This is a genomic window from Rheinheimera soli (assembly GCF_031457405.1).
Taxonomy (GTDB): domain Bacteria; phylum Pseudomonadota; class Gammaproteobacteria; order Enterobacterales; family Alteromonadaceae; genus Pararheinheimera; species Pararheinheimera soli_A.
In genome coordinates, this window is record NZ_JAVDWR010000005.1 from 1 (window position 1) to 57,671 (window position 57,671).

Consider the following 57,671-nt stretch of genomic DNA (forward strand, 5'->3'; position numbering starts at 1 on the left):
AACAGCTGATCCAGTAATTGGTCTGTAATTGGCATTCTTTATCCCTTCCAAGGAGTTAGGTAGAATGCCACTTACACAGATTTTTTTACACTCTCACGGGGCCCGCACTATGCGAACGCTTGAGGAACCAACTTGCTGGAGATTACTTAAGAGATGCTCCTGATGGGGGCGGCATTTTTCTTTTGGTTTGGCAGGGAAATAAATCGAACAGGCGCTGGAAGATAGGAAATCGTCTTGCTGATCTTGAGCATTTAAGTGAGGCGCTCAGAAGTTACTGGCAAGGTATTTCGGCACAGTTCCCAAAGGTTTCTGATATCGAAATCGTTGTAATTGATCTGAGTAAAAGAGCTTATTTTTCAGCGATCTAAGTCGAAGCCATAGGCATAACCCCCACTTATCTGCAGAATTTGAAATGTGTATGTGGGGCTAAGGGACTACAGGCAAAAAAAACAAAGTGAAGCCCGTACGCTAAAATAGAAACTACACCTTGATAACCATCTGAATTCACACAGCGATGGAATTACTTTAACTTCCCTTTTTGGTAACTTTGTGTATAATTCCCTTCGAGGGAACTTTGGGGGCGTATGAGAGTCTTAGGACGAGACAAACTGGTCGGGTTTTACACCAAGCATGCCAATGCCAAATCTGCTTTAGATGCATGGATTTCTGAAGCTGAATGTGCAGCCTGGCAAACACCACAAGATATAAAAAACCGTTATAAAAGCGCTGATTTTCTGGCTGATAACAGGGTAATTTTTAATATCAAGGGTAACCATTTTCGGCTGGTTGTGAAGGTTAGATATCAAAACGGCGTTGTTGTTGTTGAATGGGTTGGAACTCATGCTGAGTATGACAAGCAGCGCTTTTAGGGAGGCAACATGAACCATATTAAGCTTATTAAAACACAGCAAGATCACGAGCAAGCTTTAGCACGTCTGATGGCGTTAATGGACATGGACCCGACACCAGGCTCATCTGAAAATGATGAGATTGATGTTTTAGCCGTTCTGATAGAAAAGTATGAAAAGGAAACTTTTCCGCTGGATAAGCCAGATCCAATAGAAGCCATAAAATTCCGCATGGACCAGCAAGGCCTGACCAATAAAGATTTGATCCCCTATTTTGGCTCTGCGCCCAAGGTTTCTGAGGTACTTAGTGGCAAGCGTACTTTGAGCTTAAATATGATCCGTAAACTCAGTGAAGGGCTGGGCATTTCGGCTGAAATATTAATTCAGGCACCCGAACAAACCAGCGCTTGTGGTAAAGACATAGATTGGCAAGCTTTTCCTCTGGCTGAAATGCGTAAGCGTGGATATTTTGACGGATTTTCAGGCACTTTACAGGAACTGAAAGAGTATGCAGCCGAACAGCTCTCTGCTTTTCTGAACTCTGTGTCTTCAGGTTTTAGTCTCAAACCGGCACTTTTAAGAACTTCAGCTCATCTGCGCTCAAACGATAAAGAAACAGATGCTTACGCGCTATGGGCCTGGCAGGTTCGGGTTTTGCAAAAGGTGGCTAAAGAAAAGCTGAATACAGACTACAAGAAGGGCACTGTAACTCTGGAATGGATGCAGAAAGTAGCCAAGCTATCATGGTCATCACAAGGCCCCTCCTTAGCAAAAGAATACTTAAATAGGCATGGCATTCACTTCATTGTTGAGCCCCACTTACCAAAAACTTATCTGGATGGTGCGGTTTGCTTTAGTGCTGACGGAAACCCTGTTGTTGCATTAACCTTGCGGCATGATCGTTTAGATAATTTCTGGTTTTCTTTAATGCATGAGCTATCCCACATTGCGTTACATCTTGATGGCAACGAGTCTTGGTATTTAGACGATTTGGATGCTTTAGGTGGCGATCAAGTAGAACAAGAGGCAGATGCGTTAGCCAAAGAAGCGCTGATCCCAGAAGTCACATGGCAAAGCAGCATTTTTGCAGATGCAGCCGATGTAAGGCTGTTATCAGAAAAGTTAGAAATATCACCTTGCATTATTGCTGGCCGATTACGGCATGAATCTTCCGATCACAAACTATTCGGCTCACTGTTCAGAGACGGCATCAAAAGCCACTTTTAATCAATTTCAAAGCGCTTTACAACAAGACGCAAATCGATAATTTTCATCTGTTTTTTAGTGTTCACTAATATATCTAAATGGTATATGCTTATATCAATAAATTTAATTGTTGGTTGCAAAACCAGCAGTTCTTCAACTTCAGCACTATTAAGCAAGAGGGTACTTATGGTTGACTGGACTCATTTTACGCCGGAGTCGGCTTTAACGGGCGGGCTGATGATTGGGCTTGCCTGTGCCTTGTTGTGGTTATTAAATGGTCGTATTGCTGGTATCAGTGGTATTACGGCTGGAACTTTTACCAACTCTGGACCTGAACGGCAGTGGCGGCTGGCTTTTGTTTTGGGTCTGGTGTTGTCGTCCTGGTTATGGCTGATGCTGGCGCCTTTGCCTGTGACTGAAGTCACGGGCAACTATGGCTTATTGGCCGCTGCCGGTTTATTGGTCGGTATAGGTGCACGTTTAGGTTCGGGTTGCACCAGTGGTCATGGTGTTTGTGGTTTAGCCCGTTTATCTGTGCGTTCGCTGGTGGCCACCCTGACGTTTATGGGCGTTGCTGTAGTCACTGTTTTTATCGTCCGCCATTTGCTGTAAGGACTTCATCATGCTACAACACCGGTTTTTATCCATCAGCGCTTTTATCTGCGGCTTGCTGTTTGGTTTGGGTTTATTGATGGCTGGTATGGCAAATCCGGCTAAAGTGCTTGGGTTTTTAGATATAGCAGGCCTTTGGGATCCGTCTTTAGCTCTGGTGATGCTAGGCGCCATAGCTGTTACTTTTGTCGCCTTTTGGTTTAGCAAAAAAATGCCACAGAGCCTGTTAAAAACTAAATTCCACTGGCCTGATGCAACAGCTATTACCCGCCCTTTATTGGCTGGCAGCGCTTTGTTTGGCTTAGGCTGGGGTTTGGTCGGCTTATGCCCTGGCCCTGCTTTGGTGCTGGCTGGCACAGGCTCTGTTGAAGGTCTGATTTTTATAGTCTTTATGCTGATTGGTATTCGATTGGTGGATTACTTTCAGGCCAGGTTGAGCACTTAGTTTTTGCCTGTTATTACTCTATTTGCAACGCAAATCCGCAGATTAGCGTTGCAAATAGGCCTGGAAATCTTCCGCTGACAAAGGCTTACTGAATAGATAGCCCTGACCCATCTGGCAGCCCAGCTCCAGCAGTTTGTCTTTTTGTGCTTCTATTTCAATACCTTCGGCTATCAGCTGTAAATTCATCGATTGTGCCAGTGAGATCACAGCTTTAACTATTTCCATATCGCCCTTGTCGGTCAACATTTCATGCACAAAAGATTTGTCGATTTTCAGTACATCCACCTGAAATTTTTTCAGATAAGACAAGCTGGAATAGCCGGTGCCAAAGTCGTCTATTGAAATACAAATACCGGCCGCTTTCAGCTGGCCTAACATGCTTTTGGTTTTGTTGACATCCAGCATTAAGGCGCTTTCTGTTACTTCCAGTTCTAATAAGTAGGCTGGCATTTTCAGTTCTGTCATCAGGCTGCTGATTTGTTTTACCAGATGGGGGTTGGCAAACTGAGCTGCGGCAATATTCACCGATACTGGAACCTGATACCCCAATTGTTGCCAACTCAAACACTCCAGGCAGGCCTGACGCAGTACTTGTTGCCCCAGCTCACCAATTAAACCTGTTTCTTCTGCCAGCGGAATAAATTCAACAGGAGATACCCACTGTCCCTGATGGTTTCGCATACGAGCTAAAGCTTCGGCCCCTAATAATCTGCCTGTCTGTAGACAAAGTTTTGGCTGGTAATACACCTGCAGTTGGTGATTGGCTAAGGTTTCGCGCAACAGTAATTCCAGTTGGTGGCGATGAATAATTTGCTGTTCCAGTTCGTCAGAGAAAAAGCTGGTTCTGTTGCGGCCTTCCGATTTGGCTTTAAACATGGCGACATCGGCATGGCGCATAAACATTTCTATGGTTTGGGCATCGTCCGGATAAATACTGATCCCTATACTCACGGCCATCTGGTATTTTTTGTGTTCAAGCACAAAAGGCTGCTGAAACTGGCTATGCACCTGACTGCTGAACAAAGCCACTTCATCAATAGACCACAGCTCGGGTAACACCAGCACAAATTCATCCCCACCTAAACGCGCCAGTGTAGTGTCGGCACCACAAATTGACAGTAAGCGCTCTGAAGCCTGTTTGATCAGCAAATCCCCAAGGTTATGCCCTATGGAATCATTGACGTATTTAAAGTGGTCCAGATCAATCAGCAGCAAAGCCGATTTATGATGCAGCTGCTCTGCTCTTTTAATGGCTTGTTCTATACGGTCGTACAACAGCACACGATTGGGTAAGTTGGTTAAAGGGTCATGATTGGCCAGATGACTCATTTTCAGCGCCAGCGCCGTACTTTCACTGACGTCGTGAAACACCACTATGCTGCCAAGGCACTTGCCGCTGTTGTCAATAATAGGGGCGGCTGAATCTTCCACCTGATACAACTGGCCTGTGCGTGACACCAACTGACAATTCAGCGCCATAGCCACAACACGTTGTTCTTTTAACGCAAAATAAATCGGGTTCCAATGTGGCTCTAAACTATGGGCATCGCGTAACTGCATCACTTCTTCGATGGGGCGATGCAGGGCCTCTTTGGCGAACCAGCCTGTCATACGTTCGGCTATAGGGTTCATAAAACTGATTTTTCCATCCAGATCTGTGGCAATGACGGCGTCACCTATAGAGCAGAGAGTTACCCGTAGCCATTCTTTTTCCGCTTCCACCTGACGGCTATAACGGCTTAAATCCAGCAGGTTTTTAATACGGATACGGCTGGTGGCTGCATGCAAAGGTTTACGTAAAAAATCGATGCCGCCCTCAGATAAAGAGGATAACTCGTGTTCTGTATCTATATGAGAAGTAATAAATACAATGGCGATATCTCGGGTTACAGGGTCTGCTTTTAAGGCTCTGCATACCGCAATGCCATCCATGCCTGGCATTTCGATATCCAGTATGATCAGTTCAGGATGCTGTTGACGCGCCAGCTCCAGCGCTGTAACTCCATCGGTAGCAAAATATAAAGTCGCCATGCCTTGTAACAGCTCACGCAGTAACATCAGGGAGGAGGCCTGATCATCCACTAATAAAATTTTTGCTGCTGGTAGCTCGGATTGAATGATCTGCATCTGACACTTCCCTGTTTTCTGACCACTTTTTTAGTGTAGACGGAAAAATTAACCAGACAAAATTAACTGGACAAAGCGCGGGATTTTTCAGCCAAAGCCCATTATGCTGTGAGAAAGCGTCTGAGTAGTTCAAGATATGTTGTTTAATTTTAGTGTGCTGGAACAGTTAATCGGCTTTTCCCATGATGCCTTTTTGCATCTGTCGCCTGCTGTGGCTCAATTAATTGCGTCAACTCCTGCGGAAATACAGCAGCTTACTCTGGCATATCAGCAAAAAAATAAGAAAGCTGTTGAGCATGCTTTGCATAAGCTGCGAGGCAGTTATGCAACTTTAGGTGCCATAGATTTAGCAGAATTATCGCGGCCGCTGGAACTGGCATTGCATCAACATAACCAGTTGCCATCAGTGACAGACTTTGCAGTGTATCTGGATTGTCTGGAGCAAACCTCTGTTGCGTTAAAGTTATGGCTGGGCCAGTTTGAACAAAACTCAGATAGTAGTTTGCCTGATATTCAACTGTATATTCAGTACCTTGAACATAATGATATGCAGGCTTACAGCTTATTTCAGCAACAAAGAGCAGGCTGGATCAATTATCTGGGTGCTGATGAGTTTGTATTGATGGAGCAAGACATTATGGCACTGGATTTTGTCGCTGCAGCACAGCGTTTAAAACACAAAATAAACCACAAGGAACCCGGATAATGGCATGGCTGAAACGCAACCTGAAACAGCTTATTGCAACTTTATTGCCGATGCTGGTGTTTGCCGGAACAGGGTTCTGGGTAGCTGATTATTTGCAGCAGCGTCAGCAGCAGCAAAATCAGTTGCGTGTTCAGCAGAGTTTAGAGACCAAAGCCAGCCAGCTGGCTGATGCGATAGCCGAAAAAATGACCATTTACCAATATGGTTTGCGTGGTGTCCGTGGTGCTGTGCTGAGTGCTGGTGCTGAACATTTTAGCTATGCCAATATATTGTCTTACAGCCAGAGCCGCGATTTGACCACGGAATTTCCCGGAGCCCGTGGTTTTGGCATTATCCGCAAAGTGACACCAGCTGATTTACCGCAATTTTTGCTAAAAGCTGAAGCTGAAGCTGAGAATGGAGATGCTTTTTCCTTTCGCCAGCATAGTACTCATTCGCATGATGTGTTTGTTATCCAGTACATAGAACCCATGGCTGACAACGAAGAGGCCATTGGTTTTGACATAGCTTCAGAGCAACAGAGATACCGGACTGTATTAAAAGCCATAGCTGAAAATAGAGCTGTATTGACTGAACCTTTAACTTTAGTGCAAGCGCAAAACAAAAAATCTCAGGGTTTTTTGTTGTTAATGCCGATTTATTTGCAGGGAAAAGCTCCGGAAAGTGCCGAAGACCGCTATCAGCAGTTGTATGGTCTGGCCTATGCACCTTTAACCATAGATGAAATTTTATCCAGTATAAAAATGGCAGGCTCAGAGCAAGTGCAACTGGAGGTGATGGATCTTGATTTTGATCCACAACAAGCCTTTTATACAAAAACTGTGACTGCAGCCGTTTTACCTGATTACCGGGCTGAACATAAATTGTCTGTTTTTGGTCGCAACTGGCAAGTGCGGTTGCAGGCAACACCACATTTTGTAACCAGCCTGAAGCTACCTCAATCTCAGAATCTGTATTACACAGGCCTTGGCATCACAGCATTGCTGATCGTCATTTTTGCTTTTGTGCAGCTCACCCTATCGAGGCGTTTACAACTGACCAGGCACAGAGCTGTGCTGGCGGCCATAGTAGAAAATGCTAATGAGGCGGTGATAGGAACGGATCAGCATGGCTTGATCAGCAGTTGGAACCCTGCGGCAGAACAAATGTTTGGTTACACTGAATCTCAGGCTATGGGGCGTACTATCAGCGAACTTATAGTGCCAGCAACCCATCTGGACGAACAGCGGCATCTGGAACAAGAGGTTCGTAAAGGCCAGAAGATCCGTTATATCCAAAGCGTGCGCCAGCATCAATCCGGACTGCTTTACCCGGTGTCGCTTAATCTTTCGCCCATTCTGGATGAGACAGGCCAATTTATAGGCTGTGCTTTGACGGTCAACGATATTAGTCATATCAAACAAGCTGAACAAAAGCTGCAACAAGCCAACGAAGAGCTGGAGCATCAGGTTGAATTACGCACCGCTGAAATTGAGCGGGTATCTGCTTTGCAGCACAGCATTTTGCGTAATGCCAACTATGCCATTATCACCACTGATTTAAATGGCTTGATTACGTCTTTTAACCCCGCAGCTGAAACTTTGTTGCAGTATAAAGAAGCCGAAATTATAGGTCTTTATGGCCCTGACATTATTCATGATCCGGTTGAAATGGCGGAGTACTCCCGGCAACTGGAAACAGAGCTGGGCCATCAGGTAGAAGCTGATTTAACTGTGTTGGTTGAAAAAACCAAACAAGGCCAAACGGATGACAGAGAGTGGACTTACATCCGCAAAGATGGCAGCCGTTGCCCTGTGCAGGTTGCTGTTACTGCTTTGGTAGATCAACAAAAACAGGTGGTGGGTTATTTAGGCATAGCCAGAGATTTAACGCTGCAAAAAGAGCTGGAATTTGAGTTGGCTTTGGCGAAAGTGTCGACAGAACAAAGCCCGGATTTAGTCTTCTGGTTAAATGACAGGGCCGAAGTAATTAAAGCTAATCCGGCCGCTTTGGCTTGCTGTAGCGACCAATTCAGTCTGGCTGATCTGGCGCTGCAGCTTGCGGGGGATGGGCTGCAGCAGTTAACCCAAAGTACAGACAGAATACGCAGCATACAGTTTGAAACTCAATTTGAAGACGCCGGGGGTGTGGCTATCCCTATGTCAGCGAGTCTGTCCTGGATCCGTTTTGAACAGCAGGATTATTTTTATCTGGTGGCGCGTGATCGCTCAGAACAGCATAAAAGAGAGCTGGAGCTGGCTCAGGCACGACAACAAGCTGACTCGGCCAATAATGCGAAGTCTGCTTTTCTGGCCACCATGAGCCATGAAATCCGTACACCGATGAACGCTATTTTGGGCATGTTACAACTGGTGCAGCAAACCAGCTTAACTCGTCGTCAGGAAGACTATATTCGTCAGACCGAAATTGCGGCAAAGTCCTTACTGGCCATTCTGAACGATATTCTGGATTTCTCCAAAGTAGAGGCGGGTAAGCTGGAAATGGACAGCCATAGTTTTGAATTGGCTACTTTGATGGAAGACCTTGGCACTATTTTGTCGGCCAATCTGGGCAGTAAAGATTTGGAGGTGCTGTATCAGTTTGCAGAAGATTTACCACAACTGGTGGTGGGTGACAGCCTGCGACTGAAACAAGTGCTGCTGAATCTGACAGGGAATGCCATTAAGTTTACCGACAATGGTGAAGTGGTGGTCAGCCTGGAAGTGACAGAGCGTACTGCAGAAGCGGCCAAAATTAAGTTTAAAGTCCAAGATACCGGCATTGGCATGACAGAACAGCAGCTGGCGTTAATTTTCCAGAGTTTCAGCCAGGCAGAATCTTCGATTAGCCGTCGTTATGGCGGTACAGGCTTAGGTCTGGCGATCAGCAAAGGCCTGGTGGAGTTAATGGGTGGCCAACTTTCTGTGCAAAGCACGCTGGGCTCTGGCAGTAGTTTTGAATTTGAACTCTGGTTTAACTGCCTCAGCCTGAATGCGGCTCAGGCCGATCTTTCTTTACTGCAGGATCTGAAAGTGCTGGTGGTGGATGATAACCAGCAATCACGACAGATTTTATCTGAAGTGATGCGCCATTATGGGTGTGAAGTTGATTTAGCCCACAGCGGTGAACAGGCGCTGGAGCTGTTGCAACACAACAACAGTTATAAACTGGTGTTACTGGACTGGTTGATGCCTGGGCTGGATGGCTGGCAAACGGCGGAAAAAATCCGGCAAATAGTACAGGGCCCTGATATGCCTGTGGTGATTATGGTGACTGCTCATGGCCGTGAATGTCTGGCGCAAAAACAGCAGGATGAACAAAGCCAAAATCTGCTGAATGGTTTTATTGTCAAACCTGTGACTCCAAGCCGTTTATTGGATGCTGTGCTGGATGCACTGGCAGGCAAGCAAATGTTTTCCAATGCACTGCAGGACGCCGCGCCACGACAAAGCCGTTTAAACGGTTTGCAACTGCTGCTGGTGGAAGACAATCCTACCAATCAGATTGTAGCCTCTGAGTTATTGGGCCATGAGGGAGCTTTAGTGGATATAGCACCGGGAGGCACTTTTGCTCTGGCGATGCTGGAACAACAGCCGGATAAATATGATTTGGTGTTGATGGATATTCAGATGCCGGATATGGATGGTTATGAAACCACCAGACGTATTCGCAGCAAAGCCACTATGCTGACTTTGCCTATAGTGGCGATGACAGCTAATGCGATGCAATCGGATAAGCAGGCTTGTCTGGATGCGGGGATGAACGATCATGTGGCTAAACCTTTTGCCATAGATACCCTGGTGAATACTATCTTAAAATGGTCAAGAACTCCGGTTGACCCCAATGTACCTATTGAGGAAAAACAACTGCAGTTGCTCAGTCCGGCCTTGGTTGACGCAGCGTTACAGCAAGGTGTGCAACTGAAATCTGCATTAAACCGCTTAGGGAATTCGGTGGCTGTGTATCATAAAACACTGAAATCTTTTGTGATGGAGCTGGATACTGCGCTGCTGAAATTAAGAGATGAAACAACCCGGTTGACGGAAAAAGAGCTGTATTTGCTGGCGCATTCACTGAAAGGCTCAGCCAGCTCTTTGGGTATTGTTTGTTTATCTGAACCTGCAGCTGCCATTGAACAATCCATTAAACAAAAAACAGCGCTGGATTTACCCAGAGCACTGTCAAAGTTTGTGGCGGATGCCGAAGCCTTTACTGCTTTTGCCCCCATGTTATTGGCAGAAACAGCACCTGTAGCAGAAACACCTGCAATGGCTGTGACGCTGACAAATACAGAACTGACTACACAATTGGAACAGCTGCAGCTGGCGCTGCAAAGCTTTAATATGAGTGCTTTGGATCAGTTTGCTGTGCTGAAAGATGTGCTGCACAACATAGACCCAATCCTTTCAACCCAACTGGAAAACGCTTTAGAGCAATTAAACTTTGCTCAGGCGCTGCTGTACACTGAACAGTATTCCGCTCAACTAAAAGGTGTATCTGATGAGTACTGAGCCGTTACAACCCAAAGCAAAAGTACTGGTGGTGGATGACCAGCCAGTGAATATTCAAATCATTCATCAGATGCTGAATACCGACTACCAGATTTTTATGGCCACCTCCGGTGCTCAGGCGATCAGCCTTTGTCAAAGCAATCCACCTGATTTAATTCTGCTGGACGTGGTGATGCCGGAACTGGATGGGTTAGCCACTTGCCGCCTGCTGAAGCAGCAGCCACAACTGGCACAAATTCCGGTGATTTTTGTCACTGGTTTACATAGTCAGGAAGAAGAAAATCAATGCTGGCAAGCTGGTGCTGCTGATTTTGTGATCAAACCCGTGAATGCCATGACTTTAAAACACCGGATAAAAAACCAGCTGCAACTGCATCAGTTATTGAAGCAGCAGCCCTGATATCGGCAAAAGCTCTACACTTTAAACTGGCTGACCAGAAGCCGTAAATGTTCGGCTCTGGCTTGCAAGGATTGTATGGCTTTGAGTTGTTGTTCAGCATTCTGATAAATCTCATTGGCGCTGTCTGAAATCAAATGGGCGGACAAATTAATATGTTCAACCACAGTGCCTTGTTCTTCAGTGGCTGAAGCCACCTGATGATTGCCTCCGCTGATATCTTCAAATTTACGCTGAATGGCCAATAAAGAGCGCACTGACTCTTCAGTGCTTTCTGTGACTTTACGACTACTGGCTGTGCCTTGTTGAATAGCTAACAGCGACTGGCTGGAGGTATGTTGTAACTGATTGATTTGGTCACGGATCTCTAAAGTGGAGTCCTGAGTACGTTTTGCCAGATTACGAACTTCATCGGCCACTACAGCAAAACCACGGCCTTGTTCACCAGCCCGGGCTGCTTCAATAGCGGCATTGAGTGCCAATAAATTGGTTTGTTCTGAAATAGCATTGATCACTTCAACCACAGAGTTAATAGCTGAAGCCTGGCTGGCAAATTCGGTAATGGTTTGGTCGACCATCACCATCACCTGATTTAATTCATGCATAGTGGCGGAAGTAAGCGCCATGTTTTTATTGGTCGCCATTGTCTCTTGCACTGCACTTTCGGTATCTGCTGCGGTTTGGTGCGCTATGCCTGAAACTTCAGTAATGGTCTGGCCCATCTCTGTAATAGCTGTTGCCACCTGATCCGTTTGAGCCCGTTGAGTCTGAGTCGCCTTAAAGGTGTTTTCTGCCAGGCTGGCCAGCTCTTCAATACCGGTTTTAATGGCTTTTTCTGTGGACTGAATTTCTGCCACCAGCTCACGTACTTTACCAATAATGGCATTAAAGCCTTTGGCCAGGTGGCCCAGCTCGTTATTCACTGAGTCGTCCAGTCTTTTCGTTAAATCGCCGCCGTTACCGGCCATTGTCAGCAAATCGTCACCCACTTTGCGAATTTGCACGCTCAACCAGTTACCAAAGTAGACAGTGGCTATCACAAAAGCTATCGCCAGCAGCACACTGGCTGCGACTGAAATTAAAATCACCTGATTGATAGCGCCTGATACTTCAGTGGTAGGCAATAAAGCTACTACTTTTAAACCCGCGTCCCGTACTGTTTGCACCGCTATATACACTTCCTGATCGTCAAACACTGCTTTGGTAAAAGAAAACCCTTGCTGATGTTGTTGGGTCAGAGTGGAGATAACTTTATAGGAGGGCATCTCGTTGATATTTTTTTCGCTGAGGCTGGTATTGGCATGGGCTATGATCATGCCTTTATCGTCAATCAGAAACAGATAACCGGCTTGCCCCAGTTTGCGATCAGTCACCATTTTGCTGATGGCTGAGACGTCATAACCTAAACCTGCCACTCCTGATCTTTTGCCGTCTATCTCTATAGAAACATTCACAAATAAGGTTAAAGCGCCTGTTCGTTCATCGGCGTCTATGGCCAGCTCACGCTGAAGTGAACTGTTTAAAAAAGAGAAAAACCACTTGTCGCGTTCTTCCTGGGCTGAGATGGTTTTGAACAGGCCTTCGTGGGTGTAATAATTTTTGCTGGCACCTGAGACCCAAAATACCGCGGCTGCACCGGATTGCTGTTTTAGCTGATTAAAATAAGCCAGAGCGCTGGCATGGCTGGTCGCTCCGCTTTCGCCGTCCCGCATCCATTGATGCAATAAGCCATTCTGCGCCAGACTTTCTGACAAAATGATCGGATACATAATTTCAGAGCGGATTTCTTCGCTGATCCGGCCCACACTGTTGGGTAAGTATTCAGCCTCAGTCTGGCTGTAATACAGCTCAGAAAACTGACTGGTATTGATAAAAGCGGACACTGCCGTAATTACACACAAAGCAAATAACACAAAGCCGATAAAGATGGTTTTTAATGTGAGTTTTTGCATAAACAATACCCTCCCGTAGCTCTGATGATGATGTGAACACCCTGGTCCTTAGAGTATTGTTGGATCTGGCTTTTGATAAAACACGGCGTTTTACCTGAAAAATCATAGGTTCTATACTGGAAAGGCGACTAAAACTAATAGCTTGCTGAGATTTGATTCAGTGTAGGCATTGTTTGGATGGTCGGTGAGCTTTCACGCAGAATAAATTGGCTTTGCTTCTGCTCAGGAGGAATACAAAGCCAAAATAGTCTGGCTTTGTTGTCGCAGCTCCTGTTTTAGTTCTTCAGGAGCCAGCACTTTAGCCGCTGTGCCAAGGGACAATAACCAGCAGGCCAATACAGACCAGTTGCTGCAGTTGATGGTCATCAGTATACCTTCAGGCTGTTGCTGTTCTGAGGTGATGCCTTGCCACCATTCCCGTCTGGCTCTGTCTGCTGCTGCATGGGCAAATACCACCTGAGCCTTCAGTTGAGCTGGTGCTGTGCCATGCTGCAAAAAGTCTTTGGCGTCAAAGTTGGTTCTGGCTTTAAATAATTCGCTGTGTAATTGCAGGTTCTGTATGCGGTCGGTACGAAAATCACGAAAGTCCTGCCGTAGTCTGCACCAGGCAATCAGATGCCAACGGCCAAGGTAAAACACTAAACCTGCAGCTTCCACTAGTCGGCTGCTTTGGGTTTGGCTGACGTTCTGGTAGTCAAAGCTCAACAGTTGTTGTCGTGCTATGGCTTGCTGCAGCACCGATAAATCTGCCTGTTGTGGGTGTTCAGTGGCAGGCGTTGCCATACCTTTGGCGAGAACTTCCAGCCTGTGTTTGGCCGCATTGGGCAATACAGCTTTGATTTTGTCCAAAGCCGACTGCATTTTTTCGTTGTAGCTATGAGTGGTCATACGCTGTGCCAGCATCACGCCGGTTGAAAGCGCATAAGCTTCCTGTTCAGAAAAATTCACGGGCGGCAGCAGATAACCTTTCATCAGACTATAACCCACGCCAGCTTCTGCCAGAATAGGCACTCCAGCCTCGCCCAAAGCAGCAATGTCACGGTAAATAGTGCGAACACTTAATCCAAAATGTTCTGCCATGGCTTCGGCTGTGCAAGTGCGACGGCTTTGTAAATACAAAATCAGCGCCAGCAGGCGATCAATACGGTTCATCGGACTCTCATGCTATAGATAAACGACTGGCAACATTAACGGATCATCAGACGGCTGATTTTGCCATCCTGCAAAGCAAATACATAGTCTAGCTCTATAGGGCTGCCCTGAAAGGAGCCTGATACCCGTGTTTTCACCCAGACCTCTCCATAACTGCGTTGTGTGGTCAGCACCTGAACTTCGGGTTGGTATTTTTGTTGGGTATGCTGCAACCAGTGCCTGATGGATTCCAGCCCTGTCAATTGTCGGCCTTCGTCAAACACACAAGCGTCCGGGTCAAAACACTCTGCTGCCAGTTGATTATTCCTGGCATTAGTAGCTGAAAAATAACAATCAATTGCGGTATCTAACACAGTCATGATGCGCTCCTTTTACTTGACCGGTTCAGGTTAGCAACTCAGACTGACAACCGTATGTCAGTAGCCAGCGTGGTGCTGCCAGAAAAAATTCGTTAGCAGATGCACTATTAGCCATCTTTGACCAAAAGTTGGATGTCAGTAGCAAGACAGCCGCTGTTCAATTGATCCTTTTGTCTTTTATCGCTGTAAACAGACGTCTGAGCGAATGTCAGGCCATCTTTACTCAATCTTGACATTCGCTTCATTGCAGCGCTTTACAGGCTGAATTAGAGTAGGCCCGTTTTACTAAACCTAAATTTTGTTACAGGGATTGATTATGTCTTTGCTGAAAAAGCCTTTTGTTTTAGCTGCTGGCCTGGCTGTTGCCGTTGCTGCTGTGTATTGGTTCTGGCCTGGGGCTGAATCTGCTGCAGTGGGTAAACCGGCTGCAGGGCAAAGACAGGGTGGCCCGCGTTCAGCAGGTGCTGCGACTAATCCCTGGGCTATGCCTGTGCCTGTCAGGGTGATTGAGGCTGGGTCGACAGATTTAAAAGTGCAGATTAAAGCTATTGGCACAGTCACTCCACTGAATAGCGTATTGGTGCAAAGCCGGGTGTCTGGCCCGCTGCAGCAGCTGTATTTTAAAGAGGGTGAAAAAGTAGAGGCTGGCCAGTTGCTGGCGCAGATCGATCCGGCCGATTACAAAACAGCACTGGCGCAGGTGCAGGGCCAAAAAGAGCAAAATGTCGCTCTGTTGAAAAGTGCCGAACAGGATTTAGCACGTTTTGCCAAACTAAAAGAGCAAAACACCATAGCGGCGCAACAAATGAATGCGCAGCAAGCCTTAGTGAATCAGCTGAAGGGCGCTATTAAGTCGAATCAGGCCGCTATTGATGCAGCGGCTTTGCAACTGTCTTATACCCGGATTAAAGCACCTATCAGTGGTCGTTTAGGTTTGCGGGCAGTGGACCCTGGCAATTTGATCCAGGCCAACAGTGCTGAAGGGTTAGTCACTATTACCCAAAGCTCACCTATAGCAGTGGTGTTTACTATTCCTGAAACTCAGTTACAGCAAGTGCGTAGTGCATTCCGTGGTGGTGCTGCTTTGTCGGTGGAAGCCTGGGACAGGGCTGAACAAATGCCATTAGCCAACGGTACTTTAACCACTCTGGATAACCAGATTGATATAGCCACTGGTACTTTGAAGTTAAAGGCAGAATTTGCCAATCAGAATGAAGAGTTATTCCCGAACCAGTTTGTTAATGTGCGCTTAAATGTTGCGGTGCAAAACGCTGCTGTGACCATTCCGCAAGACGCTGTGCAATATGGGGCTCAGGGTACTTATGTTTATATGATCGACGACAACAACAAAGCGCAAATCCGCGTGCTGAAATTAGGCGCTGTAGATAACGGCTTAGTGGCGGTGGAAGAAGGATTAAAAGCCGGCGATAAAGTAGTGCTGGAAGGTTTAGACCGTCTAAGACCTGATCGTGACGTTGAGGTGATCCAGGATGCGCCTAAGGGGTAAATGATGAACCTGTCCAAGCCCTTTATATTACGCCCTGTTGCCACGTCATTATTGATGCTGGCTATTTTAATAGCAGGTATTTTAAGTTGGCGTTTATTGCCTGTGGCTGCATTGCCGCAGGTGGATTACCCAATTATTCAGGTGTTTAGTTTTAACCCCGGTGCCAGCCCTGACATTATGGCGCGCACTGTTACAGCGCCTTTGGAGCGGCGTTTAGGCCAAATTCCCGGCTTAAAACAAATGTCGTCCAATAGCTCGGCTGGTGCTTCGGTCATTACCTTGCAGTTTGCCCTGGTGGTGGATATGGGCGTGGCTGAGCAGGAAGTGCAGGCTGCTATTAATACGGCTTCTTCGTTATTACCCAATGACTTACCTACGCCTCCTGTCTATCGCAAAGTGAATCCGGCCGATGCACCTATTCTGACCTTAGCCGTCAGCTCCGATACTTTGCCTTTGCCTGCGGTTTACGATTTAGTCGACACCCGTATGGCACAAAAGTTAGCTCAGTTGACAGGTGTGGGTATGGTGAGTCTGGCTGGTGGTCAGCGCCCGGCTATTCGGGTGAAGGCAAATCCTGCAGCTTTGGCCAGTCTGGATTTAAGTGTGGAAAGTCTGCGTACTGCTATAGCTGCGGCTAATACCAATCAGCCAAAAGGCAGTTTTGATGGTGCTTTTCGCTCCACTATGCTTGAAGCCAATGATCAAATCCGCAGTACAGAGGAATACAAAGAGCTGATTATTGCCTATCGTGAAGGCGCGCCTATCCGCTTAAAAGACGTAGCTAAGATTGAAAATGGTGCTGAAGACCGCTTTCTTGCCGCCTGGGCCAATCAGCAAGCTGCTGTACTGGTCAATATTCAGCGCCAACCCGGTGCTAACGTGATTGATGTAGCGGACAGGGTGCGGGAATTATTGCCTGCGCTCACCGCCACTATGCCTGCCGCAGTCAAAGTAGAAATATTAACAGACCGTACTCACAGTATTCGTGCTTCAGTGCGTGATGTGCAAAAAGAATTAGTTTTTGCCATAGTGCTGGTGGTACTGGTGACTTTTGCCTTTTTACGTAGCATTCCCGCCACTATTATCCCCAGTCTGGCGGTGCCTTTGTCGCTGATCGGTACTTTTGCTGTGATGGTGTTATTAGATTTTTCGGTCAACAACCTGACCTTAATGGCGCTGACCATAGCCACAGGTTTTGTGGTGGATGACGCCATAGTGATGCTGGAAAACGTGGCGCGGCACCGTGAACAGGGCGCTTCTCCTATGGAAGCTGCACTGAAAGGTGCCAAAGAAATTGGTTTTACGCTGATTTCACTGACTTTTTCGCTGATCGCAGTATTGATCCCTCTGCTCTTTATGGCAGATGTGGTAGGCCGGTTGTTTTTTGAATTTGCCGTCACTTTGGCTGTGGCTATTTTAATTTCGCTGGTGGTTTCTTTAACGCTCACGCCAATGTTGTGTGCGCGTTTATTAAAAACCCTGCCAGAACATAAAAATAAAGATGGCTTGATGGACCGTATTATTGCTTCTTATGGCCGGGGTTTGCAGTGGGTGTTACGCCATCAAACCTTAGCTATGTTCAGCATGCTGGCGACTGTGGCCTTAACAGCCTTGTTGTATCTGGCTGTGCCTAAAGGCTTTTTCCCTGTGCAGGACAGTGGTGTGATCCAGGTCGTGACTGAAGCACCACAGGATATTTCCTTTCAGGCAATGGCATCACGTCAGCAGGAGTTGGCAGAAAATATTCTGCAGCATCCGGACGTCAGCAGTTTGTCATCTTTTATTGGTGTAGATGGCAGCAATACCAGTATTAATAACGGCCGCATTCAGATTAACCTGAAACAACATGGCGAACGTGAGTTGTCGGCAATGGACGTGATCCGTCAACTGGAGCAACAAGTGCTGGCTGTGCCTGGTATTAAAGGCTGGTTCCAGCCAGTACAGGAATTGAGTATTGAAGACCGCGTCAGTCGCACTCAATATCAGTTCAGCTTAACCACACCGGATCAGGAAGTGCTGAATCAGTGGTTACCGGATTTAGTTGATGCCTTGCAACAACGAGCTGAATTATCTGAAGTGGCGCATGATTTACAGCAACAGGGTTTGCAGGCTTATATCGACATAGACCGCACTGCCGCAGCTCGTTTAGGTATTAATGTGTCGCAAATCAGCACTGTGCTGCAAAGTGCTTATAGCCAGCGTCAGGTGACAACCTTATTTACCCAGGCCAATCAGTACCGGGTCATTCTCGAAGTAGACCCGGATCAAATTAACGGTGTTGATGCGCTGAATAAACTCTATATCAGCTCAGGCTCTGGTACTCCTGTGCCTTTATCCGCTGTGGCCAAAGTGACACAACGGCCAGCTAAGTTACTGATTAACCATCAGGGCCAGTTCCCGTCAGTCACTTTGTCTTTTAATCTGGCAGAAGGTTATTCCTTGGGCGAGGCTGTGGCTGCTATTGAAGAAGTGCAGCAACAATTACAAATGCCTGCCGAAGTGGAACTAACCTTTCAGGGCGCTGCTGAAGCATTCCGGGCTTCGTTAAGCAATACACTCTGGCTGGTGCTGGCTGCTGTGGTCACCATGTACATAGTGCTGGGCATTTTGTATGAAAGCTTAATTCATCCGGTCACCATATTGTCGACTTTACCTTCAGCCACTGTGGGCGCTTTATTGGCGCTGTTAATTGCTGATCAGCCGCTGGATTTAATAGCGGTGATTGGCATAGTGCTGCTGATAGGTTTAGTGAAGAAAAACGGCATTATGATGGTCGACTTTGCCCTGGATGCGCAGCGCAATGAGGGCTTGTCACCACAAGATGCTATATATCAGGCTGCTTTAATGCGCTTCCGGCCTATTTTAATGACCACGCTTGCCGCGTTATTTGGCGCAGTGCCATTGCTGTTGGCCAGTGGTTCAGGTGCTGAATTACGCCAGCCTTTAGGTTTGGTGATGGTCGGTGGTTTATTGGTCAGTCAGGTGCTGACACTCTTTACCACACCTGTGGTGTATTTATGGTTTGATCGCCACTTTAGTCACAAGGAAAGTTCTAAAGAAGGGAGCGAAGAGGTATTGTCTGAAACTGAGGCTAAAACGCTATGAATTTAGCTTTGCCTTTTATTCAGCGTCCTGTCGCCAGTGGCTTAATTGCCACTGCTATTTTGTTGCTCGGCATGTTGTGCTGGCGTTTATTGCCGGTATCCCCTTTGCCTGCAGTCGACTTCCCTATGATAGTGGTTACCGCCAGTTTGCCCGGTGCCAGCCCCGAGAGTATGGCTGCTACTGTAGCGACTCCACTGGAGCGGGCTTTAGGTAGCATTGCTGGTATTAACCGCATTAGTTCCCGCAGTAGTCAGGGGTCTACGCAAATTCGGCTGGAATTTGATTTGGACCGAAATGTGGACGAAGCTGCGCGTGAAGTGCAGGCTGCTATTAATGCGGCCCGCAGCCAGTTGCCATCCGGTATGCCACGTAATCCCAGTTACCGTAAATTTAACCCGTCACAGGCTCCTGTGATGGCGCTGGCGTTGAGTTCTGAGCACCTCGCATCCAGTGCTTTATACGATGCCGCTTCTACTGTATTGGCGCAAAAACTGGCCGCTATTAATGGCGTAGGTGAAGTGGAAGTGACAGGCGCTTCGTTGCCAGCAGTGCGGGTGCAGCTGAATCCCGGCATGTTGACTCACTATGGTGTGGCCTTAGATGAAGTGCGCGCTGCCATCAGTGGTGCTAATGCATCTGTGCCTCTGGGCGTATTGGAAAGCAACGATCAGCGCTGGCAACTTGCCACCAGTCAAACCCTACGTCAAGCCTCAGATTATCAGTCCTTGGTGGTGAAGTATGTCAAGGGGGCCCCTATCCGTTTATCGGATGTGGCTTTGGTGACAGATTCTACTGAAAACCGCTACAGCGCTGGTTTTCATAACGATAAAAACGCCGTGATTTTGTTAGTCAGCCGCCGTACCGGTGCCAATATTGTGGAAACCATAGATGCCATTTATCAGCAAATGCCCTTGCTGCGTGCCTTGATACCAGCAGACGCTGATTTAGCTGTGGTGATGGACCGCAGCCCGGTGATCCGCGCCACCTTAACTGAAGCTCAAATCAGTTTATTGATCGCTGTGGTGCTGGTGGTGCTGGTGGTTTGGGCCTTTTTAGGCAGCCTGCGCAGTGCTTTGATCCCAAGCCTGGCTATTCCTGTGTCTTTAGTTGGCTCATTTACCGTGATGTATCTTTGTGATTTTTCACTGAATAATTTATCGGTGATGGCACTTATAGTTGCCACAGGTTTAGTGGTAGACGACGCCATAGTGGTGGTCGAAAACATTAAACGCCATATAGAAGGTGGTTTAACGCCTTTGGCTGCCGCGCGGCAAGGAGCCTCGGAGGTTGGTTTTACTTTGCTGGCAATGAACCTGGCTTTAGTGGTGATTTTCCTGTCGATTTTATTTATGGGCGGTTTGGTCGAGCGTTTATTCCGCGAATTCTCTATCACCCTGGCTGCTGCTATGACTATTAGTCTGGTGGTGTCTTTAACTCTGACCCCAAGCCTGTCGGCGTTGCTGCTCAAAGCTAAAAAGCCTGGTGAAGCTGAAGCCGGAGCTTTTCATAGATTTCAGCAGAAGTACCACAACAGTGTGAATTGGAGTTTAAGTCATTACCGCTGGGTTCTGGCTGCTTTAGTGCTGCTGTTTGCGGCCAATGCCTGGTTGTATAAGCAGGTTCCTACAGGTTTATTACCCAATCAGGATACTGGGCAACTGAATGGTTTTGTCCGTGGTGATGATGGTTTTTCGTTTCAGATTATGCAGCCCAAAATTGAGGCCTTTCGTCAGCATATTTTAAAAGACCCGGCCATAGCCGACGTAACAGGCTCCAGCGGTGGTGATACAGGTATCAGCAACAGTTGGATGCGGGTGCGATTAAAACCTTTAGCTGAACGTAAAGTTTCTGCGCAGCAAGTGGTCGACCGGATCAGAGCCACAGCACCTAAAGTGCCTGGAGGCATGCTGTTTTTAAATGTGGATCAGGATATTCGTTTGTCTTCACCTTTTGGCCGCAGTGATTACGAGCTGATGATGTTGTCGGGTGATCTGCAATTGCTGCGTAAATGGAGCAAGCAAGTTGCAGAAAAAATGCAGGAACTGCCGGAGCTGGTGGATGTAGACACACCCAGTGGTGAAGATGCGCAGCAAATTTCGCTGACCATAGACAGGGAAGCGGCGCAGCGTTTAGGTGTGGATATGCGTACTATTGCCACCTTGCTGAATAACTCCTTTTCACAGCGTCAGGTCGCTACTTTGTATGATGAAATGAATCAATATCGGGTAGTGATGGAATTGACGCCGGGCTATACAGCCCAACCAGAAGTATTAAAACAACTGCAACTGGTCACTGCTGATGGCAACAGGATACCTTTGTCCAGTATTGCCAGTTATCAGTACAGCCTGGCTAATGATCGTATTCGCCGTGATGGTCAGTTTGCCTCTGTGGGCATAGGTTATGGCCTGGCCCCCGGCGTGACCTTGCAACAGGCCTCGGCTGCCATTGATCGGGTGCTGGCTATGGCTATGGTGCCCACCGGTATTCATACCATAAACGGTGAAGATCAGCGTAACGCTATGTTTAAAACCGGCGATCAGCTTTGGTTGATTATTGGTGTGATTTTAACTGTCTATTTGCTGCTGGGTGTGTTGTATGAAAGTACTATTCAGCCCATAACCATTTTATCTACCTTACCTTGTGCTGGTGTAGGCGCTCTGCTGGCACTGTATGTCAGTAATACCGACTTTAACCTGATCGCTTTGCTGGGACTGTTTTTGCTGATCGGCATAGTGATGAAAAACGCCATTTTGCTGGTCGATTTTGCCTTACATGCTGAACGCGATCTCGGCTTATCAGCCAAAGAGGCGGTTGCTTTGGCCGCAGCACAACGTTTGCGTCCTATTTTAATGACCAACTTCGCTGCCTTATTAGGCGCAGTACCTTTGCTCTTTGGTATGGGCGAAGGCTCAGAGTTACGCCAGCCTTTGGGTATTACCATAGTAGGTGGTTTGCTGGTCAGTCAGTTGCTGACGCTCTACAGCACACCAGCTGTGTATCTGGCATTAAGTAAATTACGTAGGAAAACTGCAGAAGATCTGTTGATGCCTGAGCATAGCAACGAAAAAAAGGCTGAGGTTTAACTCAGCCTGAGGCATAAAGTGGACAAGGCCAAACCGGGAAAACAACTGCCTTGCCCCGGCTAGCCCTTAACTGGTTACTTTGCGACTGCGTAAACCGAAGTAGCAAATATAGATGTAACAAAATACCGGCAAGATAAAAGACAAAGCCAGACCAAATGAGTCGGCTAACATGCCCTGAGCTACAGGCACTAAAGCGCCGCCTACTATAGCGAGACACAATAAACCTGCGCCCTGACCTGTGTATTTGCCCAAACCTTGTAATGCCAGACTAAAAATGGTCGGGAACATAATAGAGTTGGCGATACCTATAGTCAGCAGAGCCAATAAAGCCAGTTGACCCTGACCTGTAATCACCAGCACCAGCAACACAATAGCGGCAGCAGCGTGAACAGCCAGTAATAAACCTGCATTAATACGTTGCATCAGTAAGGCGCCAACAAAACGGCCCACCATAGCTCCACCCCAATACCAGGCTACATAATGAGCCGCTTCTGCTTCTGCCAGTCCTGTGATTTCAGGCAAGGCAATAAAGTTGACCATTACAGAGCCTATAGCCACCTCAGCGCCTACGTACATAAAAATGCCTAAAGCACCCAGCCATAAATGGGAATATGGCAGCAGGTCTTTAATAGAGATTTTTTCTGCTGCTGTGGTGTTTTCAACTGCCGGCAATTTCAGACGTGAAAAGATAAAAGCCACTGCAAATAAAGCTACTGTCAGTATCAAATAAGGCAGTTGCACCGCATCAGCGCCTTCAGTGCTGTCGAGCTGGCTAAGGATCAAAGCAGCACCTGCTAAAGGTGCTACTGTGGTGCCCAGCGAGTTAAAAGCCTGGGTCATCGTCAGGCGGCTGGAGGCAGTTTTGGCGCTGCCCAGAACTGTGACATAAGGGTTGGCGGCCACTTGCAAAATGGTGATACCTGATGCCAATACAAAAAGTGCTGCTAAAAACCAGGGGTAGCTGTGAAAGCTGGCCGCCGGAATAAAATTCAGAGTGCCAAAACCTGCTATAGCTAAACCTGCCACTATGCCTTTTTGATAACCCAGTTTGTTGATCAGGGCTCCTGCTGGTAAAGACACCACAAAATAAGCACTAAAAAAGCAGAACTGGATCAGCATGGCCTGAGTGTAGGTCAGATCGAAGACTGCTTTTAAATGTGGAATTAAAATGTCATTCAGACAGGTAATAAAACCCCAGATAAAAAACAAAAAGGTGAGAGCAGGTAAGGCCCAGCTACTGACTGCTGTAGTGCTGTTCTGAGCTTCGGTCGATTGAATGGATTGCATTATATTCAGTTCCTGTTATTAAAGTATTAAGTTGCAGGGCAACTTAAATCGGCCGTTGCGGTGGTTGGGGTCAGTCGAATATTGGAAATGCTTAGCTGATAAGCGGCTTCGCTGTGCAACACAAAAGGTTGCTGCAAATGATTCAGAGCGGCGCCTTTGACGGCAAAGCAATTTAAATCAATCACTATTTTGTGCCACTGGCCTGCGGCTCTGTTGCTGATAAGTTCAGCTAAATCCAAAGAACCACCACAGCCTGAACCACAAGACAAAGCTAAAGTCACAGCTGCTGTTGGCGTTGTATTCCATTTCATATCCACAACCAGTTGGCCATACCCACTGGCATTCAGCGGTACTGCGGCTTGCAATATCAGCCTGGCTTTAGAATTGGCTGCCCAGTCGAGCAATAAGGCATCTTCCTGTTTCTGCCAGTTCACTGCAGCTAAGTTCAGGCTTTGGTCGGCACTTTTAGCTTTATTGCCTGTGACAGTCACCAGACCTTGTTCATCCTGCAGCAACATGCTGTAACCTGAAGCCGGACGGCGTTCAAATAAACTTAAGCTTTCGTTGCTGGTGCTGGTTGCACTGTTGATTTGTTCGGATAAGTTATTGGCGATAGTGGTGTTGTCCTGGTAGGTCAGGCCATAACCAAAGGCAAAAAGCGGATCGTAGTTGCTATCACCTTGATTTAGCGGTGATTGATCCGCCGTTTTTGGCCAGGAGAATGGCAGTTTGCCTTTAAAATCATGTTGTACTTCACCGGCCGCGGTTTTAAATAACAGCTCAGCCACAGCCTGACCTGCAGTACCAGGTAACCAGGCCGCAACAAAAGCGTCTGACTGGTTCAGTTCAGGGTTCACCCATAAAGGCCGGCCTGTTAAAAATACAGTGACCACAGGAATGCCATCCGCTTTGAGTTTTTTCAGCAGGTTCAGATCAGTGTTTTTGCCAGCCTGATAATCCAAAGTGCTGATATCGCCATCAAATTCGGCGTATGGGTTTTCACCTATGACTACAATGGCGACATCGGGTTTTTGCTGATAACTGCCATCGACACTCAATTCAACAGAGCCCTGGGCTGCTTCAACCTGCTGTTGTATGCCTGAATAAATGGAACGGCCATTCGGGAAGTCGGCATTGGTGTTGCCAGTGCCTTGCCAGGTTAAAGTCCAGCCGCCACTTTGTTTACCAATGTTGTCAGCACCGTCACCTGTCACCAGCACTTTTTGCTTCGGAGCTAAAGGCAGCAATTGATCATTGTTTTTCAGCAGCACTAAAGATTCACGCACAGCCTGAGCTGCAAGGGCCTGATGATCCTCATGGCCGATCAGCTCTGTTTTGCCCGCCAATTCAGACTGAGCCGGATTGCCGCGTTCAAATAAACCTGCACGGATTTTAACTCTTAAAATACGACGGACCGCATCGTCTAACCGTGCTGCTGAGATTTCACCCGCTTTGGCTTGAGCCAGAGTATTTTGATACAGCAGTTTCCAGTCTTCCGGCGCCATTAAAATATCTACACCTGCATTAATGGCTGCGGCGCAATTAGTGTTGGTGCAACCCGGTATTTGGCCATGACCGTTCCAGTCTCCTACCACTAAGCCATCAAAGCCCATACGTTCTTTTAAAACAGTAGTAAGCAGGTAGTGACTGCCATGTATTTTTTCGCCATGCCAGCTGTTAAAAGTTGCCATCACGGTTTGTACGCCTGCATTCAGGCTGCTGATATAACCCTGAGCATGTAAGCGGACTAAATCGGCTTCGTTATCCAGATTGTTACCCTGGTCTTTGCCGTTTTCGGTGCCACCATCGCCCAAATAATGTTTGGCTGTAGCTATTAAACGGCCGCTTTGCATAAAGTCAGAGCCGATATTACCTTGGATCCCTTTCACCAAGGCTGCGCCCAGTTCTTTCACAATAGTAGGGTCTTCAGAATAACTTTCATAACTGCGGCCCCAGCGGTCATCCCGGGCTACTGCTACTGTGGGGGCAAATATCCAGTTGATGCCAGTAGCTGCCACTTCAACAGCTGTGGTTCTGCCTATGGCTTCGACTAATTGTGCATTGTTAGCCGCACCTAAACCTATATTGTGTGGAAAGACAGTGGCGCCAACCACATTGTTGTGACCATGCACTGCGTCTGTGCCCCAGATCGGTGGAATAGGACTGCCATCTTTGCTTGCATCTACTCCTGCATCGTAATAAGCCTGAGCTAAAGCCAGCCAATCTTTGGCTGTGGAATTTTTATTGTCGTTAGGATAAGAACCACCGCCATTTAAAAAAGAACCAAACCCATACTGACGCATATCTTCCACTGTCATCCAGCGGATATCGGGTTGGATCAATTGAGCTACTTTTTGCTCTATGGTCATAGTGGCCAGCAGTTGCTGTACTGCTTTTTCTGTGTCGCTGTTGGCTAAAGGGCTTTTTAATTCAGGCCACAGAGCCAGGCTTTCGGCCCTTGTTGTTTTAACTTCTGCAGCTGTTTCAGTGCTGGTGTTCTGTTGGCCGCAACCAGACAAAGTGGTAATAAGGGCAGCACTGCACAACAACGCCATTGGGGTTTGTCGAAACATAATTATTATCCTGTTGAGCTCTGTCTGCCTTGGTGTCCGCTTCCGATGGAAAGTCGGATAGTTGCAAGAGGTCAGCAGAGTTTTGATCGGCGGGGCTGGCAGGCAAATCAGCGTTTTTGTATCAGCAAAAGCATACAAAAGCCCTGATGGGTGCTTGGTGTTCTGTCCCCGTGTCCTCCGGGCTTATTAATAGCTCCGGAATGCAAATCTTTGATTTGCTTATTATTGTTTTAAGTTTACATCGCATTATTTCAGCAAAAGACAACACAACACCTTGATCTGCTGAATCAGAATGAAATTGTAAGCGGTTTCATTTTTAGCTTATAAAGTCAGTATTGCCAACTGTTTTTTAACCAAAATGTAAGAATTAGTTTTTCTGTATTGACGAGTTAAAAAAAATCACCTAAGTTTGTGAAAGCGCTTACAGTTAGCTTTGGGGAGTAGTTCAGCTATCTGTCCGGCGTCACAATAATTTTCTTATAAAAGTAAAAAGCCAAAAAACAGTCGACAGGGAACTAAGATGAAATCCAAAACATTCAAAAAGACCAGACTCGCCACCAGTCTGTCATTAGTGCTCGGAGTAGGCGTTGTTATGCCTGCTTTTGCAGATGACGCACAGGAGCAAAACGCCAAAGCTGAAGAAAAAATTGAAGTGATCAGCGTCACAGGTATTCGCGGTAGTCTGATTAAATCCATGGATACCAAGCGTTCATCTACAGGTATTGTGGATGCGATTTCCGCCGAAGATATAGGTAAATTCCCTGATACCAACCTGGCAGAATCTCTGCAGCGTATCAGTGGTGTCTCCATTGACCGTGTCAACGGTGAAGGCAGTAAAGTGTCTGTCCGTGGTTTTGGTCCGGACTTCAACTTAGTGACGCTGAACGGCCGTCAAATGCCTGTGACTACAGGTTCACGTTCTTTTGATTTCGCTAATATTTCTGCTGACACCATCAGCGGTGTTGAAGTAAACAAAACCAGTTTTGCTGCCAACCCAACAGGTGGTATCGGCTCAGTTATTGATGTTCAAACCTTAAAACCTTTAAATGCCGGCGGCGACAAAGCTGTATTCAGTGCTGCAGTTGTAGAGGATCGTTCTTCGGAAGAAGGTTCTGCCACTCCGGAGATCGCCGGGCTTTATTCAACCACTTTTAATGATGATAAATTTGGTGTTTTAGTTTCTGCCAGTTATCAGGAGCGTGAAAGTGGCACTCAGCAAGCCAACGTAGGTACAGGCTGGCGCAGTTTCCCCGGTTCTGTCGATATCACTTCAGGTCAGTGGGGCAGTATCCCAAATGACAATCAGGTGAACCGTCCAGGCGCTAATGATGTGTATTCTGTACCACAAACCACCATTTACAAATTTGAAGAACAGCAACGAGCCCGCACTAACGGCCAGTTGGTGCTGCAATATGCTCCTACTGACACTCTGACTGCATCCTTAGACTATACCTACATGCGTAACGACATCGACACTCAATACAATGATGTGTCTGCCTGGTATACCTATGTACCTTCACAAAGTGTCTGGACTGATGGCCCTGTATCTTCACCGCTGATTTATTCAGAAGACTATGGTAATAGCTTTGCCGATTTGTCTATGGGAGCCGGTGATTATGGCGTACGTAATCAAAGTGGTTCTTTGGGTTTGAATCTGGAATGGCAAGCTACTGACAAGTTAAAACTGAGTTTTGATGCTCACCAATCCGATGCTGAATTCAAACCAAACCATGTTTTAGGTTCAAACAATACCTTAAGTACAGCCGCTTTTATCCGTCAAAGTGCTGCGACAGACTTTACCGGTGAAATGCCGCTATTAGCGGTCGAAGGCGGCAATGCAGTTCGCCCTTCCGATATGATAGTGACAGGCAGCGTATTTGGTAATTCGACCAACAAGTCTGAAATTGATCAGTACCAGTTCGATGGCGAGTATGTGTTTGAAAACGCCGGCAGCATTGACTTTGGTATTGCTATTACAGATGTCGACAACCACTCAAAATCAGTCAACGTGCAACGGAATGACTGGGGTGGTGTAGGTCAGGCTGGCGATTTTGATGATTCTTATTTCCCTGCCGGTACTATTCATGACAAATTTAACGCTGGCAAAGGTGATTTTTCCTTAATGCCGGATCGTAACTTTGAAGTTCTGGACACTATTTTCTTCTGGGATTTCAACACAGTGCGTGCCCGTGCTGAACAGCTTTATACCCCAGCTGGTTTTGTTGGCGCTGGTGATTGTGGTACCAACTTCTGCCCATCTACCGATTACAACAGTGATGTGAACCGTTACACCAAAGAAAAATCTCGTTCTGCTTATGTGCAGTACAACTACGAAAATGAAATCTCAGGCATGCCGTATGACGTTCATGTGGGCGTACGTTATGAACAAACAGACGTCACCTCTACTTCAGCTGTAGCGGCCTACAATGGTGCACGTTGGGTTGCCGATACTGAAGTGGTGTTGCAAGCCAGTGGGCAGCGTGAATTTCAGACGCAAACAGGTGATTACGATTACATTTTACCCAGCCTGAATTTCAATATCGAAGTGGTTGACGATGTGATGTTGCGTGCCGCCTACAGCGAAACTATAGGTCGTCCGGACTATATTGCCATTCAGGGCGGTACAGTGGTAGATACTATTGCGAACCGTGCCGGTGGTGGTGGTAGAACAGGTAACCCCAGCTTGTTGCCGTTAGAGTCAAAAAATATCGACTTATCTGCGGAATGGTACTACGCACCAGCCAGTTACGTCTCTTTAGGCTACTTCCGTAAAGACACCAGTAACTTTATCAGTAACTCTATTGTTGAATCTTCTATCTACAGTATTCCAAATCCGGTAGATGGTAAAAAATATGATGAAGCTGTTGCCGCTGTAGGCAATGATGCCAGCGCTATCCGTAACTGGATTTTTGCCAATTACCCTAATGCACCAGGCGTAAATGTGGCTAACCGCACTATTGATGGTGTGGCGGGTGAAGATGAAATTTTGCTCTTTAAAATTGATACTCCATCTAATGGCACAGACTCTGAAGTCATAGATGGTTGGGAATTTGCAGTTCAGCATGCCTTTGGCGAAACAGGTTTTGGTGTTATTGCCAACTACACCATGGTGGATAGCGAAACCAGCTATAACAACTTCCTGCTACAGGATCAGCCTGCTCTGATTGGTTTAAGTGACACAGCCAATGCTATTCTGTTTTATGAAATGGATGGTTTCCAGGCTCGTATCGCCTATAACTGGCGTGATCAGTTCCTGAACTCCAAAGGCCATGATACAGGGGCTCATCCAAAATACACTGAGGCTTATCACCAAATTGATATGTCAGTCAGCTATGACTTACCTCAAGTGGAAGGCTTAACTATTTTTGTTGAAGCTCTGAACATTACGGATGAACATATTCGTGTGCATGGCCGGGCCAAAGAGCAGGTATTAAGCCTGGTTGAATCCGGTGCCCGTTACAGCATTGGTGCCCGCTACAGCTTCTAAGCTGAACCTGGGCCATAAGGATATGGCCCACTCTAGTCGAGCATCTTCTACCTTGGTTGAAGATGCTATATCTTGATGAAACCTGCACTTTAACTATGAATAAAGAATAGACAACGGCCTTGATGCCAGATCGCATGCTTCAAACAAACTATAACTAAAAATACAAATAACAGACCGGGATACAGTATGAGTAACAATGTTTTACTGAACAGTGTTGAACACAAAGACCTGAAGGTGGTTACGGCCAGAGGCGCTGAATACGGTGATGCAGTCTGGTTTGCTGTCACTTTTCCTCAGGAATTTCGTACGGCCCAGGCCCACTACCCGATTTTTTTTCACAAAGACAGCCAAAGTAATCAGTTTTTTGCCGTGACCCTTTTTGGCTTTCAGGATCAGGAAAATCTGTTTTTACAGCAGGATAACTGGCGTGGTTGTTATGTGCCGCTGATGCTCAGACGTCAGCCGTTTTTAATTGGTCAGCAAATGGTGCGTGAAGACGGTATTGAAACCGCTCAGCGAGTGATCCATATCGACTTAGACAATCCGCGAGTCAGCAGCACTGAAGGCGAAAGCTTATTTTTGCCTTTTGGTGGCAACAGCCCTTATCTGGATCAAGTCGCCGACATGCTGGAAACCATTCATTTTGGCATGCTCGACAGCAAAGCTTTTATTGACCTGCTGCTTGAACATCAGTTGCTGGAATCTTTTACTTTGGATTTAACCTTCAGTAATGGCCAAAAACAGCAGTTGGCAGGTTTTTATACTATTCATGAAGAAAACCTTGCCGCTTTATCGCCAGAGACTTTGGCGCAACTGCATCAAAAAGGTTATTTGCAGGCGATTTATATGGCGATAGCTTCACAGGCCAATATTCGTCATTTGCTGCAGTTAAAAAATAAGCAGTTTGAGTAAAACCTGATGAGCCAGTTGATCAATAAGCCATTAGCAGAAGTAAAAACGCTGGAAGGATGCGACTTAGCTGATGTTTGGGCTTTGATCACCAACACCAGCCAACCCCTGGTGTTTAAAGGCTTATGCAAAGAATGGCCTTTAGTTCAGGCTGGTTTGGTTTCAGCCTCTGCAGCTGCCGACTATATCCGGCAGTTTTATCAGGGAAATCCTGTCAGTGCCTGTTATATCGAGCCCGATCAGCAAGGCCGGGTATTTTATAACGCCAAACAAGATGGCTTTAATTATCAGGGCGGCAAAATTGATTTTAATCAGCTGGTTGAGCGTTTGTTTGCTTTGAATGGTCAACAAGAAGTGCCTACTTATTACATGGGCTCTACTGAAATCAACCAGTGGTTTCCGGGTTTAGCAGCGCAAAACAGTCTGGCTTTGGATGGCATCACCCCGTTAACCAGCGTCTGGTTAGGTAATCAATCCAGAATAGCTGCTCATTATGACTTTCCGCAAAATCTGGCTTGTAATGCGGTAGGACATCGTACTTTTACCTTGTTCCCGCCGGAGCAAATCGTCAATTTGTATCCAGGCCCTATGGAGTTTGCTCCAGGCGGCCAGGATGTCAGTATGGTGGATTTTGCAGCGCCTGACTTTGAGCGTTTTCCTCAATTTGCCGAAGCTTTGCAGCATGCGCAGGTAGCCCATCTTGAACCTGGTGATCTGTTATTTATTCCCAGTATGTGGTGGCACCATGTGGAAGCGCTGGATGCCTTTAATGTGCTGATCAGTCACTGGTGGCGTGACACCCCAGCCTATTTAGGCCGGCCAAATAATGCTTTGTCTATGGCGGTATTGAGTTTGCGTAGTTTACCTAAGGCGCAACGTCAGGCCTGGAAAGCTATTTTTGATTACTACATTTTTGAGCACGATGAGGTATCCCAGCAGCATATTCAGCCAGAGGCGTTAAAGATGCTGACTAAACCGCTGGATGAACTGAATGCGCGTCAGATCAGAGCTGACTTACAGAACAAACTAAAGCGTTGATCATTCACCATAAAAACAACAACGCCATACAACAGGGTGACCCTTAATGAACAACAAACAAAACAGAATTAAAAAAGTGGTGATAGCAGGGGGCGGTACTGCAGGCTGGATGACAGCGGCTGGCCTGACCAAATTGCTGGGTAAAAATCTTGAAGTGGTGCTGGTGGAATCGGACGACATTGGCACTGTAGGTGTAGGTGAAGCCACTATTCCAACTATGCATATCTTCCACCGCTTACTGAATATCAAAGAATCTGAAGTGATGGCCGCCACCAACGCCACTTTTAAACTGGGTATTCAGTTTGAAAACTGGAAAACGCAAGGTGAAAACTATATTCACTCCTTCGGTTTTTTAGGCAAAGACTGCTGGGCCTGTGGTTTTCAGCATTTTTGGGTCAAAGGCAAACAAAAAGGCATAGCCAGTGAAATTGGTGATTATTGCGTCGAGCATTTAGGCGCTCGTCAGGGCCGTTTTGCCGTGACGCCGAATCAGGATCTGAATCACGCTTATCATATGGATGCCTCTCTATACGCTAAGTTTTTGCGCCGTTTAGCTGAGCAGCACGGCATTAAACGTATTGAAGGCAAAATTAGCGAAGTGCAGCAGCATATGGACGGCAGTATCAGCGCTTTGTTACTCGAATCCGGCGAGCTGATTGAAGGTGATCTCTTTATCGATTGCACAGGCTTCCGAGCTTTATTAATAGAGCAAACGCTGAATACCGGCTTTGAAGACTGGAGCCACTGGTTACCTTGCGACAGTGCTTATGCGGTGCAAACCAAAACTACACAGGAACCTGTAGCTTACACTCGCGCTATAGCCCGTGATGCTGGCTGGCAATGGAAAATTCCACTGCAAAGCCGGGTTGGCAATGGCCTGGTGTTTTGCAGCAAATTTATGACAGATGCAGAAGCCAAACAAAGACTGATCGATAACGTCGAAGGTGAAATGCTGTTTGAGCCACGGCTGATTAAATTTAAAACCGGTACCCGTCGTCAGCACTGGAACAAAAACTGTGTGGCTATAGGTTTATCCAGTGGTTTTCTGGAGCCTTTGGAATCGACCAGTATTCATTTAATTCAGCGCAGCATTATTCGCCTGCTGCAGGCGTTCCCATCCAACGGCATTCTGGCTGCAGAGGTCGCTGAGTTTAATCGTCAGACTAAAATTGAGATGGACAATATCCGCGACTTTATCATTCTGCATTACAAAGCCACGGAGCGTACTGATACTAAGTTCTGGCGTTACTGCAAAGATATGGATATCCCAGAAACGCTGTCTCATCGTATGGAACTGTTTAAACAGTCCGGCAAAGTTTATAAGTTTGCACAGGAATTATTTGGCGAAAGCTCCTGGTTACAGGTGCTGATTGGTCAGGGCTTAATGCCGCAGCAGTATCATCCTATAGTGGATTTAATGCCGGATTCTGAGCTGAATGATTTCCTGATGAGCATTAAACACAATGTGAAACGCACCGTGAGTCAATATCCAACTCATCATGAGTTTATTCAGCATTATTGCAAGTCGTCTTTGGTCTGAGCAGGATATGATGGAAGCGCTGAATTATCAGGTGAATGACGCCATCCGGCCCGAAATTATTTATCTCGGGCTGGAAAAAACGCCATTAATTATGATTGATAACTTTGCTGTGGATTTGTCAGCTCTGCGCCGGTATGCATTGCAGAGCAATTTTATGCGGGAAAACCAGAGTTATTATCCAGGTCAGCGTGCTGTTTTGCCCAAAGACTATGTGGCTGCCAGCTTAAATGCGTTGTATCAGCTGATTTATGAAGTGTATCAGGTGCCGGAAACACTCAGATTAAAACCACAGATGCTGTTTTACGCGCTGATCACTCAGGCAGAAAACAGCCTGCATCCGCTGCAATGCATGCCACATTTTGATACCAGCGCCCCTTATTATTTTGCACTTCTGCATTATCTCAATGACAGTTCTCATGGCAACACAGGTTTTTTCCGGCATAAGCCCACAGGTTTTGAACGGGTGACAGACCAAAGACGATCAGAGTATTTCCAGTCTGCTCAAAAGTTTATTGACGAGCAGGGGGCTCCACCCCAGCGTTATCAGGTGCAAAGCAATGAGCATTATGAGCTGTACCACCAGATCCCTTACCAGGCCAACAGGCTGATTATTTACCCCGGCAATTTGCTGCATTCTTCACTGGTGGACAAAACAACAGACATAGATGGCTCGCCTGTCACTGGTCGTTTAACCGCCAATATGTTTATTGATTTTGTATAACCCCAAACAGCCCTGAACAACAACAAACAAGGATTTAAGTATGCTCAGCACAACACTAAAAATGGAAGCGATTACATGCTTGGGTCAGTAGTGAACAAGCCACTTTTACCCCCTAATTTTTAAAGATGAAAAGAAGATAACGATGAATTATGAATTGCCGAAAGGCTCGAGACTGCTGAATAAAGAATTTACTTATGGCGTTGCCACCTCCTCCTTTCAGATTGAAGGTGGCATAGAACAGCGCTTGCCTTGTATCTGGGATAGGTTTTGCGCCACACCGGGCAAAGTGAAAGATGGCTCAAACGGCGCTTTGGCCTGTGATCACTACAACTTATGGCGTGACGATATAGCACTGATCAGTTCCCTGGGCGTAGATGCTTATCGTTTTTCTATCGCCTGGGCCAGAGTGATGAATAAAGACGGCAGCCTGAATCAGCAAGGTGTAGATTTTTACATCAATATTCTGGATGAATTAAAGGCAAAAAATATTAAGTCTTTTGTCACCTTGTATCACTGGGATTTGCCTCAGCATATTGAAGATCAAGGCGGCTGGCTGAACCGCAACACCGCCTATTTGTTTCAGGATTATGCTGACAAAATCAGTCAGGCCTTTGGCGACAGAGTCTATTCTTATGCGACTCTAAATGAGCCGTTTTGCAGCTCTTATTTAGGTTATGAAGCTGGTATTCATGCGCCAGGACTCACTAAAAAAGCTTATGGCCGGCAGTCGGCACACCATTTATTGTTGGCGCACGGCTTGGCTATGCAGGTGCTGCAGAAAAATAGCCCAAACAGCTTAAATGGTGTAGTGCTGAACTTCACTCCGGCTTATCCACTGACCGACAGTGTTGCAGATAAAAGAGCGGCGCAGCTTGCCGACGACTACTTTAATCAGTGGTATATCAAACCTGTGTTTGATGGCGCTTACCCGGACTCTTTTGCATTATTGGCGGAAGAGGACAAACCAAAAATTGAAGCTGGTGATTTTGATATTATCAAAGCGCCACTGGATTTCCTTGGTGTCAACTTCTACACCCGCACTGTGTATAAAGCCACAGAAGGCCGGGATTTTATCGAAGTGGATATGACCGATGCGCCTAAAACAGATATTGGCTGGGAAATTTATCCACAGGCCTTTACTGATCTGTTAGTGTCTTTGCATCAAAAATACCAATTGCCTCCGGTTTACATTACTGAAAACGGCGCTGCGACGGCCGATCAGCTTCAGCATGGCGAAGTCGATGATCAGCTGCGCTTGTCCTACTATCAGTTGCATTTAAATGCAGTGCATCAGGCGGTTGAGCAAGGTGTGGATATTCAGGGCTATTTTGCCTGGAGTTTAATGGATAACTTTGAGTGGGCCGAAGGCTACTTAAAGCGTTTTGGTATTGTGTATGTCGATTACGACAGCCAGCAAAGAACTGTGAAAAACAGCGGTCTGGCTTACAAAGAATTGATCAGTAATCGTTAACCAATAAAAAATAATAATTTCAAATCAACAATTTATAGGATGCGCCTGACATGGTTAGTGTAAAGGAAAAAATTGCTTATGGCCTCGGAGATACGGCAAGCAATATAGTGTTCCAGACCGTCATGTTATTTCTGACGTTTTTTTATACCGATATTTATGGCATATCGCCGGCCTTTGTCGGCACCATGTTTCTGGTGGTGCGCATTTTAGACGCAGTCACAGATCCACTGATGGGCGCTCTTGCCGATCGTACTGAAAGCAAGTACGGTAAATTCCGGCCTTATCTACTCTGGTTTGCCTTGCCTTTTGGTTTGATCAGCGTATTGGCATTTACCACGCCGGACTTCGGTGAAGAAGGCAAAATGATTTATGCCTTTGTCACTTATACCTTGCTGATGCTGGTTTATACCGCCATTAATATTCCTTATTGTGCTTTGGGTGCAGTATTAACAGCGGATCCAAAAGAGCGGGTGTCGGTGCAATCTTACCGTTTTGTGTTTGCCATGCTGGGTGGCCTGATGGTGACCGCTTTAACTTTGCCTCTGGTCGAGTTTTTTGGTCAGGGCGACAGGGCCAAAGGTTATCAGCTGACCATTATGGCGATGAGCGTGCTTGGCGTATTGATGTTCCTCGCCTGTTTTTATGGCACTAGAGAGCGTATTAACCCACCCAAAGAAAGCTTTAGCCGCAGCTATGTGGACAACTTCCGCCAGCTGTGGAAAAACGATCAGTGGCGGGTATTGGCACTGGTGGCTTTATGTCTGATGAGCGGTTATGTACTTCGAACTACACTGGCGATTTATTATGTGAAGTATTATCTGGAGCTGCCGGACAGTATCACCTTGTTTATCACTTTAGGTATGCTTGGCAGTATGGTGGGCTGCATTATTGCTCAGCCTCTGGCAAAGCGGTACTGTAAAGTGAAGCTTTATATAGGCATTCAAATTTTGGCTGCTATGCTTTGTGCCAGCAGTTATTTTGTTGCAGCAGATAATGTCACTCTGGCCATCGCTTTATATGTGTTGTGGAATCTGGTGTTTAATACCGGCACTCCGTTGTTATGGGCAAAAATGGCCGATGCAGTAGATTACGGCCAGTGGCGCACTGGGATCCGTACTACAGGTATGGTGTATTCATCGATCATTTTCTTCATCAAATTAGGTATAGCAGTTGGTGGTGCTTTAGGTGGCTGGTTACTGGCTGGTATGGGTTATCAGGCGGATGTCAGCCAAACTGAAGAAACCAAAGCAGGTTTATTGCTGGCTTTTAGTTTGTATCCCGCCATAGGTTCTTTGATTGTGGCTTTTGTGATGAGTGCTTATAAGCTAAACACGCAAAAAGTTGATGAAATCACCCTGGAATTGAAGAGAGCTGCAGAATAAAAGCTGATAATATGACGGACAGCAGAGCAATTCAGTTTTTACTGAATTACTCTGCAGTTCCCGATTTTCTTAGACTTAACAAGAAGTGACAGCACTATTTATGGCGACTATCTACGACGTTTCTCAGCTTGCGGGTGTATCTCTGGCGACTGTATCCAGAGTGATGAATAAAAACACCAATGTCAGTGAAAAGACCAAACAAAAAGTGCTGGCCGCTATGGCTGAACTGGGCTACAGACCCAATACTTTTGCTCAGTCTTTGGCGTCAAATTGCTCTAATAGTGTCGGGGTTTTGGTTTCGCAGCTGGACGGTCCTTATTACGGCCCTATGATGGCTGAAATTGAAGCAGCGCTGCGTGCCGATAATCGTCATGTCATTATTGCTGTAGGTCATAGCGACGCCGCTCAGGAGATAGACAGTGTAGAGTTTTTACTGAGCAAAGGCTGTGACGCTTTGATCCTGGATGTGGAAGCTATCTCCGATGACTACCTGATTAAACTCAGTCAAAGCTCAACACCTATAGTGCTGATCAACAGATACATAGCTGAAATCAGTGACTGCTGTATTTATTTAAATAACGAACTGGGTGGTTATATGGCGACCCGGCATCTGCTTGATTTAGGTCACAGAGATATTGCCTATATTTCAGGCCCATCAAAAAAACACGATGCTATAGAGCGGCTTGAAGGTCATAAACGGGCTTTGGCCGAAGTAGGTATTTCTTATGATCCGGCGTTGTGTTTTGAAGGTGACTACAAAGAAGACAGTGGCGTGGATGGTATGAACTACCTGTTCAGCCAAAACAAAACATTTACTGCTGTGGTCTGTGCCAACGACCAGATGGTGTCAGGTGCTATTTCAGTTTGTCTGGAACGCGGCATGCAAATTCCGCAGGATCTGTCTTTTGTCGGTTACGACAATATTCCTTTTGCCCGTTATGTTTCGCCTAAACTGACCACAGTGAATAACCCTATTCATGAAATGGGCAAAATGGCTGCGTTGTGGTTACTGAAAAATCTGTATAAACAGGATCTTGAAGTAGAAAATGTATTTGAACCAGAACTGGTAGTGCGTAATTCCGCTATCCGGATTTAGCTGTTGAGGAAGAGCAACCTCTGTGCAGAAACACAGAGGCTGGCATCAGACTTAAGGTAAAGTGGCTTCTAAAGTTAAAGTTAAACCTTCACGGATTTGATCCGCTAGTTCAGAGTCTGCTTTAGCAGAATACGAAGCTTCAATTAAAAATACGCCTGCTTCAACAGGGGTGTAAGTAAACTGGCCAGTTGCATCAGTTTTATATTGCACCCGACCTGCTTCATCACGGTAACGCTCTCCTTCATAGGACACTTCCAGTTCAACACCAGCCTGGGCTTTACCGTTGACTAAAAAGGTAAAAGTCACAGGCTCGCCAGCCACTATATCTGCAGGGTGAACTGAGCTTTTAAATTCTAAACCTTCGTTTTTCAGTGCCAGCACTTCTGAGGTTGGTTTGTTGACTGTGATAAAAGCCACAGAGCGGCTGCGGCTTTGGCTGGTCACTACATCAGTCGCATTAGCCGGTAATTCTTTAGCACGGGTCTTTTTGTCGGCCATCAGGCGTTTACGGTCATCGCCTACTTTGTACATGGTGTTAAAACGTGCTGGGCCGCCCAACTCCAGCCTATAAGTACCTTCAGCATTCAGTTCAGCATCCACCTGAGATTTACGTTTGCCCTGGTATTTATGTTCAATCGCCTGTTTTTTGCCGTCTGGCGTATACAAAGCCACGTTGTCTACCGGAATACCTTTGTCAGCCACAAAAGTCATATTGGCCGCACTGATATCAGCAGATACCCAGCTGCCTGTTTTAGATAATACAAAGTGACTTGGTACTACCCATAAGGTATGAGCCAAAGCCGGAGCGCTGACCGCTGTGGCAAGCAGTAATGAAGCCAGAATAGATTTTTTCATTGGACTATTTTCCCTGTACTGAAGTAAGTTTAATTTTTCCCAGCTCAGTGCTGGCTTTTATTTCGATTTGAACAGCGCTGCCGTCCCATGTGAATTCTTGCTTGGCCAGATTGCGTCCGCCTTGTTCACGGGCTGCTTCGACAAAAAGTACGTAGTTACCTGCAGCCACTGCTTTGCCTTGTTCGTCTTTGCCGTCCCAGCGCACTTTATAGCTGCCTGGACCTTTGGTGGCACCTGTTCTTGCATCCACTAACTGCGGCTCACTACGGCCCAATTTGCGCCAGAAACGGCGTAAGTCTTTAATCCAGTCCGGCTTATCTAACCAGGCTTCCACCAGGCGTACAGGTTGCTGTTGTTCATCTTCGATCCACACCGCCACATAAGGTCTGTGGTAAGTGCCAGTCTCAATTTTTGGCAGTTCAACCTGAACTTCCAGTTCTGGCTGAGCCATGGCCGTGCCGCAACAAAGCACCAAGGCGGCGACTAAATACTTGTGCATAAATTTCCCTCTTAATGAAACGAAGCTATATAAGCTAATAAAGCCAACACCACACCAGCGACTGCTGTGGCATTGCCAAAATCTCTTCTGTTGGGCTGACGCCACAATAAATAAAAACCGGACAGCGAAAACAACACACAAAACACCGCCGTAATATCAATCAGCCATTTCCAACTGCTGCCGGCGTAACGGCCTTTATGTAAATCGTTGGCCAAAGCCAGGTAGCCACCAAACTCAGCGTCAAGCTCTGCGGTTCGCTCTGCTAAATCAATCACCACAGCGGCGTAACCGGCAGGGCGCTTAAAATCCACTTCCAGTAACTCATCTTCGGGCGAAAAATTCAGGTTGTAACCGCCCTGCAACTGGTGCTCCTGCTTCAACCAGTCGACATACAAGGCCATAGCGGCTTGTTGCTGATCTTCAGGCAGAGCTAACAAATCAGGTAACTGCTCAGGCAGTTCCAACTGCAATTGCTGACTGGTTTTCCCTAGACTGCTGCTGAGTTCGGGATGGTTTAAGGTGATACCCGTGATGGCAAAAAATAACAGCAGCAACAATACCAACATAGCGCTGTAGGTATGTAACCAACGCATCCAACGAGCTAAAGCTGAACTCTTCACAGCACCCCCATAAAAAACTGTCGCCATGCTACTGAGAATTGTTCTTGTTTGCAAGTTGTCTGCAAGTGGTTGATTTGGTTGTTCGTCGCAAAAATGCTTTTACATAACCTCACGCGACAATTGCAATTGCAAATAGTTCGTAATTGCTATTGATATTTTAATGAGAATCACTATCATTGGCGGCCATCAGGTTTTTGTTACTTTTTTAACTTATACCGGGCTTTGGTTTTATCCGCTTTTTTGTGGTGAGCTGCCCGAATAACAGGAGTTTTTATGTTCAAGTCCCGTCCGGCCAAACTGGTGTTAGCCACCCAGCTTGCTTTAGGTCTGATTGCTACAGTGCAGGCAGAAGACGCAGCTGTAACCAGAGATAACAATATTGAACGCATTGTCATCACGGCCTCAGGTTTTGAACAAAAGCTGGTAGATGCACCTGCCAGTATTTCAGTTATTACGGCAGAAGAGCTGCGCTCTCGTCCTTACACTACATTGCTGGATGCGGTACGGGATCTGGAAGGTGTTGATATTGGCGAAACCCGCGATAAAACAGGTCAGGGTACTATCAGTATGCGCGGCATGGGCTCGGACTACACCCTGATTCTGGTTGATGGTAAACGTCAGAATAACCATGGTGATATTTATCCAAATAACTTTGGTGGCAACCAGTTTGGCCATATGCCACCACTGGATACCATAGAGCGAATTGAAGTGGTTCGTGGCCCTGCCTCTACTTTGTACGGTGCTGATGCTTTAGGTGGTGTCATCAACATCATTACCAAAAAAGTCACTGATGAATGGGCAGGCTCAGTCAGTCATAGCCGCACAGCTCAAACAGATGACAGATTTGGCGAAGAAGTGACTACAGACTTTAATGTGATGGGACCACTTATCCCTAATCTGGTCGGGTTGGCAGTACGGGGCAGTGCCTATAACCGTATGGCCTCCACTCCAACTTTTGCACCTGCGGTGTATCCTAACGGCAGAGTATTAAACCGCTCTTTGGGTTTTGGTTCTGGCGGTAAAACAGTAGACAATGACAGCTCTGTATTAGGTGGCCGTCTGAGCTGGACTCCGGTTGAAAATCAGGCGATTTGGTTTGATATCGAAACTTCTACTCAGGAATACGATAACAGCCCTGTTATCAATGACGATGGCAGTCGTGAATATCCTGTAGGCACAGTCGACAATATCCAGAGTATCTGGGCCGCAGGTAACTTCTGTAAAGGTGCCACAGGCACTAATGCCAATGCCTGCCGAACCAATGGTGGCACCTGGACCCGCCGTGCTAACCCGCAAGTGGGTTATAGCCCAACTCAGGAATTCAGCCGTGATACCTGGTCTTTAAGCCATGAAGGCAAGTGGGATCTGGGTAACAGTTTTATGTCTTTATCTTATGTAGATACACAAAACCATGGCCGCACTTTGCCTTTTACTCTGGCTGAACGGGCACAGTTATTAACGATGATCGATGGTACTGGTGCTTATGCAAATCTTTCATTAGAGCAGCGTGTACAACTGGCTGAAGACACTTTCCTGCCAAGAGCCAAACGTAAAATGGCGAGCAATCAATATACCTTTGACGCAAAAATGGATATGCCATTTGAACTGGCTGGACAACACACTGCCATAGTGGGTACGCAAGTGATCCGTGGCGAGCTGGAAGACAGCGTCTTTGGTATGGAAAGCGGCACACCAGGTGAAGCGCAGGAACACAATATGTGGTCCATTTTTGCTGAAGATACCTGGGACGCCACTCAGGCATTTGCTTTAACCGCTGGTTTACGTCGTGACGACCACGAAGTTTTTGGCAGCGAGATGAGCCCACGTTTATACGGTGTTTATACCTTAACTCCGGAATGGACTATCAAAGGCGGCGTCAGTACAGGGTATAAAACACCAAAAACTACTCAGCTTTATGATGGTGTCGTAGGTTTTGGTGCTCAGGGCACATCGCCTATGTTTGGTAACCCGGATCTGAAACCAGAAACCAGTACTTCCACTGAAATAGCGGCCTATTGGGAACACCCGGACAACCACAACTTCAATATCACTATTTTTAATAATGAATTTGAAGACAAGATTGCCTCTCAGCCTTGTGGCACCGGCACTGCTTTAGTCTGCACTGACGCTGGTGAATACGCTGATTTAGGTTATGCCACCAGCAGCAAAACGGTCAATATAGATAAAGTGACGATACAAGGTGCTGAACTGGCTGGACGCTGGCAGATTATCGACAATCTGGCATTCCGCGCTAACTACACCTACACCGACAGTGAGCAAAAAAGTGGTGCTAACAAAGGTCGGCCACTGGGCAACAGCGCTAAACATATGGCAAACCTGACATTAGACTGGGCTGCAACTGATGATTTAAAAGTGTTTCTGACCTCAGAAATCCGTACTAAACGTTATCGCACCTGGGACCTGATTAAAGACGAAGCGCTGTACTTCAAAGCCTATGAAGTGCTGCATTTAGGAGCCAGCTATGAAGCCAGTGACACAGTCACATTCACTGCCCGTATCAATAACTTGCTGGATAAAGACTTTACCACCTACGACCTGCACTTTGTTGAATGTGACAGTGGTACCAACTGTGTCTTTGATGCCAATGGCGCAAATGGTTATCTGGGGAGCTACACAGACCATTACAACAATAAAGACAAAGCCCGTAACTTATGGGTGAGCGTAAACGTACGCTTCTGAATGAGGTGAAAGTCCGTCCCCGAAAAACCGCAGAGGATTCTGCGGTTTTTTTTGCCTGTCAGCATTGGCTGCCGATGCTGAGTTGATTCGTTGTGCAGCTGGCCAGCGCAAGGCTGGCAGTACCTTTTCAGAAAAAAAGTAAAACTTAAACTAAGTTTATCTGCCATCGGCAGTGCTTTGGTTGCGCTAACAATGCTACATTGTTGCTTTTCTAACCCAATAAAGGTGACAAGGATGCGACATAGTTTAACACTACTTTTTTTTGTATCTTCTCTGGCTTTTGCCAATCCTTCCCCCATACCGGCCAACCCGGTACAACAACTCAAAGCTGAACTGAATCAGATTATTGCCGCAGATGCGCAACTGGACATACTGGCTGAAGGTTTTCGCTGGTCTGAAGGCCCTGTGGCTGAGCCAAAAACCGGTGATATTTTGTTTTCAGATGTGCCGGAAAATAAAGTCTGGCGCTGGAATGCAAAAGACGGCTTAACTTTGTATCTCAGCCCGTCAGGCCATACGGGGCTTGTGGATGAACCATCGATCAAACAAGGCTCCAACGGTTTAATTTTTAACAAGAATAATCAGCTGGTGCTGGCGCAGCATGGTGACAGAAGGCTGGCAGTATTGACATCAGTCGACGCCAAAGGCCCGGTTTACCAAAGCCTGATCAGCGGTTATCAGGGCAAATTATTGAACAGCCCAAATGATCTGATACAGCACAGCAATGGCAGCTATCTGTTTACTGACCCGCCATATGGTTTAAAAGATGGGGATGACTCCAAACAAAAGCAGCTGACTTTTAATGGGGTGTATTGGCTTAAAGGCAGCGATCTAACTCTGATCACCGATCAACTGACCCGTCCTAATGGTTTGGCCTTATCACCGGATGAGCAATGGCTTTATGTTGCCAACTCAGATCCACAAGCCGCACAGTGGTGGAAATACCCTATTGCCGCCGATGGCACTGTGGGTGAAGGACAGCTGTTTTTTGATGCCACAGCCTGGGTAAACAGCAAACCCGGCTTACCTGATGGTTTAAAAGTATTACCTTCAGGTCACTTGCTGGCGACTGGCCCCGGTGGTGTACTGGTGTTTAATGCTAAAGGCGAGCATCTGGGGACTATTCAAACCGGAGTTGCAGCGGCCAATGTGGCGCTAAGTCTGGATCAACAGTATTTGTATATTACCGCCTCCAGTTACTTACTGCGAATTAAACTGAAAACAGCAGCCTGAACCAAGGCCGGTGTATAGAAATGTAAAGCTGCTCTGATACTGAGCAGCTTAAGGGGATATTTAGGTTTATTGAGCCCGGAGTACCAGCCTTGAACCCACTGCTGATTGATGACGACCTTGAACTCATCTCCAGGTTAAGAACTTACTTTAATAGTGCGCTGGAAAATCTGTCCAAAATGCCATCCAATTTACAGCAGCAGGATCAGTGGTCACAGTGGAACTACTACAACAGGAGCAACGGGTACAGATCAAAATTTGTGATCAGGTGCCTGGTGTGGCGGAGAATTGAAGCTGCATAACCTGTATGCAGCTTCCGGTATAGCCTGTGGTTTTCAGGCCATGATTAGTTTGCCGCTGGAGTAACCTACAAAAAGCCTGCCCGATGCAGGCTTAAACACACTAAGGTACTGTGACCGTGATCGCCAAAGGAGTGCCACTAGTGACGCCTAAAGTAATGGTTGCCGTGTCACCAGGAAAACCACCTGAAGCTTTTATTTCCAGTGCACATTGACCATGAATGTCTGTCCTCAGGCTTCCTGTGGCTAAACATTGGACAACGTTCACTATCAGGTTACCGTCGTTGCCTGCGCCATAACTGATACCAGCTGCAAAGTGCTGGAAGGGCAAACGTACTAAGCCTTGATCCCGAATTTCTAAGTTCAGAATAGTGTCACCACTTATGTTGGTGATACCTGATGTAATCACAGCCGGGCTGATAGCGGAAAAACAGGCTCTGTCATCAATAGTAGTAGCGCTGCTGCCACTGGCTTCGGCCACTACAAATATCTGTGCAGAACCCCGAGGCGAATGACGTGTATCAAGGTTGGGCGAAACGCAGCCTGTTAAAATGGTGTCGGCATTGGCTGGATAGGTCAGGAAAAAGCTGGCTGCGCCATCTTTGGTGACAGCCTGACCACTCACCAGCTCTGGTTTAACCGGGTCTACACCGGAAACTTGCATACCCAATAAAGAAGCACCCACCAGATACTCCAGTCCAGCGTTTGTGTTCAGGTAGTTTTTATTTACCGTGACAGTAGTGGCCTGACCAGGTAAAGCTGCAACAAAACGGCTTTTATCTTCGGCTTGCGCATTAAAAATAAGCACCCTGTCCAGCGCCTCAATAAAGCGAGTGGTATTGTTGCGGGTAATGACAGCACTTTGAAACAACGCATTGCTTAAGTCGGTAAGCAGTGTTGAGTTAGCTGTAGTGGATGCATTGCCATCAATGACAGTACTGCCAAAACCATAGTTAATTTGTGGTGCTCTGTTAGACAACAACACACTGTCAATAACCCCAAGGTTAATGACAGTGCCATCAGCCACAGGATTGCCGTATCTGTCGGTCGCAAGCAAACCACCTTCAAGTCGGTACGTGCCGTTGCCCATATTCTGAATACTTGCAGCTACCGGATAACTGAACACAATAGAGTGAGCAGGGCCAGAAGCTATGCCAAGTGCTGACGCAGTGGTTTGAATCACAGGATCGTAACTTTGCCCTGAAGCATTTAACGCTTCTGCCCGTAATTCGATCACGCCGGGTAACTGGCCTGAACTCAGGGTTAAAGTGGCGGTACCGTTAGTGGTGGCAACATCCAGAGTTTTAGTATTTTGCACCAATTGGCCAGAAGCCTGAGTACCAAACAACAACTCACCACCATTGGGCTGGGTGACAAAACTCACCCGCACATTGTTTATCCCTGCTGGCGCATCCTGTGCTGCGCTACCTGTAGAGGTGAGTAAGCGCACGGTAATAGTGCTGCTTTCCATCTGGCCCACACCGGCAACAAAAATAGCGCGCTCACTTGCTGTAATGCTAATACTGGCAGGTACTGGCCGTTCAGGTTCAGGAGCTGTGCCAGCAACTGTTATAGTAGTGGTGGTCTGAACCCCATTTACATAAGCAGTAACAGTGGCTGTGCCTCCACTTTGACCTGGATATAAGCGAACCGCTGCTACGCCTTCCCCTGCGTCATTAGAGCCGCCACGGCCTGTTTCAGCTGTTGTGCGGGTCACCACTTCTGTGGCACTAAAACTGCCCAAATTTGTACTGAATTGAACTGTAGCGTTGCGTAACAGTACACCATCTGTATCCCGGACTGTGGCGGATATAGTGGTAAAACGATCAGGGAAACCAATATCCAGATTGGCCGTGCTTGCACTTACAGTCACTGCGGTAGCATCTTCGGTTTTATCAGAGCCACCACAGGCAGCTAATAGCAGCAGAGGTAAGACTAAAAACAGACTGTGAAAAAAACGCGGCAATACTGTCATACTTCTTCCTTGTAACCAGATCGTTAGCTTATGTAAAATTTTGCAGATTTTACTGAATTCTAAAGAGGTATATCACTTTTGTATAGGCGTTAGTTCAGTTCTAAAGATACAGAATGCAGTTGGCTTGTGGTTTACCACAGAACGGCGCATGCTGAAGCTTCATTCATCCGGAATATCAGATTGTTATGCTAATTACTTTTAAATCCATAGCCGCAGCGCCGGTACAGATGTTTGGCAATGTCGCTTTGCAGTTGCTGGAACTGATGGGGCGTTTACCTAAAGCGCCAGGAGCTTTGTTTGCAGAAGACGTAGCCGAAGCTTTAGCTTTGTTGCAGCAAGGTTTATCAGAACTGGAAGCGCAGGAACAGGCAGAGTTACCAGAAGAATCAGACATTAAAGAAAAACCTGCGGTTATTCCGCTAAAACACCGCGCCGTGCCTTTAATTGCTTTATTGCAGGCGGCTATACGCGAAAAAAAGGGTGTAAGTTGGGAATAAGTTTTCCCGCCATCTAAAACTCCGGACAAGCTGGGATTAAATCTCCCTGTTTGCCCGGTAGATTCGCTGCAATAAAATCAGCCCGCTACCGCGGCCGGATCCATCCAGAAAAATTCCCAGATATGACCATCTAAATCCAGCGCAGAGCGGCCATACATAAAACCTAAATCCTGTTTGGCATTAATATCAGCTGTTCCACCTGCAGCCGCCGCTGCACTACAGATCTGATCGACTGCCTCTTTGTTTTCACAACTCAAAGCCAGCATCACCTCGCTGCTGCTTTGGTCCGGTATTGGCCTTTGGGTAAAGCTCTGCCATTTGGCATGAGTTAATAGCATGACAAAAATATGCTCGCTCCAGACCATACAAGCCGCTGTGTCGTCGCTGAACTGCATATTCTGGCTAAACCCCAGCGCCTGATAAAATTCGATAGCGGCAGGCAAGTTTCTGCAGGGTAAATTAACAAAAAGCATTTTGGCCATGGGGCCCTCCTGTTGGCTGTTTACTGACAATGGGTGTCACTGTCTCTCACCTTAGTCGGTTCAGGCCCTACAAATTCGACAGAGGCAGAGAGTTTTTTTAAACTGCTGATGCAACGACAAAAAAGGGCAGCCTGCGCTGCCCTTTTACCTAATCAATTTGCTATTACCAGCCGCATTGTCTGTCTTTGTTTTGCTCATCCAGCCAGGTTTTTAACGGCGCAAAATAAGCCAGAATGGCACTGGAATCCATATCTGGTTTGCCTGTTAATTTGGCTAAAGCTTCCTGCCATGGCCGGCTTGAACCCATTTCCAGCATGTCGTTTAATGCCGCCCCAGCTTCTTTGCTGTTATAGATTGAACAGCGGTGAATAGCGCCTGTGTCACCGGCTTTTTCACATAAAGCTTTGTGGAACTGGAACTGCAGGATATGAGCCAGGAAATAGCGGGTATAAGGCGTATTACCCGGCACATGGTATTTAGCGCCAGCATCAAAGTCAGCTTCAGTGCGGGCAACAGGCGCTGCCACACCCTGATACTGTTCACGTAATTTCCACCAGGCTGCGTTGTATTGCTCTGGTGTCACCTGACCGGAAAATACCTGCCAGCGCCATTGATCAACTAACAAACCAAAAGGCAGGAAGGCCACTTTATCCAGCGCCAGTTTCAGCAATAAGCCAATGTCTTTTGACTCGTCCGGAATTTGCTCCAATAAGCCAATTTGTTGCAGGTATTTGGGGGTTACTGATAAAGCTATGGTGTCACCAATAGCTTCGTGGAAACCATCGTTCGCACTTTCCTGATAAAACACCGGCTGGTTTTTGTACGCACGTTGATAGAAGTTATGCCCCAGTTCGTGGTGGATCACTGAAAACTCTTCGCCAGTGCGCTGAATACACATTTTAATGCGTAAGTCGTCTTTGGCGTCTAAATCCCAGGCTGATGCATGACATACCACATCCCGATCTTTTGGCTGAACAAATAAAGAACGGGTCCAGAAGGTTTCAGGTAAAGGTGCAAAACCTAATGAAGTAAAAAAGCCTTCAGCCCCTTTGACCATTTTTAATTCGTCATAGCCTTTGTCAGCCAGTAGCTTGGTGACGTCATAACCCGGATCGGCATCAGCTGGTGCCACTAAATCATAAATATTGCCCCAGCTTTGAGCCCACATATTGCCGAGTAAATGTGCCGGAATAGCTTTGTTTAAAGGGACTTTGTCTGCGCCGTATTTTTCCGATAACTTAGCCCGCACATGGCAATGCAAAGCATCGTACAAAGGCTTCACTGCACCCCACTGTTTATCCAGCTCCAGTGCAAAGGCATCAGGTTCCATATCGTATTTCGAGCGCCACAATACGCCGGTATCGGCATAACCCAGCTCTTTGGCTCCTTCATTAGCCAGTTCAACCTGACGTACATAAATGGGTTTCATTGGCGCTGCTGTATTGTGCCAGCCCGTCCACATTTCCAGTTGTTCTTCGTAGTTGCGGGATGTCGCCATAGTGCTGGACATCTGACCTAAATCCATGCAGTTATCCGGTGTTTTGCAGTATTTGCCTTTGCCATACATGGCATTGAGTTTGGCCACTATGCCGGATAACTCTTCAGTTTTTGCTTTGTCTGCAGGAGCAGCTAAGGTCAGGGCTTGTTTGAGTTTTTCCAGCTGACGGCGGGTGTCATAATCCACTTCAATGTCATTAAAGCGGGCGGCTTTATTGGCTAAACGCACTACAGTTTCCGTCAGCTTCTGGCCTGCTGCTGCAGATAAAGCTTCGGTATCTTCGGTAATAAAATTCGATGCGATCCAGTCGGCGCGATTAACTTCCAGCAATAAAGTGCTGAGTTCATCTGCTGCCGTTTTGACAAAAGCTTTGGCTTGCTCTGCATTCACCGCTGTGGAGACCGAAGTTGATTCAGTGACAGTCACCACTTTTTCGCCACAGGCGCCCAGCAGCAAAGCCGAACTGACCAGGGCTGCGGTCAGACTGAGTTTGTATAAATCTTTCATGGATTTACCTTTTAGTTATGTTTTTACATGGGTACGGCGGTTTTGAGTATAAACAACCTTTTTAATCCTGCACTGAGCTTTTTCCATGACGATTTAATGGCTGATAACAGGGAAAGGTCAAACTAAAACAGGTGCCTTTGCCCAGCTCTGATTCAAAGTCTATGCTGCCCTGCATCATTTCAACCAGAGTCTTACTGATATTTAAACCTAAACCAGATCCCTGATTACTGCGGCTGTCTGAGCTGTCGGCTTGAGCAAATTTTTGAAAAATTTTGCTACGAAAGGATTCGGCTATACCAGTGCCCTGATCTTTTACTTTAATCACAAGGTAGTGATCATGCTGCTGATAACTTAACTTCACCACAGAGTGGCTGGGTGAAAACTTAATGGCATTAGAGATCAAATTCGACAAAATTTGCAGCAGGCGGAATTTATCCTGGTACAGATAAACCGCTGTGTGGTCAGTGGGAACCACTAAATCCAGACGCACTGAGTATTTGTCGGCATAGGCCTGATTTTGTTGTTTGGCTTCTTGCAGCAACTGCAATACTTCCACTTCTGCTGGTTGCAGTTTTAACTGGCCGAACTCCAGCTTTTCAATGTCCAGAATATCGTTGACCAAGCGCGCCAGTCTGTCGGTGTTGGTTTTAGCAATTTGCACCAGTTGCTGGGCTTGTGGCGGTAATTCACCAACCACACCACCAGCCAATAAACCTAAAGAGCCGTTAATAGAGGTCAGAGGCGTGCGTAATTCATGGCTGACAGTGGATATAAACTCACTTTTCATCCGATCAATTTTTTTGCGTTCACGTAAATCGTGCAGCATCAGGGTATACAAATGTTTATCTGCAATATCCACCCGGCTTAAGCCCATCTCCAGCGGAATTTGCTGGCCGTCTTCACTTAAACCTGTCACTTCAACTGTATGGCCCACCCATAAGTTCAGTTGATCCACTGTTAAAGGTTGCAACAATTGATGGTTTTTATGTTCAGGTAAACAAGCCAATAACTTACTGACAGGCTGGCGCAGCAGGGATGGCATAGCGTAACCAAAGAGCAAAGAGGTTTCTTTATTCACCCGCTCAATTAAACCCTGCTGGTCCACTATCACAATAGATTCAATGGCATTGTCCAGAATTGAACTCAGCTCTTTAGTGCGTTGGGTAATTAAATGCTCAATGCGGGCTGAGCGCCCTGTTAAAACCAGCAGGAAAATACCCAGCAGGCTGCATAACACCAGGCCACCGGTTAATACATACCAGCTTTGCTGTCCTGAATTGATATTCAGCAGGGTTTTGCTGGGAACCAGCTGCAGCTCCAGTGAACGTCCTGCATGCGACCACTGGCGGGTCCAGGTCAGATAACTGGCCTGAGCAGCTGGTTCAGGCAATGAGCTGTAATAAGGTAACCCTGTGCCTAAATCTCTGATATGTAAATGAAACTCTGAGGTGTCATATTGGCTTAAACTGGTTTGCACTAAGAGTTCAGTTTCAAAGATGCCGCAGATAAAACCACGGATCTGTTGGCGTTTTTCATCAAGGCTTTTTGGAATCACACCCTGCTGATACACAGGAATAAAAAACACTAAAGCGGCATTGCCACTCACCAGCCACACAGGGGCTGTGATGCTGATACTGCCCGAATCCATCGCATAGTCCATGGCTTCTTTTCGCACAGGATCTGCAGCTAAATCCAAACCTGCCAAAGAGTCATCACCAGAGGCTGAAGCCAGATACCGAATAACACTGTAGTGAGAACGCACTGCGGCAGGTTTTACTCCGGGGTTGGCATACTCTTTAAAACCAGTCTGCAGCTGAGCTTCTGTTGCTGCACGCCGGGAATGAGGCACTAGTTCAACCCAATCAAAAAACAATACACCAGCTTCATGCCAGGGGTAGTCCTGCAGAAACTGCCGAAACATCGGCTCTGTCACTTCAGGTTGAACGGCAAACAGCCGCTCCAGCATCTGCATTTGTTGCAGTACTTTGCTTACTCTGAACTGAAAAGTGGCACTGATTTGTTCTGACTGATCAAAAAACTTTTGCTGCAGGCTTTGGTGGTGTTGAAAACGGGCCAGCACAAATAAAGCCACCACCAAAGCAGTACAGACCAATAGAGGCAAACCCACAGTCAACCAGCGTGTGCGCCATAAAGGGCGAGGCTTGGCAAACAGCATAAACACCAGAGGAATGGCGATCATCACGCCAATCATGTCGCCAACCCACCAGGTGAACCAGTTGAGTCCGGCATGATCTGGGGTCACTAAACCAAACTGCTCTAACACCAAAGTAGATAAACCGGAACTGATTAAACAGGCAAAAGGACCTGCCAATACAAAGAGCCAGAGTATGCTTTTTTCAGAAGTCAGGGCACTGTGAAAGTGAGCAAAACGGCGCACTGCACCTAAGGCAAAAGCTACTGTTAATGCTGTTATGCTGGCCATGCTTAAGCTGTAAACCACTTTATCGGACCAGGTTAAATCTTGTGGCCAGTCGGGTTGAACCAGTTTAAAAGCCAGCGAACCTAAAAAGGCACCGGCCAGCATGGGGTAGCCCCACAATAATGCTGCGGCAATGGCTATACCCAAAGAGGGAAATACTGAAGTCGCCATACCAGGTGCTATTGCCAGCAACATAGCCAATTGGCCGAAAATAAAATAGGCGATAGCCAGCAGTAGGATCCGCAACAAGGTCAAACCTGTAGTTGAAAATTTAATCAATGCTGACACTTCACCAAAGCAGGCACCGGTTTATCCCGGCAAAACCTTAGCTTACTCCGAGCCCGGCAGAAAACAAATGCTCTGGCCTTTGCTTTTTTGGGAAAACTACGGTTAAATTAACTGTTTTTTCATACAGTGTTTTGTTGGGCTTCTATTATGCGTCTATTTATTGCCGAAAAACCCAGTATGGCCCGTGCTATTGCCGACGCCTTTGGGCCACACCAAAAGCAGCAGGGTTATCTGCAACTCGCTAATGGCGATAAAGTCAGCTGGTGTCTTGGTCATTTGTTAGAGCAGGCTGAGCCCGAAGCTTATGATGCGGTGTTTAAAAGCTGGCGGTTGGAGCATTTGCCTATTGTGCCGCAAGAGTGGAAGCTGGTGCCTAAAACACAAAGCAAAGCTCAGCTGAAAATACTGACCCAACTGATCAAAGAAGCCACTGAACTGGTGCATGCAGGTGACCCGGATCGGGAAGGTCAGTTGCTGGTGGATGAAGTGTTGCAGCACAGCAAAGTCAGTCAAACCAAACTGAAGCAAACCAAAAGGCTGCTGCTGAATGATTTAACTCCCACAGCAGTGCGTTTGGCCTTGCAGCAGTTAAAGCTGAATGCTGAATTTGCGCCTTTGTCGCAAAGTGCTCTGGCGCGCAGCAGAGCCGACTGGTTATACGGCATTAATTTAACCCGCGCTTACACCTTACACGGCCAGAGGCAGGGTTATCAGGGCGTGTTATCAGTAGGTCGGGTGCAAACTCCGGTGTTGGGCTTGGTCGTACAGCGCGATTTATTGATAGAAAACTTTGTCAGCCGTGATTTTTATCAGGTCAAAGCGCATTTAACCGGGGCTGACTGGCCTTTTAGCGCCATCTGGCAACCCAGCGAAGCCTGCGAGCCTTATCAGGACGAAGAAGGCCGGGTACTGAAGCGTGAACTGGCCGAACTGGTGCAACGCAAAACCAGTTTTCAGCCCGCTGTAGTAGAGCAAGTGCAGCAGCAACCGAAAAAACAGTACGCGCCTTTGCCTTTTAGTTTGTCGGCTTTGCAAATTGAAGCGGCAAAACTTTATGGCATGACAGCCCAACAAGTGCTGGATACTTGTCAGCAATTGTATGAACGTCATCAGCTTATTACCTACCCACGTTCTGATTGCAGGCATTTACCAGAGCAGCAATTTGGCCAGTCTGCTGCGGTTTGCCGCGCTATAGTGGCGAACAGCCCTGAACATGCAGAGATGCAACAACAGGCGAATTTAAGCTTACGCAGCAAAGCCTGGGATGACAGTAAAATTACTGCCCACCACGCCATTATTCCTACTGACAAAGCGCTGAAGTCGGCCAGTTTGAATACTTTTGAAGCCAAACTTTATTGGCTGATAGCGCGGCAGTTTTTATGGCAGTTTTTCCCGCCTTATTGTTATCTGGAACAGCAAGCGCTGATTAAAATTGCCGGAGGTTTATTTAAGGCTCAGGCACGGCAGGTGCAGTCTTTGGGTTGGAAAGCTTTTTATAAAGCCAGTCAAAAAGAAGATCAGGACGAGGATACGGATGAATTGCAGAGGCTGCCGCCCTTAACCAAAGGCCAGCAATTGCAGTCGGGCCAGTCGGAATTGTTAGCTAAACAAACCCAGCCACCGGCTTATTTTACCGATGCCACTTTATTGGCTGCTATGACAGGGATCAGCCGTTTTGTCACCGATCCAGAGCTGAAACGTATCTTAAAAGAAACCGCAGGTTTGGGCACAGAAGCCACCCGGGCTGGTATTCTGGAGTTGTTGTTTAAGCGCGGTTATTTGCAGCGTCAGGGCAAACAAATTCGGGCCAGTCAGTTAGGCCGGGTTTTTATTCAAAGTTTGCCACAACGTATCACAGCACCGGATTTAACGGCCTTGTGGGAAGCTCAGTTAGAGCAGATTTGCCACCAGCAACAAGATTATCCGCAGTTTATGTCGCAATTAGAACCTGAAATTACCAGGCTGGTGCAACAGGCAAAAGTTTCTGCAGAGATAGCCAAAACAGGCTCAACACAAAAGCCTGGCTATAAAAATACCAGGCGCAAAACAACGCAGAGCAAAGCGGCTTCTTCTACAAAACGCACAAAGGTTAACAGAGTTGTTTAGTTCGTAACTAAGTGTAATGCCTCTGGATTGCTGCGCCCGACTGAATTAAAGTCGGGGCACTTTGTTTCAGGGATCTTTATGATGTTTAAAAAAACTATAGTAACAACCACTTTAGCTGCCGCTTTAGTTTTCACCAGTCAACAGGCTGCAGCCACCATAGTATTGGTTGAAACCAATATGGGTGATTTTGAAATTAACCTGTTTGACCAAACCACACCAAAAACTGTCGCTAATTTTCTGACTTATGTAAAAGCCGGCACTTTTGACAATTCGGTGTTCCACAGGTCATTAAAAGACTTTGTGATTCAAGGCGGTGGCCAGCGCTACAGCGGCAATAACGCAGCACCTTTTACTGAAATTACACCACGAGGCCCGGTCGATAACGAGCCAAAACTGTCGAATGTGCGTGGTACTGTGGCTATGGCAAAAAAAGCCAACAACCCAAATAGCGCAACTACTCATTGGTTTGTGAATATCAAAGATAACTCCAGCCATCTGGACAAAGACAATGCGGGTTATACAGTCTTTGGTGTAGTAACAGGCACTGGCATGTCTGTTGTTGACAGTATTAATAATCTGTATGTACCAGGAGGAGCAGGGGTTTTTAGAGAAGCTCCACTGCGTAACTACAGTGCTACAGATTTGGCGAACAATGTGCCGGTAACAGCAGCCAATATAGTCACCATTGAACGCATTACCATTATTAACGACAGCCCTACTACTGCCGCTAACCTGAATCCGAAACCAAATACTCTGGCAGGCCAGGATAATGACAGTAGTTCAGGCGGCGGCTCTATGGGTTCAGCTTTACTGCTGGCTTTGGCTGGTTTGGCGTTTTGGCGTCGTCGTAAAGTTTAATCTGAATAGGTTGGGAATTCTGTTGAATTAAGGAGGGGCACGGATAAACCCTGCCCCTACAGTTCTGTCGAATCACGCAGGCTGTTGTCGTAAGTGGCTGGTTAATAGCTCGCCTGCTTGCTGAATATGCTGTTTTAGCAAAGCTACAGCAGCGTCCAGTTGCTGTGCCCGCAGTAATTCCAGTAATTGCCAGTGTTCCTGATGGCTGGTATTGGCATAATTCAGACTTATTTCCTGAAAACCTAAATAGCGTTCCACTTGCTGGTGCAGGCTATGCAGCAAACGCAGCAAATGTGGGCAATTGCTTGGCTGATACAAGATCAAATGAAACTGCCAATTCAAAGCGCCTCTGTCGGCGGCGGATAAATGCTGATCCTGTTCAAGCTGCTGCAATAAATCTTCCGCTTGCCCCAGCAGACTAAAAGTTAACCGGGGAAAAGCGTGGCGCAACGCCATAGGTTCCAGTTGCAAACGAATTTGGTATAACTCTTCAGCTTCTGCTGCGGTTAAAGGTGGCACCATTAAGCTGGCCTTGCCTGCCATGACCAGTAAAGCTTCAGCTTTCAGTTGTTGCAAAGCATCCCGCACCGGAATACGACTGACCTGATAATAATCCGATAACTTTTGCTGATTTAATACGGCACCTGCAGGCCAAAGCCCCTGACGGATATCCTGCTTTAATTGCTGATATAAGCTGGCTTTGTTCATATTAACTGGCCTTTTTCTGTGGCAGCTGTTTTTTAGTAAGAGTGGGCACCAGAGTGCAAAGCAAGCCTGCCACTAACCCCCAAAAAGCCGAGGCTATGCCAAAAAAGCTGACGCCTGAAACTGTCACCAGCAAAGTGACGACAGCGGCTTCTCTGTGTGGACCAGCTTGTGTAGTTAAGGCTAAATTAGTGCCTATAGTGCCCAGCAAAGCCAAACCAGCCAAAGCTGTGACTAAAGTAGCCGGGAAAGCAGCAAATACAGCCACTACAGCTGCGCCGGCTAAACCTGTCAGTAAGTAAAAAATACCAGCGGCCACACCAGCGCTGTATCTTTTGGCCGGATCTGCATGAGCTTCAGGGCTGGCACAAATAGCAGCAGTTATAGCTGCTAAATTAATAGAAAATGCCCCTAAAGGCGCCAGCACTATAGTAGTCAAAGCGCTGGCGTTAATCAGTGGGGATACCGGCAGGTGGTAACCGCTGCTTTTAAATACAGCTAAACCCGGAATATTTTGTGAGGTTAAAGTGACAATAAAAAGTGGTAAACCTACACCCAATAAAGCACTGACAGACCACTGGGGCCAAATCCATACCGGCGCTGGCCAATCAAACTGCACCTGCGCAAGGTTTAGCTGGCCTTGCAGACTGGCATAAAGCACTGCCACCACCAACACCAAAGGAATAGCGTAGCGGGGTTGATACTGTTTGCTGACAAGGTAAGTCGCGCACATCAGCCCCACCAGCCATACATCCTGCTGCAGCGAGGTAAAAATCGATAAACCAAAGTTAAATAAAATACCGGCCAGCATAGCGGAGGCTATTTGCAGCGGAATTTTATTACTGAGCTTTTCAAACCAGCCCGTCAGGCCCAGCAATAAACTTAAAGCAGCGGCGAAAATAAACACTCCCACAGCTTCGGCTAAACTCAGGCCCTGTAAACTGCTGACCAAAAGCGCGGCCCCAGGGGTGGACCAGGCTGTTAGTACAGGCGCTTTAAAATACAAGGACAAGCCAATACAGGTGAAGCCCATGCCAAGGCCCAAAGCTAAAATCCAGGACGCCATCACCGCCTGATCGGCGCCAGCCGCAGCAGCGGCCTGAAATACAATAGCCACAGAGCTGGCAAAGCCAACCAATACAGCCACAAAACCAGCAGCTATGGCTGATAAGCTAAAGTCGCGCCACATAAAATTTCACCTAAGGGTTTTTTGGATACATTAAATTAATTTGTATACAAATTTCAAGCGGCGTGTAGAAATCTTAACGGGCGGGATGATAAATCTCTGTGGTACTGGTAAATTTTTTCAGGCATTCACTACATATACAGCTGCTTTGATCCGGCGCTTTTGTCAGCAGTTCAACCGGAAATTGCTGCTGCATGCACCAACACTGGTTTTGTTCTGTTGTGCCTGCTTTGCATAAATTAGCTTGCTGGCATAAAGGGCAAAGTTGTCCGGACATAAAAATACTCTGTTTTGGTTTCACTTTACTATACCTCAGCAAGCCAGAAGCAGCGGAAATCATTAAGTGTTGGCGGAGGATTTTTGTTATGCTCTTGCACATTAAATCAAGGAGCTGCAGATGAGCCAGATAGGAACCCCGGGCGCCGCCAACGCCACCAAAGTGCTGTTGTTAGGTAGCGGAGAACTGGGTAAAGAAGTATGTATTGAACTCAAACGTTTAGGCTGTGAAGTAATAGCGGTTGACCGTTACGCCAATGCGCCTGCTATGCAGGTGGCCGACCGCCATTATGTGATTTCCATGCTGGACGGTGCAGCTGTACGCCAGATTGTGATCAAAGAAAAACCTGCGCTGATAGTGCCTGAACTGGAAGCTATAGCCACCAGCACGCTGGTCGAGCTGGAGCAACAAGGTTTTACTGTGATCCCAAGCGCCAAAGCGGCCAATTTAACTATGAACCGCGAAGGGATCCGCCGTTTAGCGGCTGAAGAGTTACAACTGCCTACTTCGCCTTTCCGTTTCGCCGATGACAAAGCCAGCTACTTAGCCGCTGTGGCCCATATTGGTTACCCTTGTGTGGTGAAACCTATTATGTCGTCCTCCGGCAAAGGCCAGTCTGTGCTGAAATCCGACGCCGATTTAGAAGCTGCCTGGGCTTATGCACAGGAAGGTGGCCGTGCCGGTAAAGGCCGGGTGATAGTAGAAGGTTTTATCGACTTTGATTACGAAATCACGCTGCTGACGGTACGTTCCATTTCCGGCACTCAATACTGTGAAGCTGTAGGCCATCGTCAGGAAAAAGGCGATTACCGCGAGTCATGGCAACCTCAGGTGATGTCGGCTGCTGCATTGGAAAAAGCCCAAAGTTACGCCGCTGTAGTGACTGAAGCTTTAGGTGGTTTTGGTTTATTTGGCGTGGAATTATTTGTGAAGGGCGACCAGGTATGGTTTAGCGAAGTATCACCCCGGCCACACGACACCGGCATGGTGACGTTAATTTCGCAAAACTATTCCGAATTTGCCCTGCATGCCCGCGCTATTTTAGGTTTGCCTATTCCACTCATTCGCCAATACGGCCCTGCGGCTTCAGCTGTGTTATTAGTGCCGGGCAATTCGCAGCACATTGGTTATGGCAACTTAGCCCAGGCCTTAATGC

The 57,671-nt window shown here is 46.9% G+C and carries 41 protein-coding genes (1 of these 41 running past the window's edge); 25 read left to right on the forward strand and 16 right to left on the reverse strand.

The annotated features are described in order from the left end of the window. Positions 1–119 precede the first annotated feature (119 nt). The 5 genes from J2W69_RS09570 to J2W69_RS09590 all read left to right on the forward strand — a co-directional run bounded on the left by J2W69_RS09570 (position 120) and on the right by J2W69_RS09590 (position 3,111). Complete coding sequence (locus J2W69_RS09570; protein WP_310277316.1) at positions 120–368, forward strand: hypothetical protein; 249 nt, start codon at positions 120–122, stop codon at positions 366–368. A 216-nt stretch (positions 369–584) separates the two neighbouring features. Then, positions 585–869, forward strand: a complete 285-nt coding sequence (locus tag J2W69_RS09575) for a type II toxin-antitoxin system HigB family toxin (protein ID WP_310277319.1) — start codon at positions 585–587, stop codon at positions 867–869. A gap of 9 nt (positions 870–878) precedes the next feature. Further along, positions 879–2,075, forward strand: coding sequence for an ImmA/IrrE family metallo-endopeptidase (locus J2W69_RS09580; RefSeq protein ID WP_310277322.1), 1,197 nt, complete (start codon positions 879–881; stop codon positions 2,073–2,075). A gap of 84 nt (positions 2,076–2,159) precedes the next feature. Then, positions 2,160–2,666: a YeeE/YedE family protein gene (locus J2W69_RS09585; protein WP_405047881.1), complete on the forward strand. Its 507-nt coding sequence runs from the start codon at positions 2,160–2,162 to the stop codon at positions 2,664–2,666. Positions 2,667–2,676: 10 nt separating this feature from the next. Next, a complete protein-coding gene (locus J2W69_RS09590) occupies positions 2,677–3,111 on the forward strand; it encodes a DUF6691 family protein (RefSeq protein WP_310277329.1) in 435 nt (144 codons plus the stop codon). A 42-nt stretch (positions 3,112–3,153) separates the two neighbouring features. Here the strand turns inward: J2W69_RS09590 and J2W69_RS09595 are convergent, their stop codons facing one another. Next, positions 3,154–5,238: a putative bifunctional diguanylate cyclase/phosphodiesterase gene (locus tag J2W69_RS09595; RefSeq protein ID WP_310277331.1), complete on the reverse strand. Its 2,085-nt coding sequence runs from the start codon at positions 5,236–5,238 to the stop codon at positions 3,154–3,156. A 136-nt stretch (positions 5,239–5,374) separates the two neighbouring features. Here J2W69_RS09595 and J2W69_RS09600 point away from each other — a divergent pair, with 136 nt between their 5' ends. From J2W69_RS09600 to J2W69_RS09610, 3 genes are read left to right on the forward strand one after another with little or no spacing between them, the layout of a single operon-like run. Further along, complete coding sequence (locus J2W69_RS09600; protein ID WP_310277334.1) at positions 5,375–5,944, forward strand: Hpt domain-containing protein; 570 nt, start codon at positions 5,375–5,377, stop codon at positions 5,942–5,944. Then, positions 5,944–10,434, forward strand: coding sequence for a CHASE domain-containing hybrid sensor histidine kinase/response regulator (locus J2W69_RS09605; protein ID WP_310277337.1), 4,491 nt, complete (start codon positions 5,944–5,946; stop codon positions 10,432–10,434). Before J2W69_RS09600 ends, J2W69_RS09605 begins: the two co-directional genes overlap by 1 nt. Next, positions 10,424–10,834, forward strand: coding sequence for a response regulator (locus J2W69_RS09610; protein WP_310277340.1), 411 nt, complete (start codon positions 10,424–10,426; stop codon positions 10,832–10,834). Before J2W69_RS09605 ends, J2W69_RS09610 begins: the two co-directional genes overlap by 11 nt. A 14-nt stretch (positions 10,835–10,848) precedes the next feature. On the opposite strand, the gene J2W69_RS09615 is transcribed toward J2W69_RS09610, so the two are convergent. The 3 genes from J2W69_RS09615 to J2W69_RS09625 form a co-directional block, all read right to left on the reverse strand. Next, entirely contained in the window at positions 10,849–12,783 is a 1,935-nt protein-coding gene (locus J2W69_RS09615; RefSeq protein WP_310277343.1) for a methyl-accepting chemotaxis protein, read from the reverse strand. 222 nt (positions 12,784–13,005) lie between these two features. Beyond that, positions 13,006–13,935 (reverse strand): helix-turn-helix transcriptional regulator, encoded by a 930-nt coding sequence (locus J2W69_RS09620; RefSeq protein WP_310277346.1) that lies wholly within the window; start codon positions 13,933–13,935, stop codon positions 13,006–13,008. Positions 13,936–13,970: 35 nt separating this feature from the next. Next, the gene (locus tag J2W69_RS09625) at positions 13,971–14,294 is read right to left on the reverse strand and encodes a nuclear transport factor 2 family protein (protein WP_310277348.1); all 324 of its coding nucleotides are present in this window, start codon (positions 14,292–14,294) and stop codon (positions 13,971–13,973) included. Between the two features lie 316 nt (positions 14,295–14,610). Between J2W69_RS09625 and J2W69_RS09630 the strand changes: the two genes are divergently transcribed. The 3 genes from J2W69_RS09630 to J2W69_RS09640 are packed head-to-tail and all read left to right on the forward strand — an operon-like array spanning position 14,611 to position 21,989. Then, positions 14,611–15,801 (forward strand): efflux RND transporter periplasmic adaptor subunit, encoded by a 1,191-nt coding sequence (locus tag J2W69_RS09630; protein WP_310277351.1) that lies wholly within the window; start codon positions 14,611–14,613, stop codon positions 15,799–15,801. A 3-nt stretch (positions 15,802–15,804) separates the two neighbouring features. Further along, complete coding sequence (locus tag J2W69_RS09635; protein WP_310277354.1) at positions 15,805–18,906, forward strand: multidrug efflux RND transporter permease subunit; 3,102 nt, start codon at positions 15,805–15,807, stop codon at positions 18,904–18,906. Next, positions 18,903–21,989 carry an efflux RND transporter permease subunit gene (locus J2W69_RS09640; RefSeq protein ID WP_310277357.1) on the forward strand — a complete coding sequence of 1,029 codons (3,087 nt, stop codon included), beginning with the start codon at positions 18,903–18,905 and terminating at the stop codon, positions 21,987–21,989. Before J2W69_RS09635 ends, J2W69_RS09640 begins: the two co-directional genes overlap by 4 nt. 66 nt (positions 21,990–22,055) lie before the next feature. Here J2W69_RS09640 and J2W69_RS09645 read toward each other — a convergent pair whose 3' ends face one another. Together J2W69_RS09645 and J2W69_RS09650 are read right to left on the reverse strand one after the other, a co-directional pair. Next, a complete protein-coding gene (locus J2W69_RS09645; protein ID WP_310277360.1) occupies positions 22,056–23,276 on the reverse strand; it encodes a sugar MFS transporter in 1,221 nt (406 codons plus the stop codon). A gap of 26 nt (positions 23,277–23,302) precedes the next feature. Further along, positions 23,303–25,849, reverse strand: a complete 2,547-nt coding sequence (locus J2W69_RS09650) for a glycoside hydrolase family 3 protein (protein WP_310277365.1) — start codon at positions 25,847–25,849, stop codon at positions 23,303–23,305. A 520-nt stretch (positions 25,850–26,369) separates the two neighbouring features. On the opposite strand from J2W69_RS09650, the gene J2W69_RS09655 reads away from it, so the two are divergent. The 8 genes from J2W69_RS09655 to J2W69_RS09690 all read left to right on the forward strand — a co-directional run bounded on the left by J2W69_RS09655 (position 26,370) and on the right by J2W69_RS09690 (position 37,493). Then, complete coding sequence (locus J2W69_RS09655; protein WP_310277368.1) at positions 26,370–29,336, forward strand: TonB-dependent receptor; 2,967 nt, start codon at positions 26,370–26,372, stop codon at positions 29,334–29,336. A gap of 186 nt (positions 29,337–29,522) precedes the next feature. Beyond that, positions 29,523–30,248, forward strand: coding sequence for a SapC family protein (locus tag J2W69_RS09660; RefSeq protein WP_310277372.1), 726 nt, complete (start codon positions 29,523–29,525; stop codon positions 30,246–30,248). Positions 30,249–30,254: 6 nt separating this feature from the next. Further along, positions 30,255–31,283, forward strand: a complete 1,029-nt coding sequence (locus tag J2W69_RS09665) for a cupin-like domain-containing protein (protein ID WP_310277376.1) — start codon at positions 30,255–30,257, stop codon at positions 31,281–31,283. A gap of 46 nt (positions 31,284–31,329) precedes the next feature. Beyond that, positions 31,330–32,823: a tryptophan halogenase family protein gene (locus tag J2W69_RS09670; RefSeq protein WP_310277379.1), complete on the forward strand. Its 1,494-nt coding sequence runs from the start codon at positions 31,330–31,332 to the stop codon at positions 32,821–32,823. Then, positions 32,783–33,544, forward strand: coding sequence for a DUF6445 family protein (locus J2W69_RS09675; RefSeq protein WP_310277383.1), 762 nt, complete (start codon positions 32,783–32,785; stop codon positions 33,542–33,544). Before J2W69_RS09670 ends, J2W69_RS09675 begins: the two co-directional genes overlap by 41 nt. Before the next feature lie 142 nt (positions 33,545–33,686). After that, a complete protein-coding gene (locus J2W69_RS09680; RefSeq protein ID WP_310277387.1) occupies positions 33,687–35,015 on the forward strand; it encodes a GH1 family beta-glucosidase in 1,329 nt (442 codons plus the stop codon). A gap of 50 nt (positions 35,016–35,065) precedes the next feature. Next, complete coding sequence (locus tag J2W69_RS09685) at positions 35,066–36,397, forward strand: glycoside-pentoside-hexuronide (GPH):cation symporter (RefSeq protein WP_310277390.1); 1,332 nt, start codon at positions 35,066–35,068, stop codon at positions 36,395–36,397. A gap of 100 nt (positions 36,398–36,497) precedes the next feature. Further along, a complete protein-coding gene (locus J2W69_RS09690) occupies positions 36,498–37,493 on the forward strand; it encodes a LacI family DNA-binding transcriptional regulator (protein WP_310277393.1) in 996 nt (331 codons plus the stop codon). Positions 37,494–37,544: 51 nt separating this feature from the next. Here the strand turns inward: J2W69_RS09690 and J2W69_RS09695 are convergent, their stop codons facing one another. Genes J2W69_RS09695 through J2W69_RS09705 form a run of 3 tightly spaced genes read right to left on the reverse strand, consistent with a single transcriptional unit; the run spans position 37,545 to position 39,467 of the window. Then, complete coding sequence (locus J2W69_RS09695) at positions 37,545–38,348, reverse strand: DUF4198 domain-containing protein (RefSeq protein WP_310277396.1); 804 nt, start codon at positions 38,346–38,348, stop codon at positions 37,545–37,547. 4 nt (positions 38,349–38,352) lie between these two features. Beyond that, positions 38,353–38,847, reverse strand: coding sequence for a DUF2271 domain-containing protein (locus J2W69_RS09700; protein ID WP_310277399.1), 495 nt, complete (start codon positions 38,845–38,847; stop codon positions 38,353–38,355). Positions 38,848–38,858: 11 nt separating this feature from the next. Continuing rightward, positions 38,859–39,467 (reverse strand): PepSY-associated TM helix domain-containing protein, encoded by a 609-nt coding sequence (locus J2W69_RS09705; RefSeq protein ID WP_310277402.1) that lies wholly within the window; start codon positions 39,465–39,467, stop codon positions 38,859–38,861. A 273-nt stretch (positions 39,468–39,740) separates the two neighbouring features. Here J2W69_RS09705 and J2W69_RS09710 point away from each other — a divergent pair, with 273 nt between their 5' ends. Together J2W69_RS09710 and J2W69_RS09715 are read left to right on the forward strand one after the other, a co-directional pair. Continuing rightward, a complete protein-coding gene (locus tag J2W69_RS09710) occupies positions 39,741–42,167 on the forward strand; it encodes a TonB-dependent receptor domain-containing protein (protein ID WP_310277406.1) in 2,427 nt (808 codons plus the stop codon). A gap of 234 nt (positions 42,168–42,401) precedes the next feature. Beyond that, positions 42,402–43,400: an SMP-30/gluconolactonase/LRE family protein gene (locus J2W69_RS09715; protein WP_310277409.1), complete on the forward strand. Its 999-nt coding sequence runs from the start codon at positions 42,402–42,404 to the stop codon at positions 43,398–43,400. A 399-nt stretch (positions 43,401–43,799) separates the two neighbouring features. Here J2W69_RS09715 and J2W69_RS09720 read toward each other — a convergent pair whose 3' ends face one another. Then, positions 43,800–45,671 carry a hypothetical protein gene (locus tag J2W69_RS09720; RefSeq protein WP_310277412.1) on the reverse strand — a complete coding sequence of 624 codons (1,872 nt, stop codon included), beginning with the start codon at positions 45,669–45,671 and terminating at the stop codon, positions 43,800–43,802. Positions 45,672–45,856: 185 nt separating this feature from the next. Between J2W69_RS09720 and J2W69_RS09725 the strand changes: the two genes are divergently transcribed. Beyond that, a complete protein-coding gene (locus J2W69_RS09725) occupies positions 45,857–46,168 on the forward strand; it encodes a DUF1840 domain-containing protein (RefSeq protein ID WP_310277415.1) in 312 nt (103 codons plus the stop codon). Positions 46,169–46,245: 77 nt separating this feature from the next. Here the strand turns inward: J2W69_RS09725 and J2W69_RS09730 are convergent, their stop codons facing one another. From J2W69_RS09730 to J2W69_RS09740, 3 genes are all read right to left on the reverse strand, one after another. Beyond that, complete coding sequence (locus J2W69_RS09730; RefSeq protein WP_310277419.1) at positions 46,246–46,650, reverse strand: VOC family protein; 405 nt, start codon at positions 46,648–46,650, stop codon at positions 46,246–46,248. A 163-nt stretch (positions 46,651–46,813) separates the two neighbouring features. After that, on the reverse strand, positions 46,814–48,655 hold the full coding sequence (locus J2W69_RS09735; RefSeq protein ID WP_310277422.1) for a M2 family metallopeptidase: 1,842 nt from the start codon (positions 48,653–48,655) through the stop codon (positions 46,814–46,816). A gap of 61 nt (positions 48,656–48,716) precedes the next feature. Further along, the gene (locus tag J2W69_RS09740) at positions 48,717–51,374 is read right to left on the reverse strand and encodes a CHASE domain-containing protein (protein ID WP_310277426.1); all 2,658 of its coding nucleotides are present in this window, start codon (positions 51,372–51,374) and stop codon (positions 48,717–48,719) included. A gap of 156 nt (positions 51,375–51,530) precedes the next feature. Here J2W69_RS09740 and J2W69_RS09745 point away from each other — a divergent pair, with 156 nt between their 5' ends. Both J2W69_RS09745 and J2W69_RS09750 read left to right on the forward strand, forming a co-directional pair. Then, positions 51,531–53,489, forward strand: coding sequence for a DNA topoisomerase III (locus tag J2W69_RS09745; protein WP_310277429.1), 1,959 nt, complete (start codon positions 51,531–51,533; stop codon positions 53,487–53,489). A 78-nt stretch (positions 53,490–53,567) separates the two neighbouring features. Next, complete coding sequence (locus tag J2W69_RS09750; protein ID WP_310277431.1) at positions 53,568–54,347, forward strand: peptidylprolyl isomerase; 780 nt, start codon at positions 53,568–53,570, stop codon at positions 54,345–54,347. A 72-nt stretch (positions 54,348–54,419) separates the two neighbouring features. Here the strand turns inward: J2W69_RS09750 and J2W69_RS09755 are convergent, their stop codons facing one another. The 3 genes from J2W69_RS09755 to J2W69_RS09765 form a co-directional block, all read right to left on the reverse strand. After that, positions 54,420–55,055 carry a GntR family transcriptional regulator gene (locus J2W69_RS09755; protein ID WP_310277433.1) on the reverse strand — a complete coding sequence of 212 codons (636 nt, stop codon included), beginning with the start codon at positions 55,053–55,055 and terminating at the stop codon, positions 54,420–54,422. A 1-nt stretch (position 55,056) separates the two neighbouring features. After that, complete coding sequence (locus tag J2W69_RS09760; RefSeq protein ID WP_310277436.1) at positions 55,057–56,241, reverse strand: benzoate/H(+) symporter BenE family transporter; 1,185 nt, start codon at positions 56,239–56,241, stop codon at positions 55,057–55,059. A gap of 73 nt (positions 56,242–56,314) precedes the next feature. Next, on the reverse strand, positions 56,315–56,515 hold the full coding sequence (locus J2W69_RS09765) for a cysteine-rich CWC family protein (protein ID WP_310277439.1): 201 nt from the start codon (positions 56,513–56,515) through the stop codon (positions 56,315–56,317). Between the two features lie 120 nt (positions 56,516–56,635). Between J2W69_RS09765 and purT the strand changes: the two genes are divergently transcribed. Then, on the forward strand, positions 56,636–57,671 hold the 5' portion of the coding sequence (gene purT / locus J2W69_RS09770; RefSeq protein ID WP_310277441.1) for a formate-dependent phosphoribosylglycinamide formyltransferase. 149 nt of this gene lie beyond the right edge of the window; only the first 1,036 of its 1,185 coding nucleotides appear in the window; it begins with the start codon at positions 56,636–56,638; its stop codon lies beyond the right edge, outside the window.

Coding starts and splice junctions, on each gene's coding strand:
- J2W69_RS09575 (WP_310277319.1), top strand. CDS start 585: ATGAGAGTCTTAGGACGAGACAAACTGGTCGGGTTTTACACCAAGCAT.
- J2W69_RS09580 (WP_310277322.1), top strand. CDS start 879: ATGAACCATATTAAGCTTATTAAAACACAGCAAGATCACGAGCAAGCT.
- J2W69_RS09585 (WP_405047881.1), top strand. CDS start 2,160: ATGCTTATATCAATAAATTTAATTGTTGGTTGCAAAACCAGCAGTTCT.
- J2W69_RS09590 (WP_310277329.1), top strand. CDS start 2,677: ATGCTACAACACCGGTTTTTATCCATCAGCGCTTTTATCTGCGGCTTG.
- J2W69_RS09595 (WP_310277331.1), bottom strand. CDS start 5,238: ATGCAGATCATTCAATCCGAGCTACCAGCAGCAAAAATTTTATTAGTG.
- J2W69_RS09600 (WP_310277334.1), top strand. CDS start 5,375: ATGTTGTTTAATTTTAGTGTGCTGGAACAGTTAATCGGCTTTTCCCAT.
- J2W69_RS09605 (WP_310277337.1), top strand. CDS start 5,944: ATGGCATGGCTGAAACGCAACCTGAAACAGCTTATTGCAACTTTATTG.
- J2W69_RS09610 (WP_310277340.1), top strand. CDS start 10,424: ATGAGTACTGAGCCGTTACAACCCAAAGCAAAAGTACTGGTGGTGGAT.
- J2W69_RS09615 (WP_310277343.1), bottom strand. CDS start 12,783: ATGCAAAAACTCACATTAAAAACCATCTTTATCGGCTTTGTGTTATTT.
- J2W69_RS09620 (WP_310277346.1), bottom strand. CDS start 13,935: ATGAACCGTATTGATCGCCTGCTGGCGCTGATTTTGTATTTACAAAGC.
- J2W69_RS09625 (WP_310277348.1), bottom strand. CDS start 14,294: ATGACTGTGTTAGATACCGCAATTGATTGTTATTTTTCAGCTACTAAT.
- J2W69_RS09630 (WP_310277351.1), top strand. CDS start 14,611: ATGTCTTTGCTGAAAAAGCCTTTTGTTTTAGCTGCTGGCCTGGCTGTT.
- J2W69_RS09635 (WP_310277354.1), top strand. CDS start 15,805: ATGAACCTGTCCAAGCCCTTTATATTACGCCCTGTTGCCACGTCATTA.
- J2W69_RS09640 (WP_310277357.1), top strand. CDS start 18,903: ATGAATTTAGCTTTGCCTTTTATTCAGCGTCCTGTCGCCAGTGGCTTA.
- J2W69_RS09645 (WP_310277360.1), bottom strand. CDS start 23,276: ATGCAATCCATTCAATCGACCGAAGCTCAGAACAGCACTACAGCAGTC.
- J2W69_RS09650 (WP_310277365.1), bottom strand. CDS start 25,849: ATGTTTCGACAAACCCCAATGGCGTTGTTGTGCAGTGCTGCCCTTATT.
- J2W69_RS09655 (WP_310277368.1), top strand. CDS start 26,370: ATGAAATCCAAAACATTCAAAAAGACCAGACTCGCCACCAGTCTGTCA.
- J2W69_RS09660 (WP_310277372.1), top strand. CDS start 29,523: ATGAGTAACAATGTTTTACTGAACAGTGTTGAACACAAAGACCTGAAG.
- J2W69_RS09665 (WP_310277376.1), top strand. CDS start 30,255: ATGAGCCAGTTGATCAATAAGCCATTAGCAGAAGTAAAAACGCTGGAA.
- J2W69_RS09670 (WP_310277379.1), top strand. CDS start 31,330: ATGAACAACAAACAAAACAGAATTAAAAAAGTGGTGATAGCAGGGGGC.
- J2W69_RS09675 (WP_310277383.1), top strand. CDS start 32,783: ATGAGTTTATTCAGCATTATTGCAAGTCGTCTTTGGTCTGAGCAGGAT.
- J2W69_RS09680 (WP_310277387.1), top strand. CDS start 33,687: ATGAATTATGAATTGCCGAAAGGCTCGAGACTGCTGAATAAAGAATTT.
- J2W69_RS09685 (WP_310277390.1), top strand. CDS start 35,066: ATGGTTAGTGTAAAGGAAAAAATTGCTTATGGCCTCGGAGATACGGCA.
- J2W69_RS09690 (WP_310277393.1), top strand. CDS start 36,498: ATGGCGACTATCTACGACGTTTCTCAGCTTGCGGGTGTATCTCTGGCG.
- J2W69_RS09695 (WP_310277396.1), bottom strand. CDS start 38,348: ATGAAAAAATCTATTCTGGCTTCATTACTGCTTGCCACAGCGGTCAGC.
- J2W69_RS09700 (WP_310277399.1), bottom strand. CDS start 38,847: ATGCACAAGTATTTAGTCGCCGCCTTGGTGCTTTGTTGCGGCACGGCC.
- J2W69_RS09710 (WP_310277406.1), top strand. CDS start 39,741: ATGTTCAAGTCCCGTCCGGCCAAACTGGTGTTAGCCACCCAGCTTGCT.
- J2W69_RS09715 (WP_310277409.1), top strand. CDS start 42,402: ATGCGACATAGTTTAACACTACTTTTTTTTGTATCTTCTCTGGCTTTT.
- J2W69_RS09720 (WP_310277412.1), bottom strand. CDS start 45,671: ATGACAGTATTGCCGCGTTTTTTTCACAGTCTGTTTTTAGTCTTACCT.
- J2W69_RS09725 (WP_310277415.1), top strand. CDS start 45,857: ATGCTAATTACTTTTAAATCCATAGCCGCAGCGCCGGTACAGATGTTT.
- J2W69_RS09730 (WP_310277419.1), bottom strand. CDS start 46,650: ATGGCCAAAATGCTTTTTGTTAATTTACCCTGCAGAAACTTGCCTGCC.
- J2W69_RS09735 (WP_310277422.1), bottom strand. CDS start 48,655: ATGAAAGATTTATACAAACTCAGTCTGACCGCAGCCCTGGTCAGTTCG.
- J2W69_RS09745 (WP_310277429.1), top strand. CDS start 51,531: ATGCGTCTATTTATTGCCGAAAAACCCAGTATGGCCCGTGCTATTGCC.
- J2W69_RS09750 (WP_310277431.1), top strand. CDS start 53,568: ATGATGTTTAAAAAAACTATAGTAACAACCACTTTAGCTGCCGCTTTA.
- J2W69_RS09755 (WP_310277433.1), bottom strand. CDS start 55,055: ATGAACAAAGCCAGCTTATATCAGCAATTAAAGCAGGATATCCGTCAG.
- J2W69_RS09760 (WP_310277436.1), bottom strand. CDS start 56,241: ATGTGGCGCGACTTTAGCTTATCAGCCATAGCTGCTGGTTTTGTGGCT.
- J2W69_RS09765 (WP_310277439.1), bottom strand. CDS start 56,515: ATGTCCGGACAACTTTGCCCTTTATGCCAGCAAGCTAATTTATGCAAA.